This is a genomic window from Aquabacter sp. (genome assembly GCF_965279295.1).
Lineage (GTDB): Bacteria > Pseudomonadota > Alphaproteobacteria > Rhizobiales > Xanthobacteraceae > Aquabacter.
The window spans coordinates 187,737-245,407 of the sequence record NZ_CBDIHQ010000016.1; the positions used below are offsets into that span (position 1 = coordinate 187,737).

Annotated in this window: 45 protein-coding genes and 1 pseudogene (2 of these 46 cut by a window edge); 32 read left to right on the forward strand and 14 right to left on the reverse strand. The window is 65.4% G+C overall.

Translation table 11 applies throughout. The features are described from left to right. Positions 1-77, forward strand: the final stretch of a protein-coding gene (locus ADADO0_RS13320) for a CoA transferase subunit B (RefSeq protein ID WP_511305635.1). 568 nt of this gene lie to the left of the window's left edge; only the last 77 of its 645 coding nucleotides appear in the window; its start codon lies off the left edge, out of view; it ends in the stop codon at positions 75-77. Positions 78-144: 67 nt separating this feature from the next. On the opposite strand, the pseudogene ADADO0_RS13325 reads toward ADADO0_RS13320, so the two are convergent. Further along, positions 145-673, reverse strand: a pseudogene (locus ADADO0_RS13325) (dihydrofolate reductase family protein). A gap of 112 nt (positions 674-785) precedes the next feature. Next, a complete protein-coding gene (locus ADADO0_RS13330) occupies positions 786-2,507 on the reverse strand; it encodes a CocE/NonD family hydrolase (protein ID WP_511305636.1) in 1,722 nt (573 codons plus the stop codon). A gap of 336 nt (positions 2,508-2,843) precedes the next feature. Between ADADO0_RS13330 and ADADO0_RS13335 the strand changes: the two genes are divergently transcribed. From ADADO0_RS13335 to ADADO0_RS13350, 4 genes are all read left to right on the forward strand, one after another. Next, entirely contained in the window at positions 2,844-4,052 is a 1,209-nt protein-coding gene (locus ADADO0_RS13335; RefSeq protein ID WP_511305637.1) for an ABC transporter substrate-binding protein, read from the forward strand. A gap of 71 nt (positions 4,053-4,123) precedes the next feature. Further along, on the forward strand, positions 4,124-5,023 hold the full coding sequence (locus ADADO0_RS13340) for a branched-chain amino acid ABC transporter permease (protein WP_511305638.1): 900 nt from the start codon (positions 4,124-4,126) through the stop codon (positions 5,021-5,023). A 4-nt stretch (positions 5,024-5,027) separates the two neighbouring features. Then, on the forward strand, positions 5,028-7,007 hold the full coding sequence (locus ADADO0_RS13345) for a branched-chain amino acid ABC transporter ATP-binding protein/permease (protein WP_511305639.1): 1,980 nt from the start codon (positions 5,028-5,030) through the stop codon (positions 7,005-7,007). 7 nt (positions 7,008-7,014) lie between these two features. Next, entirely contained in the window at positions 7,015-7,737 is a 723-nt protein-coding gene (locus tag ADADO0_RS13350) for an ABC transporter ATP-binding protein (protein ID WP_511305640.1), read from the forward strand. A gap of 192 nt (positions 7,738-7,929) precedes the next feature. On the opposite strand, the gene ADADO0_RS13355 is transcribed toward ADADO0_RS13350, so the two are convergent. Beyond that, the gene (locus tag ADADO0_RS13355; protein ID WP_511305641.1) at positions 7,930-8,208 is read right to left on the reverse strand and encodes a GNAT family N-acetyltransferase; all 279 of its coding nucleotides are present in this window, start codon (positions 8,206-8,208) and stop codon (positions 7,930-7,932) included. Between the two features lie 351 nt (positions 8,209-8,559). Here ADADO0_RS13355 and ADADO0_RS13360 point away from each other — a divergent pair, with 351 nt between their 5' ends. Further along, positions 8,560-9,561, forward strand: coding sequence for an ABC transporter substrate-binding protein (locus tag ADADO0_RS13360; protein ID WP_511305642.1), 1,002 nt, complete (start codon positions 8,560-8,562; stop codon positions 9,559-9,561). A 103-nt stretch (positions 9,562-9,664) separates the two neighbouring features. Here the strand turns inward: ADADO0_RS13360 and ADADO0_RS13365 are convergent, their stop codons facing one another. After that, positions 9,665-10,621, reverse strand: a complete 957-nt coding sequence (locus ADADO0_RS13365) for a DUF1775 domain-containing protein (RefSeq protein ID WP_511305643.1) — start codon at positions 10,619-10,621, stop codon at positions 9,665-9,667. Between the two features lie 35 nt (positions 10,622-10,656). Beyond that, a complete protein-coding gene (locus ADADO0_RS13370; RefSeq protein ID WP_511305644.1) occupies positions 10,657-11,013 on the reverse strand; it encodes a hypothetical protein in 357 nt (118 codons plus the stop codon). Between the two features lie 160 nt (positions 11,014-11,173). Here ADADO0_RS13370 and ADADO0_RS13375 point away from each other — a divergent pair, with 160 nt between their 5' ends. Both ADADO0_RS13375 and ADADO0_RS13380 read left to right on the forward strand, forming a co-directional pair. After that, positions 11,174-11,662: a DUF6790 family protein gene (locus ADADO0_RS13375; protein WP_511305645.1), complete on the forward strand. Its 489-nt coding sequence runs from the start codon at positions 11,174-11,176 to the stop codon at positions 11,660-11,662. Between the two features lie 26 nt (positions 11,663-11,688). Then, positions 11,689-13,047, forward strand: a complete 1,359-nt coding sequence (locus ADADO0_RS13380; protein ID WP_511305646.1) for an ABC1 kinase family protein — start codon at positions 11,689-11,691, stop codon at positions 13,045-13,047. 66 nt (positions 13,048-13,113) lie between these two features. On the opposite strand, the gene ADADO0_RS13385 is transcribed toward ADADO0_RS13380, so the two are convergent. Then, on the reverse strand, positions 13,114-14,505 hold the full coding sequence (locus tag ADADO0_RS13385; RefSeq protein WP_511305647.1) for a nucleobase:cation symporter-2 family protein: 1,392 nt from the start codon (positions 14,503-14,505) through the stop codon (positions 13,114-13,116). 209 nt (positions 14,506-14,714) lie between these two features. On the opposite strand from ADADO0_RS13385, the gene uraH reads away from it, so the two are divergent. The 3 genes from uraH (at position 14,715) to ADADO0_RS13400 (ending at position 17,835) form a co-directional block, all read left to right on the forward strand. Then, positions 14,715-15,068, forward strand: a complete 354-nt coding sequence (gene uraH, locus ADADO0_RS13390; RefSeq protein WP_511305649.1) for a hydroxyisourate hydrolase — start codon at positions 14,715-14,717, stop codon at positions 15,066-15,068. Position 15,069: 1 nt separating this feature from the next. Next, positions 15,070-16,491 (forward strand): allantoinase PuuE, encoded by a 1,422-nt coding sequence (gene puuE, locus ADADO0_RS13395; protein WP_511305650.1) that lies wholly within the window; start codon positions 15,070-15,072, stop codon positions 16,489-16,491. Positions 16,492-16,554: 63 nt separating this feature from the next. Then, entirely contained in the window at positions 16,555-17,835 is a 1,281-nt protein-coding gene (locus ADADO0_RS13400; RefSeq protein ID WP_511305651.1) for an allantoate amidohydrolase, read from the forward strand. Here the strand turns inward: ADADO0_RS13400 and ADADO0_RS13405 are convergent. Beyond that, entirely contained in the window at positions 17,832-18,716 is an 885-nt protein-coding gene (locus ADADO0_RS13405) for a diacylglycerol/lipid kinase family protein (RefSeq protein WP_511305652.1), read from the reverse strand. The two genes, ADADO0_RS13400 and ADADO0_RS13405, sit on opposite strands and share 4 nt — an antisense overlap. 169 nt (positions 18,717-18,885) lie before the next feature. Here ADADO0_RS13405 and ADADO0_RS13410 point away from each other — a divergent pair, with 169 nt between their 5' ends. From ADADO0_RS13410 to trxA, 15 genes are all read left to right on the forward strand, one after another. Next, entirely contained in the window at positions 18,886-22,392 is a 3,507-nt protein-coding gene (locus ADADO0_RS13410) for a PAS domain-containing hybrid sensor histidine kinase/response regulator (protein ID WP_511305907.1), read from the forward strand. A 200-nt stretch (positions 22,393-22,592) separates the two neighbouring features. Continuing rightward, complete coding sequence (locus ADADO0_RS13415; RefSeq protein WP_511305653.1) at positions 22,593-22,799, forward strand: hypothetical protein; 207 nt, start codon at positions 22,593-22,595, stop codon at positions 22,797-22,799. Positions 22,800-22,958: 159 nt separating this feature from the next. Next, a complete protein-coding gene (ubiE, locus tag ADADO0_RS13420; RefSeq protein WP_511305654.1) occupies positions 22,959-23,729 on the forward strand; it encodes a bifunctional demethylmenaquinone methyltransferase/2-methoxy-6-polyprenyl-1,4-benzoquinol methylase UbiE in 771 nt (256 codons plus the stop codon). 70 nt (positions 23,730-23,799) lie between these two features. Continuing rightward, the gene (ubiB, locus tag ADADO0_RS13425) at positions 23,800-25,344 is read left to right on the forward strand and encodes a 2-polyprenylphenol 6-hydroxylase (protein WP_511305908.1); all 1,545 of its coding nucleotides are present in this window, start codon (positions 23,800-23,802) and stop codon (positions 25,342-25,344) included. A 133-nt stretch (positions 25,345-25,477) separates the two neighbouring features. Next, entirely contained in the window at positions 25,478-26,692 is a 1,215-nt protein-coding gene (gene coaBC, locus ADADO0_RS13430; RefSeq protein WP_511305655.1) for a bifunctional phosphopantothenoylcysteine decarboxylase/phosphopantothenate--cysteine ligase CoaBC, read from the forward strand. Next, the gene (gene dut, locus ADADO0_RS13435; RefSeq protein ID WP_511305656.1) at positions 26,689-27,162 is read left to right on the forward strand and encodes a dUTP diphosphatase; all 474 of its coding nucleotides are present in this window, start codon (positions 26,689-26,691) and stop codon (positions 27,160-27,162) included. Before coaBC ends, dut begins: the two co-directional genes overlap by 4 nt. Before the next feature lie 10 nt (positions 27,163-27,172). After that, on the forward strand, positions 27,173-27,610 hold the full coding sequence (locus tag ADADO0_RS13440; protein WP_511305657.1) for an RrF2 family transcriptional regulator: 438 nt from the start codon (positions 27,173-27,175) through the stop codon (positions 27,608-27,610). Between the two features lie 46 nt (positions 27,611-27,656). Beyond that, positions 27,657-28,619 (forward strand): cysteine synthase A, encoded by a 963-nt coding sequence (gene cysK / locus ADADO0_RS13445; protein ID WP_511305658.1) that lies wholly within the window; start codon positions 27,657-27,659, stop codon positions 28,617-28,619. 175 nt (positions 28,620-28,794) lie between these two features. Further along, complete coding sequence (locus ADADO0_RS13450) at positions 28,795-31,215, forward strand: sensor histidine kinase (protein WP_511305659.1); 2,421 nt, start codon at positions 28,795-28,797, stop codon at positions 31,213-31,215. Beyond that, the gene (gene tsaE / locus ADADO0_RS13455) at positions 31,212-32,765 is read left to right on the forward strand and encodes a tRNA (adenosine(37)-N6)-threonylcarbamoyltransferase complex ATPase subunit type 1 TsaE (protein ID WP_511305660.1); all 1,554 of its coding nucleotides are present in this window, start codon (positions 31,212-31,214) and stop codon (positions 32,763-32,765) included. The genes ADADO0_RS13450 and tsaE overlap by 4 nt, the downstream gene beginning before the upstream one ends. Positions 32,766-32,779: 14 nt before the next feature. Further along, positions 32,780-33,478, forward strand: coding sequence for a nucleotidyltransferase family protein (locus tag ADADO0_RS13460; RefSeq protein ID WP_511305909.1), 699 nt, complete (start codon positions 32,780-32,782; stop codon positions 33,476-33,478). A gap of 164 nt (positions 33,479-33,642) precedes the next feature. Next, positions 33,643-36,678, forward strand: a complete 3,036-nt coding sequence (addB, locus tag ADADO0_RS13465) for a double-strand break repair protein AddB (RefSeq protein ID WP_511305661.1) — start codon at positions 33,643-33,645, stop codon at positions 36,676-36,678. Further along, positions 36,675-39,746: a double-strand break repair helicase AddA gene (gene addA, locus ADADO0_RS13470; protein WP_511305662.1), complete on the forward strand. Its 3,072-nt coding sequence runs from the start codon at positions 36,675-36,677 to the stop codon at positions 39,744-39,746. Before addB ends, addA begins: the two co-directional genes overlap by 4 nt. A 70-nt stretch (positions 39,747-39,816) precedes the next feature. Next, on the forward strand, positions 39,817-40,137 hold the full coding sequence (locus ADADO0_RS13475; protein WP_511305663.1) for a PD-(D/E)XK nuclease family protein: 321 nt from the start codon (positions 39,817-39,819) through the stop codon (positions 40,135-40,137). 106 nt (positions 40,138-40,243) lie between these two features. Beyond that, on the forward strand, positions 40,244-40,564 hold the full coding sequence (gene trxA, locus ADADO0_RS13480) for a thioredoxin (protein WP_511305664.1): 321 nt from the start codon (positions 40,244-40,246) through the stop codon (positions 40,562-40,564). Positions 40,565-40,637: 73 nt separating this feature from the next. On the opposite strand, the gene ADADO0_RS13485 is transcribed toward trxA, so the two are convergent. Next, positions 40,638-41,036, reverse strand: coding sequence for a hypothetical protein (locus tag ADADO0_RS13485; RefSeq protein WP_511305665.1), 399 nt, complete (start codon positions 41,034-41,036; stop codon positions 40,638-40,640). Between the two features lie 170 nt (positions 41,037-41,206). On the opposite strand from ADADO0_RS13485, the gene mutL reads away from it, so the two are divergent. The 6 genes from mutL to ADADO0_RS13515 all read left to right on the forward strand — a co-directional run bounded on the left by mutL (position 41,207) and on the right by ADADO0_RS13515 (position 52,253). Then, complete coding sequence (gene mutL, locus ADADO0_RS13490) at positions 41,207-43,039, forward strand: DNA mismatch repair endonuclease MutL (protein ID WP_511305666.1); 1,833 nt, start codon at positions 41,207-41,209, stop codon at positions 43,037-43,039. 392 nt (positions 43,040-43,431) lie between these two features. Then, a complete protein-coding gene (locus tag ADADO0_RS13495) occupies positions 43,432-47,130 on the forward strand; it encodes a vitamin B12-dependent ribonucleotide reductase (RefSeq protein ID WP_511305667.1) in 3,699 nt (1,232 codons plus the stop codon). A gap of 186 nt (positions 47,131-47,316) precedes the next feature. Then, positions 47,317-48,939, forward strand: a complete 1,623-nt coding sequence (locus tag ADADO0_RS13500) for an ABC-F family ATP-binding cassette domain-containing protein (protein ID WP_511305668.1) — start codon at positions 47,317-47,319, stop codon at positions 48,937-48,939. 172 nt (positions 48,940-49,111) lie between these two features. Beyond that, the gene (locus ADADO0_RS13505; protein WP_511305669.1) at positions 49,112-50,083 is read left to right on the forward strand and encodes a Bug family tripartite tricarboxylate transporter substrate binding protein; all 972 of its coding nucleotides are present in this window, start codon (positions 49,112-49,114) and stop codon (positions 50,081-50,083) included. Between the two features lie 85 nt (positions 50,084-50,168). After that, positions 50,169-50,888: an MgtC/SapB family protein gene (locus tag ADADO0_RS13510; RefSeq protein WP_511305670.1), complete on the forward strand. Its 720-nt coding sequence runs from the start codon at positions 50,169-50,171 to the stop codon at positions 50,886-50,888. 87 nt (positions 50,889-50,975) lie between these two features. Continuing rightward, on the forward strand, positions 50,976-52,253 hold the full coding sequence (locus ADADO0_RS13515) for an HdeD family acid-resistance protein (RefSeq protein WP_511305671.1): 1,278 nt from the start codon (positions 50,976-50,978) through the stop codon (positions 52,251-52,253). A gap of 24 nt (positions 52,254-52,277) precedes the next feature. Here ADADO0_RS13515 and gpmI read toward each other — a convergent pair whose 3' ends face one another. The 6 genes from gpmI to ADADO0_RS13545 form a co-directional block, all read right to left on the reverse strand. Then, the gene (gpmI, locus tag ADADO0_RS13520; RefSeq protein ID WP_511305672.1) at positions 52,278-53,801 is read right to left on the reverse strand and encodes a 2,3-bisphosphoglycerate-independent phosphoglycerate mutase; all 1,524 of its coding nucleotides are present in this window, start codon (positions 53,799-53,801) and stop codon (positions 52,278-52,280) included. A gap of 243 nt (positions 53,802-54,044) precedes the next feature. After that, on the reverse strand, positions 54,045-55,037 hold the full coding sequence (locus ADADO0_RS13525; RefSeq protein ID WP_511305673.1) for an MBL fold metallo-hydrolase: 993 nt from the start codon (positions 55,035-55,037) through the stop codon (positions 54,045-54,047). 173 nt (positions 55,038-55,210) lie between these two features. Beyond that, on the reverse strand, positions 55,211-56,224 hold the full coding sequence (locus ADADO0_RS13530; RefSeq protein WP_511305674.1) for an amino acid ABC transporter substrate-binding protein: 1,014 nt from the start codon (positions 56,222-56,224) through the stop codon (positions 55,211-55,213). Positions 56,225-56,317: 93 nt separating this feature from the next. Continuing rightward, positions 56,318-56,878, reverse strand: a complete 561-nt coding sequence (locus ADADO0_RS13535; protein WP_511305910.1) for a L,D-transpeptidase — start codon at positions 56,876-56,878, stop codon at positions 56,318-56,320. Positions 56,879-57,131: 253 nt separating this feature from the next. Further along, positions 57,132-57,560, reverse strand: a complete 429-nt coding sequence (locus ADADO0_RS13540; protein WP_511305676.1) for an acyl-CoA thioesterase — start codon at positions 57,558-57,560, stop codon at positions 57,132-57,134. An 85-nt stretch (positions 57,561-57,645) separates the two neighbouring features. Continuing rightward, on the reverse strand, positions 57,646-57,671 hold the 3' portion of the coding sequence (locus tag ADADO0_RS13545) for an SDR family oxidoreductase (protein WP_511305677.1). 721 nt of this gene lie beyond the right edge of the window; the window shows 26 of its 747 coding nt (coding positions 722-747); its start codon lies off the right edge, out of view; it ends in the stop codon at positions 57,646-57,648.

Consider the following 57,671-nt stretch of genomic DNA (forward strand, 5'->3'; position numbering starts at 1 on the left):
AGGAACTGGCGCCGGGCGTGACCCTCGAAGAGATCCGCGCCAAGACCGCGGCGAAGTTCGAAGTCGCCAACACCTGACGACATGCCGCCATCGCGGCGGTTCGAGCCCCTCTCCGAGCGATCGGGGAGGGGCTTTTTTATGGAGCTAGGCGGGGGCGTAGGTCAGCCGGATCACGTCGCCGATCCGATCGCTGGAAACGAAGCGCAGGGCCGGCCGGGAACCGGCAAAGAAGGGTGCCCCGCCGCCGACCACGACCGGGTGGATGTAGAGGCGATACGCATCGATCAGGCCGAGCGCGGTCAGGCTTCGCGCCAGAACGGGTCCGCCGACCTGGATCTCCCCGTTGATCCTTTCTTTCAAGCCGCGAACCGTGCCCTCCAAGTCATCGCCAATGAGCGTGGCGTTGGGGGCCGACCGAGGTCAGCGTGCGCGAGACCACCCACTTGTGCTGCTTCCGCCAGGCTTCCGCGAACGCGCGCCTCGGGGCATCCCATTCGGGATGATCCTCGTCCCAATAGCGCATGATCTCGTAGAGGCGGCGGCCGTAGATGCTGCCCACCTGTTCGCGGGCCTGCTCGATGAAATGGCCGAACAGCTCGGCATCCGGGCCGAACGCCATATGGTCGACATAGCCGTCCAGGGACTGGTTCATTCCAAAGACAAGCTTCGCCATGCCGCGCATCTCCGCCCCGATTTTTTATCGAGGTTGCGCGGAAACGCGATGGGGCGCAATCCGCGCGCCGGCGGTGCGCCCCCATCGTTTCAGTAGGCGGGCGCCGTGCCGCTCACCGCTTCGGAATCAGCGGCAGCAGCAGATAGGATTCGTGCGCGCCGCCCGTTGAGAGCGTATTTTTGCCGTCGAACACCTCTGGCGGACGATCCTGCGGATCATTGTGCAGGAACGGTCCCGAGCCCCGGAAGCGGCCGACCATGACCTCGCGCTCGAAGTCTTTTCCTTCGATCAGCAGATCCAGCCGGTAGCCCTTGGGCACCACCAGGCTGGTGGGCAGGATTTCCACATCGACGGGGTAGCGTTCATCCGGCGCCATCGGCTGGGCTTCGTCGTGGGAATGATAGGGCCGGTAGGGCTTGGACTTCACCGGGTCCAGCTTGCGGTGGGAGACGCGCAGCCAGCCCTGGCTGATGGGCGTCGCGAGATCGTTGGCGCCGGAATAGACCACCTCCGTACCATCGGGCGCGAACGCCTGGAGGGTGACGAAAATGTCCATGTCTCGCGTGCTCGAGGAAACCCACAGTCGCAGAGCGACCGGCCCGGTGAATTCGCTCTCTTCCGCCATAGGCCCGGTGGTGAAACGCAGGCCCTCGCCCAGTCCCTGGTAGCTGGCGGAAGCCGATGCCTCAGGTGCCGAGGTCGACAGGGTATGCGCTCCGGCATCCAGATAAAACTTGGTCCACACCGTGCGCGCCAGCGGCCATTCCTGCTCCATGCGCTTGGTGAAGCCGCCGGGATGGCGGATCGCCAACTGCACCGGGGGCTCGGCGTCCCAGCCGTTGTCGATGCCTTTCAGGAAATGATCGAAGAAGCGCATCTGCAGCGCCACGCCCTCGGGCATGTAGAAGGCCTCGAAGTGGGTGCCGCAATGCATCTCCAGCCATTTCTGCTTGGAGGAGGCGTTGAGATAGCCCTCGATATTGCCGCGCATATGCAGCCCTAGCCCACCCCAGTTGCCAGCGGAGAGGAGTGGGACCTCGATCCGGCTGAGATCGGGCGAATATTGCTTGAACCAGGCGTCGTCCAGCGTGTGCCGGCGATAGCCTTCCAGCGTGTCGATGCGGTTGCCCTCGAGAATGCCGGGCGGCAGCGGCGGGCCGTTATAGGCGCCACCGGTGTCGGCATCGCGGAAGGTGGTCGCGCCATTGCCGTTCTGGTGCGGAATGACCGCGCGGGTGAACCAGTAGGCGGGAAAATTATTGCTGAGAATGCCGCCCTGCCGGCGCTGGTCGCGATAGGCGTCGGAGGCGCCTTCCCAGGGGATCATCGCCTTGAGGGAGGGCGGCCGCATGGAGCCGAGCATCCACTGGTTGATTGCGAAATAGGAAATGCCTAGCGTGCCGACCGCGCCTGACGACCAGGGCTGCACAGCCGCCCATTCGATCGCCTCGTAGAAATCCATCGCCTCGCGCGGCGAGCGCAGGTCCATCAGGCCGGGGGAGGCGCCGGCGCCGCGACAGTCGATCTGGATCGCGATGTAGCCGTGCGGCACCCAGCGTTCCGGGTCCACCGTCTCCCAGCGCAGATACTTGCCGCTGGAGCCGTTGCTGGCGAACTCGGGATAGAGATGCAGTATCTCCTCCCATTGCAGCGGGTAATTGTCCTTGAAATGGATGTCCTTGGGATAGGGGCTCATGGCGACGATGACCGGGAAGGTGCCTTCCGCATCGGGCCGGAACACATTGCAGCGCAGGATCGCGCCGTCGTTCATCGGGATCTCGACGTTCTTCTCGTAGATCAGGCCGTAACCGGCCTTTGAAGCGTCCGTCTCCATGTCGCTCGTTTCCTCTTCCGCCCAGCCGGTGCCGGCGCGATGCTAAGATGAAATCGCAAGCTGATCATATGCAAGACTTATCGATAAAATCCCGCGCTTAGCCTGTGAGAAAGCTGACGCGACCGGCCATGGATGGTCGCGGGAGCGGAAGAAAGGGTTGCCGCAAGTCACCCTCCTGGCGGTGGGGAAAGGGCCTTCGTGCGTATCGCCACATCAACCTATCGTAGAACTGGCGCGTTGCTCTCACTTGTTCTAAACGATTGAAGTCCGGTCGGCTGTATTTGCCGTTCACGGTAGAATATGTGCCGAAAAAAATGGCATTTTGGGGAGTGAAACATGCGATTGAACAGGTTCTTGACGGCAGTCGCCGTCAGCGCCCTCATGATCGGTGCGGCTGTGGCCGCCGATCCCATCAAGATCGGGCTGAGCGGGCCCTTCACTGGCGGGTCCTCCTCGATGGGGGTCAGCATGCGCGACGGCGTGAAGCTCGCCGTCACCGAAATCAACAAGGCCGGCGGCGTTCTCGGGCGGCAGCTTGTCGTGGTCGAGCGCGATGACGAGGCCAAGAATGAAGTCAGCGTCCAGATCGCGCAGGAGCTGGTGAACAAGGAAGAAGTCGCGGCCACCGTCGGCTTCATCAACACCGGCGTCGCCCTGGCGTCCCAGCGCTTCTATCAGGAAGCCGAAATCCCCGTGATCAACAATGTCGCCACCGGCACGCTGATCACCCAGCAGTTCATCCCGCCGAAGGAGAAGGCCAACTACGTCTTCCGCAACGCCGCCAACGACATCATTCAGAGCGCGATGATTGCCGATGAAGCAGTGAAGCGCCAGGGCTTCAAGAAGCCGGCCATCCTCGCCGACAGCACCAATTACGGCCAGCTCGGCCGGCAAGACCTGACCAAGGCTCTCGCGGTGCTCGGCGTGAAGCCGGTGGCCGAAGAGAAGTTCAACATCGGCGACACCGATATGACCGCGCAGCTGCTGCGCGCCAAGGAAGCGGGCGCCGACGTGATCCTCACCTATGCCATCGGCCCCGAGCTGGCGCAGATCGCCAACGGCATGGCCAAGCTCGGCTGGAAGGTGCCGATGATCGGCTCCTGGACCTTGTCCATGGCCAGCTTCATCGACACGGCGGGCGCGAACGGCGAGGGCGCGATGATGCCCCAGACCTTCATCCAGACCCCCGACACGCCGAAGCGCAAAGCGTTCATCGACGCCTATCAGGCGGCCTACAAGGTGGACCGCATTCCCTCGCCGGTCTCCGCCGCGCAGGGCTATGACTCGGTGTACCTGCTGGCCGCCGCCATTACCCAGGCGGGTTCGACGGACGGCAAGAAGATCCGCGAGGCTCTGGAAAACCTGAAGACCAAGGTTGAAGGCGTCGTGACGATCTATGACAAGCCGTTCAGTGCCACCGACCACGAGGCCATCACCAACAACATCCCGGTGTTCGGCGTCGTCAAGAACGGCCGCGTGGTCGTCGCTCATCCCGAAGACATCGCCGGAGACAAGGCGGTTCGGGTGAAGCCGGCCACCAACTGACACGCAGGTTCCGATAACGGCCCCCTCGCGCCCGGCGCGAGGGGTTCCGCCTCAACGCTTCGGAAACACTCATGAACATCCTGTTGCAGCTTGTGGTCAGCGGCATATCCGTCGGCATGATCTATGGCGTGATCGCCTTCAGCTACCAGCTCACGTTCGCCACCTCGAAGACACTGAACTTCGGGCAGGGCGAGGCGCTGATGCTCGGCGCGCTGGTCGGTCTCACCACCATCAATTTTCTCATCGGCCAGTCGCTCGGCAATGGCTTCGCCTACCTGCTGATGCTGCCCATCGTCTTCGCCTTCGGCCTGTGCCAGGGCGTGGTGGTGGAATGGCTGGGTGTGCGCCGCGCGGTGCAGGCCAAGTCAGAGGCCGGGTGGATCATGGCCACCATTGCGCTGGGCATCATCTTCCGCAATCTGGCGGAGAATGTCTGGGGCCGCGATGCGCTGCGCTTTCCCTCACCCCTGCCGGAAGCGGCGCTGACCATCGGCCCGGTGCGCATCCAGCCCATGGAGATCGCCATCGTGCTCGGCGCGCTGGCGGTGATGCTGGCGGTGGAAATCTTCAACCGCCGCTCGATCTTCGGCAAGGCGGTGGTGGCGACCGCCAATGACAAGGACGCCGCCGACCTGATGGGCATCAACACCAGCCGGGTCATCACCTTTTCCTACGCTTTGTCGTCCATGACGGCAGCGCTTGCAGGCGTGCTGATCGCGCCCGTCACCCTCACCGGCGCCACCATGGGCGCGGTGCTCGGGCTGAAAGCGTTCGCGGTCGCCATCATCGGCGGGCTCTCCAGCGGCATGGGTGTGATCGCGGGCGGGCTTATCCTCGGCATCACCGAGACCCTCACCGGCTATTACATCTCCACCGGCTACAAGGATGTGCCGGGCCTTGTTCTTCTTCTCCTGGTGCTGACGCTCAAGCCTTCGGGCCTGTTCGGCCGCGCGACGATCAAGAAGGTCTGAGCCGATGCCGATCAAACTTATCGGTGCCCTGCTGGGCCTTGCCGCGCTCGTCGTTCTGCCGTTCTGGGTGACGAGCCCCTATTATCTGCACCTCACCATCACCATCGCCATCTACGCCATCCTGCTGCTCGGGCTCGACGTGGTGTTCGGCTATACCGGCGAGGTGTCCATCGGCCATGCCGCTTTGTTCGGCATCGGCGCCTACACCGCCGGCGTCGTGGCGATGCATTTCGGCATCGGCTTCTGGCCGGCGATCCCGCTCGGCGTCATCGTCGCGGCGCTGTTCGGCGTGGTCCTGGCGTTCCCGGCGCTGCGGGTGAACGGCCCCTATCTCGCCATGGTGACGCTGGCGTTCGGCACCATCGTGCAGATCCTCATCAATGAGATGACCGACCTGACGAACGGTCCGCTCGGCATCAAGCTGAACACACCGCTGTTCCTTGATCTCAGGTGGCTGGGCGATGCCATCCCGCTGTTCGACATGTCGCTCAAGCGCATGAAGGAGGTGGAGTATTATTACATCTGCGCCTTCTGGCTCGTGGTGGCGCTGGTGGTCATCAACCGCATCCTCGCCTCCCACCTCGGCCGCGCCTTCGAGGCGCTGCGCGACAGCCCGATCGCATCGGACTGCATGGGGGTCAGCGTCTACAAGCACAAGGTGATGGCGTTCGTGGTCAGCGCCGGCTTCGCCGGGCTGGCAGGCGTGCTGTTCGCCTATTCCGAGCAATATATCGCGCCGAACAATTTCGGCTTCGAGCTTTCGGTGCAGTTCCTGCTGGCGGTCACCGTGGGCGGGCGCAAATCCCGGCTCGGGCCGATCCTCGGTGCGGTCATCATCGTGTTCCTGCCGAACCTGCTCTCCGACATCGTGCTGTTCCGCTACATCGCCGGCATCATCGCGGTGATTGCGGTCATCGCCGGGGCGCGCGCCTTCGTCACCGAGCCGGAGCGGCGGCTCAAGAACGCCATTCCCGTGGTGCTGTGCCTGTTGTTCTTCGTGTTCTCGCTGCTGCTTCAAAAGATTACGGACTACAAGCTCACCGTGTTCGGCGTGATGATCCTGTTCGTGGTCTACTACCTGCCGGAGGGCATCGTCGGCTTCCTCAAGCGGGCGGCGATCCGCATGTGGCCGCGCCTGTTCCACGCCCATGCCGTCATCGACGCGCAGGCGGCGCGCAAGCCGATCACGGCGGCCGCGGGTGCCGCTGAGGGCGTGCTGCTGGAAGTGGACGGGGTGGTGATGCAGTTTGGTGGCCTGAAGGCGCTGGACCGTGTTTCCATCGCTGTGAAGCCTGGCACGATCCATGGTCTCATCGGCCCCAACGGGTCCGGCAAGAGCACCATGATGAACGTGCTCACCGGCATCTATGTGCCCACCGCAGGCTCCATCCGGTTCCGCGATCACGACCTTGCCGGGCAGACCTCCTCCGCCATCGCCAAGAGCGGCATCGCGCGGACCTTCCAGAACGTCCAATTGTTCAGCGAACTGACGCTGATCGAGAACGTGCTGGTCGGCCTGCACCACACCTATCGCGCTACGTTCTTCGACGTGGCGCTGGGGCTTCCCCGCATCCGGCGCGAGGAGCGCACCGCGCGCGAGCGGGCCATGAGCCTGCTGGCCTTCGTCGGGCTGCATGATCTTGCCAACGAGGAATCCCGCAACCTGCCCTATGGCAAGCAGCGCCTGCTTGAGATCGCCCGCGCCCTGGCGCTGGACCCGCAGCTTCTGTTGCTGGACGAGCCGGCGGCGGGGCTAACGGCGCCCGACATCAAGAGCCTGATGGAAATCATCCGCAAGGTTCGCGATGCCGGTGTCACCATCGTGCTCATCGAGCACCACATGGATGTTGTGATGAGCGTCTGCGACACGGTCAGCGTGCTCGACTTCGGCCAGAAGATCGCTGAGGGCAAGCCGGCCCAGGTGCAGGCGGACGAGCGTGTCATTGAAGCCTATCTCGGCGGCGCCGCCGTCGCAGCGCAGTGAGGATGCCATGCTTGAGGTAACCGATCTCGTTGCCGGCTACGGCAAGGTCCAGGTGCTCCACGGGCTCAGCCTGCAGGTGGAGCCGGGCCAACTCGTCACCCTCATCGGCTCTAACGGGGCCGGCAAGACCACCACGCTGCGGGCGCTATCGGGGATGATAGCGCCGCAGTCCGGCTCCATCCGCCTCGGCGGCGAGGAAATCGGCGGACTGCCCTCGTTCGGCATCACCCGCAAGGGCATGGCCCATTCCCCGGAAGGCCGGCGCGTGTTCTCCACCCTGAGCGTGCGCGACAACCTGCTGCTCGGCGCCTTCCCGCGCCTCACAGGGTCGCGGCCCAAGGGCGATGTTAACGGGGACCTGGAGCGCATGTTCACGCTGTTCCCGCGCCTCAAGGAGCGGCGCGAGCAATTGGCGGGCACGCTTTCCGGCGGTGAGCAGCAGATGCTCGCCATGGCCCGCGCACTGATGCTCAACCCCCAGGTGCTGCTGCTGGACGAGCCCTCCATGGGCCTCGCGCCCCGCCTTGTGGCGGAGGTGTTCGCCACCATCGCCCGGCTGAAGGCGGAGAAGATCACCATGCTCCTGGTGGAGCAGTTCGCCGCCGCCGCTCTGGAGGTGGCCGACTTCGGCTACGTCATGGAAAACGGCAACATCACCGCCTCCGGCCCCGCCGCGGCCTTGCGCGACGACCCCGCCGTGCGCGCCGCCTATCTCGGCCACGCTCATTGAAGTGAAGAGCGGAGCCTTTTGCTCCGGGCCGAACCCCTCGGATTTCACCCTCCCCCCTTGAGGGGGAGGGCAGGGTGGGGGGTATCTCTCCATTTGGTCTGGTGTGGGTGGTCTTGGTGGCGCCATACCCCCCACCCCAACCCTCCCCCTCAAGGGGGGAGGGGGCCTTGCATGGGTGAGCGAAGGCCTCCCTCACCCGTCGACGATATCCGCGAATTCCGAGTGGCGGGCCACCCAGGCGGCCATGAAGGAGCACAGGGGCACGGCATGCCGTCCGCTGTCGCGGATCGCCTCGAAGACCCCCTTGGCCAGCTTGGAGCCGATGCCCTGGCCACCCAGCGCCTCAGGCACCTCGGTGTGGGTCAGGAGGACCTTGTTGCCCTCGATGCGGTACTCCGCAATCGCCAGTTCCTTGCCCACCGCCATTTCAAAACGGCTTTCGGAGGGGTTGTCGATGACAGTGTAATCCATGCGTGTAGATCCTGTGGTTCACGGGCCCGTCGTGCGTCCAGATCTAGCCATTAAATGGATAAATCAAAGGTCTCCGAACCGCTTTTTCCCTGATGGGGCGCGATGGCATGCGACCGGCGATTTTCCTCTTGGCGGCGACGTAACTATACAGTTAGATAAATGCCAATCTGCGTGTCGGCGCCTTCCTCTTTCATGGCTCACGTCCGCCGCCGGACGGGTTAACATGAGGGGCGGTGCAACCGCCGCGCAAGACGATCGACGGACGACGGCCCCCGGCGCCAACCGGGACCGGCGAACCGAAAACAAAAGAACGCGCCTCAGGCGTGACTGAAATTCTCTTGGGAGGACAACATGATAGGTAAATCCAAGCTCGGAGTGTGGCTCGTCACTGCCGCCACCCTTCTCGCCGGAACCGCTGGTGCCAACGCCGCCAACGCCGCCGACAAGGTGTCGCTGCTGCTCAACTGGTACAATTACGGCGAGCATGCCCCGTTCTATCTGGGCATCGACAAGGGCTATTTCGCCAAGGAAGGCATCGAACTGGAAATCCAGGAAGGGCGCGGCTCCGGCGTGACCGTCCAGGCCACTGCCGCCGGTTCCACCACCTTCGGCTACGCCGACTTCGGCACCATGGTGAAAGCCGCCGTAAAAGGCGCTCCCATCAAGGCGGTAGGTATCATGCTCCAGACCAGCCCGATGGCGGTCGAGGGCTTCGCGGACAAAAATATCCGTGTTCCCAAGGACATGATCGGAAAGACCGTGGTGTTTACTGCGGGCGACAGCTTCTCCCAGCTGTGGCCGGCGCTGCTGAAGGTGAACGGCATCCAGGAGAATCAGGTCAAGGTGCTGCTGGGCGATGCCGCCACCAAGCGCAACGCGGTGATTTCCGGCCAAGCCGATTTTCTGCTGGGAAATGTCAACGATCAGAAGCCCTTGATCGAGGAAGCGACCGGTAAGCCGGTCTACGCCATGCTGTTTGCCGATTTCGGCATCAACACCGTCAACGGCGCCTTCATCACCAAGCCGGACCTGCTGACCAGCAATCCCGACCTCGTGAAGCGCTTCCTGCGGGCCGTGACGGCCTCGGTTGAAGAGGCGAAGAAGAACCCCGAGGGCGCGGTGGACGCGATGCTGAAGGTGAATCCCAAGGCCGGTAAGCGCGAAACCCTGCTCGCAAGCTGGACCGTGACGCTTCCGCTGCTTCACACACCCCTCACCAAGGACAAGGCGCCACTCTGGACCGCCCCGGCGGACGTCGCCTCGACCCTCGACATCCTTTCCAAGTATAGCGGCGTGGAAGTCGATCCGGCCCAGGGCGCGAAATACTACACCAATGACTTCCTGCCGAAGTAGGGCGCCCAGAAGCATCCCGTGGCGCCGACGCCACGGGATGTTTTTCAATGATCAGAACGCTGTGCCGGGCTTGCCCCGGGCATTTTCTTTGGCAGCCGGCGCCTCAATGCTTGTGTTCGCCACCGCCCGCCGGCATCGCTGAGGCGGCGCCGGCGGCAATGCTGCGCACCTCGAACACCACGTTCACGCTTCCGGCCTTCTCGAAGGTCAGCGTGCCCTTGACCTTGTCGCCTTCCTTCAGTGGCTGTTTCAGGTCCATGAGCATGAGGTGGTAGCCGCCCGGCGCGAGCGTCACAGTCTGGCCGAGAGGAATGTCGAGGCCGGCCGGCAACGGGCGCATGATCATCACGTTGTCCTTCATGGACATCTCATGAATCTCGAACCGGCCTGCCTGCTCGAACGTGCCGCTCAACAGCTTGTCCGGCGTCGTCCCGGTGTTGGTGATAACGACATAGCCGCCCGCCACCTTGGCGCCGCCCGGTGTTGCGCGGCTCCACGGCGCGGTGACGAGGAGATCCCCCACCTTGAACGTCTGAGCGGCAGTCGCCGCCGCCGCCAGCTTGAGACCTGGCGCGGGTTTGGCGGGCTTAGGCGCCTGCGCGGAGGGAATTTCGGTCCAATCGGCAGTCGCACTTCCGCAGGTCTGGACGGTCGGGAAATACACCGTGGTCGGGTCCGCCTGGGGCGCGAGATAGGCGACGAAGACGAAATCGTCGTAATGGGCATTCGGCAGGTTGCCGCCGGTCCAGGAGATCGTCTTCACCCCCTCCTTCGCAGGGGGACCGTGCATCACCTCATAGGCCCTGGTGTACGGGCCGGTCTCGGTGGCGAGGGTCCAGCCGGGCTTGGGCTGAGGCTTCACCGAGATAACACCTTCGGGAATAGACACCTTGATGCCTGTGGTGGCGGCATCGCCGCAGCCATGCGGCACCTTCAGCACCGCCTTGTAGGAGGTGCCGGATGTCGCCTGCCCCTGTTCCAGGGTGATATGGGCGAAAGCGGGCGTGGTGGACATAAGGGCAGCCGCGCAAAGCGCGCCGCGCAGAGTGAAACTCGACATGGATTGTCTCCGAGAAATGAGGAACGGCAAACGGATCAGGCCCGCGCCGGTGGTCCTCGCGCCTCGAAAGCAGGGAGTGCCGCAGCCAGGTCTGCGGCGGTATATTTCGCTGGTGCCAGCGCTGTCCCGGCCTGCGGCGGTGCCACCAGACTGACCGCCTCCGCCGCGCCCAGGATCGGTGCTACCTGGGACGCCGCGCAGCCCAGAGTGCAGCACAGGAGGTCATGGGGGGGATTGCCGTCGGGGGCTTCGCCGGAGCCGGAGGGGGTGCAGAGCGCGCCGGATACGGCCTCCTGCATCGCCAGTGCGTGCACCGTGCCAGCGGTCGCGCCCATCACGACTTGCAGCAGCAAGGCGTAAGCGAAGGTGAGGCGGATGGCCCACCTCGTCACACGTTCCGCTCCAGGCTTCAGATGGCGCATGGCAATGGATTAGGCGGCTGCTCGGTTTCAGGCAAGGGCCGCGAGGTCGCGGCGGCCGCCGCCGCTTGGCAGGTCAAAGAAAATGATGCCAGTCTAAGCCCTTCCGGCGGTGCAGCCTCGGGAGGTAGCGATGGTCTTCTGGTTCCCAATCGTTATGTGGGCGCTCGCCATATTTCTTGCCGGGGTCTCCATTGGCCGGGCTCCAAAGCCGAGACCTGCGGGTTTCGTGGCGGACCGGCTGATGAAATACATTCTGCTGCTTCCCGTCGGCATCCAGGGCCTGTGGGGGGCGTTGGGACATCTCGGCTTTCCTGCTCAGACCGCCGCCTCGATCGGCTGGGCGCCGAGCCCGTTCCAGTTCGAGGTGGGTGTATGCAATCTCGGGCTCGGCGTCGTCGGTCTCATCGCCGCGTTTTACGCCAGCTGGAATTTCCGCCTCTCTCTCGCCCTCTATGTCACGGCGTTCCTTGGCGGCGCGGCGGTTGGGCATGTGATCCAGATGTCTGCCGCCGGCAATTTCGCGCCGGGCAATGCCGGGCCTATTTTCTATACGGACATACTCACGCCGCTCGCCTTGCTCATCTTGCTGGTCCTGACACGCAAGACCGCCCGGCCCTGAAGCGGGCGGCTTCCAGAAAGCCCGACATGCCCGATGACGCTGAACGCGACCGCTTTTCCGCCCGCGCCGTGCGCTATGCCAGGGTGGGCGCCAATGTTGGCGGCGTCGCCGCCCGCATCGCCGGCTCCCGTCTTCTCGGCTTCGACAAGTCCGGTGAGGGGAACGCAGCCGCGCTGGCCGCTGCCCTGGGTGGCCTGAAAGGGCCGCTGATGAAGGTTGCGCAACTCATGGCAACCGTGCCGGATGTTTTGCCGCCCGAATACGCCGCCGAACTTCAGAAGCTCCAGAACGACGCGCCGCCCATGGGCCGTGCCTTTGTTAAGCGGCGCATGATGGCCGAACTGGGCCGCGACTGGGAAGGGCGCTTCGCCAGCTTCGACTACACGCCTGCCGCCGCCGCTTCACTGGGACAGGTGCACAAGGCGGTGACGCTGGACGGGCAGACCGTCGCCTGCAAGCTGCAATATCCCGACATGCAGGCGGCCGTGGAGGCAGACCTCAACCAGCTTGAACTGCTGTTTTCCCTCCACCGCCGTATGGACCCAGCCATCGACACCCGAGAGATCGCGGGCGAAATCGGCGCGCGGGTTCGCGAGGAACTGGACTATCGCCGGGAGGCCCGCCACGCCGCCCTTTATGCCTTGATGCTGGCGGATGAACCGCTGGTGCGGGTGCCCAGCATACGGGAGGATTTTTCAACCGGCCGCCTGCTCACCATGGGTTGGCTTGAGGGCACCAAGATCCTCAATTTCGTCGATCATCCCCTGGAGGAGCGCAATCTGCTGGCGCGGGCAATGTTCGCCGCCTGGTGGCTGCCGTTTAGCCGTCACGGGGTGATCCATGGCGATCCGCACCTTGGCAATTACACGGTGTTCCAGGATGGAGAGGGCCGGCCGGCGGGCATCAATCTTCTGGACTACGGCTGCATTCGCATCTTCCCGCCGGCCTTCGTCGCTGGGGTGGTGGACCTCTATCGCGGCCTGAGCGAAGGCGACGACGCACGAGTGGTGCATGCTTATGAGACCTGGGGCTTCAAGGGCTTGAAGCGCGAACTCATCGACGTTCTGAACATCTGGGCGCGCTTCATCTACGGCCCACTGATGGATGACCGGGTGCGCTCAATCGCCGATGGGGTGTCGCCGGGCCAGTATGGTCGGCGCGAGGCGTTCCAGGTGCATACCGCGCTGAAGCGGCTTGGCCCCGTGACGGTGCCGCGCGAGTTCGTGTTCATGGACCGTGCCGCGATCGGCCTCGGCGCGGTGTTCCTGCACCTGAAGGCGGAATTGAACTTCCACGCCCTGTTTGAGGCGGCGATCGCCGATTTCAGCATGGCGACCGTCGCGCAGCGGCAGTCTGAGGCTTTGGCAGTGGTGGGGTTGGCGTAACCGGCCCCCCGGGCGCCTGCCCAGAAAAGAGAGGCATGCGGCGAGCACGCCTCTCTGTTGCTGACTTCAGTGTGCGTCCGACTGCTTCGCGGCGGCGACGATGTCCTCCATGGAGGTTCCCTTCATGCCGTTGAAGAAGACGTTAAGCAGCACCGCCACGATGGCGCACAGCAGGATACCGGACTCCAGCAGCGGGTGGAGTTCGTGCGGCAGGTTCTTGAAGAAGTTGGGCGCGACCAGCGGGATCATGCCGAAGCCGACTGATATGGCGACGATGAACAGGTTGAACTTGTTGGTCTTGAAGTCCACCGCCGTAAGAATGCGTGCCCCTGTTGCGGCGACCATGCCGAACATGACTAGGCCCGCGCCGCCGAGCACCACCACCGGAACCGACTCCACCAGCGCCGCCATCTTCGGTAGCAGGCCGAGCACCACCATGATGACGCCGCCAGCTACAGTCACCCAGCGCGAGCGCACGCCGGTAATGCCGACCAGGCCCACGTTTTGTGAGAAGGAGGTGTAGGGGAAGGTGTTGAAAATGCCGCCGAGCAGGGTGCCGACGCCATCCGCCCGAAGTCCGCGCGCCAGATCCTTCTGGTCCACCGGCTTGCCGGTCATCTCCGAGAGCGCCAGGAACATGCCGAGGCTCTCGATCATGACCACGATCATCACGATGCTCATGGTGACGATGGGGATGAGATGGAACTGCGGCATGCCGAAGTGAAACGGCATGATGACGTCGACCCAAGACGCCTTGGCCACCTTGTCGAAGGACATAACGCCGAGCACCGTGGCGAGCACGGCCCCGGCGACGATTCCTAGCAGCACCGCCACGTTGGACACGAAGCCTGTGCCCCATTTGATGAGACCGAGGATCACCAACATGACGAACAGCGAAATCCCGAGCCCTTGAAGCTGTCCGTACGCCGGGTTAGCCACGGAAACGGTCTCCCCGTTCACAACCTTGGTGAACATGGGAATGCCGCCGCCCGCCCAGTTGATGCCGACCCGCATCAGCGAGATGCCGATGACCAGGATGATGGTGCCGGTGACAACGGGGGGAAACAGCGGAAGCAGCCGGCTGATGAACGGGGCCACCACGATGCCGAAGACGCCTGCGGCAATGACCGAACCATAGATGCCGAGCAGCCCGATTTCCGGTGCCGCCGCCATGGAGAGCATGGGGCCGACCGAGGCGAAGGTCACCCCCATCATGACGGGCAGGCGGATGCCGACGCCCTTGAAGCCGAGGCACTGCACCAGGGTGGCCAGCCCGCAGGCGAACAGGTCGGCGCTGATGAGGAAGGCGATATCCTCGGGCGGCAGTTTCAGCGCGCGCCCGATGATCAGCGGAACGGCGACCGCGCCGGCATACATGACAAGAACATGCTGCAACCCGAGGGCGAGCAGTTTCGGCGTCGGCAGAACTTCATCGACCGGATGAACGGCTTGCGACATGAGGACCCCCTCGTAAAAGGCCGGTTATCTTGGGAAGGATGATTTTACGCGCGGTCTAGGCGCCGCTGCTGCACCGCATCAAAGAGCATTTTCGCGGCTCATGAAATAGCTTGGAAGATCGAAGTTATTCCAATTTTTCATATAATCGCGGACGCTGGCGCAGGTTATGCTCCGTAGGCGAGGAATCTTTGCCCGGGAAGGGTAAGCGAATGGGACGCCTATCGACGCATGTGCTGGATCTTGTCGATGGCGTGCCGGCGCTGGGGGTGGAGATCGAACTTTTTCGCATTGCAGCGGAAGGCGGGCGCACCCTGATCTCCCGGCACATCACAAATGCCGACGGGCGCACCGATACGCCGCTGCTCTCGGGCGAGTCGTTCGTGGGCGGCACCTACGAACTGGTGTTCCACATGGGGCCGTATTTCATGGCCCAGGGCACCCCGCTTTCCGAGCCGCCGTTCCTTGACCAAATTCCCCTGCGCTTTTCCATGGGCGAGGATGGGCATTACCATGTGCCCCTCCTCTGCTCGCCCTGGGCCTATTCCACCTATCGCGGCTCCTGACATGACATCTAAGCCCTATCCCCGCGACCTCGTCGGCTATGGACGCAACCCGCCCCATCCCCGATGGCCGAGCGATGCACGGATCGCCGTGCAGTTCGTGATGAATTACGAGGAGGGGGGCGAGAACTCGATCCTCCATGGCGACAATGCCTCGGAAGCGTTCCTGTCCGAGATCATCGGTGCCGTGCCGTGGCCGCGCCAGCGGCACATGAACATGGAGAGCATTTACGAGTTCGGCTCCCGCGTCGGCTTCTGGCGGCTGCATCGCATGTTCACCGAACGCGGCATGCCGCTCACGGTGTTCGGGGTGGCCACCGCGATGGCGCGCCATCCGGATGCGGTCGCCGCAATGAACGAAGCGGGTTGGGAGATCGCCAGCCATGGCTATAAGTGGATCGAATACAAGGATTTCGCGAAGGAGGACGAGCGCGAGCACATCCTTGAGGCCGTGCGCCTCCACACCGAGGTCGCCGGCGCCCGGCCGCTGGGGTTCTACCAGGGCCGTTCCGCGGAAAACACCACGCCGCTGGTGATGGAGGAGGGGGGCTTCCTTTATTCAGCCGACACCTACGCAGACGAATTGCCCTATTGGATCGAGGGGCCGAAAGGCCCTTTCCTGATGGTGCCCTACACGCTCGACGCTAACGACATGCGTTTCTCTGTGGCGGCGGGCTTCGGCTCGGGGGACGAGTTCTTCGGCTATCTCCGTGATAGCTTCGATGTGCTCTATGCCGAGGGAGCAAGCGCGCCGCGCATGCTCTCCATCGGTCTGCATAACCGCCTCGTGGGGCGGCCGGGCCGGGCGGCGGCTCTGGGTCGTTTCCTCGATTATATCCAGAGCCATGAGAAGGTATGGGTGGCGCGGCGGGTGGATATCGCCCGACATTGGATTGCCCACCATCCCCCGCCCGGCGGCTATGTGCCGAGCCGGATGTCGCGCGCGCTGTTCGTGGAACGGTTCGGCGGCGTGTTCGAGCATTCGCCCTGGATCGCGCAAGCCGTGTATGACGCGGGTCTGACGTCCACTCAAGGCACTGCGCAAGGACTGCACGCCGTCATGGCGCAGGTGCTGCGCGCCGCCTCTCTGTCCCGGCAGATGGACGTCATCAACGCTCACCCGGACCTCGCGGGAAAGCTTGCGGCCGCGAAGATGCTCACCGCCGACAGCACCGACGAGCAGGCATCCGCCGGGCTCGACCAGTTGACCGAGGCGGAAAAGGCCAGGTTCACCGCGCTGAACGCGGCCTATGTGGAGAGGTTCGGCTTCGTCTTCATCATGGCGATCCGCGGCCGGACCAAAGACGAGATCGTCGCCGGCTTCGAGCGCAGGCTCCAGAATTCGCTGGACGCCGAACGGGCGGAAGCTCTTACCCAGATCGAGCGCATCGCGCTGCTCCGCCTTGAGCAGATGATGCCGGGATAGGGCCGCCCCCAGTGGGGCCATCACCGTGCAGTTGAAACCGAAGTTCGGAAAAAAGAGCGTCCGATGACACGCAGCGTCACGACCAGCGCGGACTTTGCGCCGCTCGATCCCGATCCCCTGGAGGGGGCGACCATCGCCGCGCGGCTGAAGGAGCTTGCCGCCTTCACTGACGTGCCCGGTGAGATGACCCGGTTGTCGCTGTCTCCCGCGCACAAGAGGTCTGCGGCGCAGGTAGCCTACTGGCTCCGCGCGGCGGGCATGCGGCAGGTCCATGTGGATGGCACCGGTGCCGTGGTCGGCCGCTATGCCGCCGACCGGGCGGACGCAAAGACGCTGATCATCGGCTCGCATATCGACACGGTGCGCAACGCGGGCATCTATGACGGCAATCTCGGTGTGATGGTGGGTATTGCCGCGGTTCATCAATTGTACCGCGAGGGGCGGCGCCTGCCGTTCGCCATTGAGGTGGTGGCGTTCGCGGATGAGGAGGGCGTGCGCTTCCTCTCGACCCTGTCCTCTTCCAAGGCGCTCGCTGGCATCTTCGATCCTGCCTGCCTCGATGATGTGGACGCCGCCGGCATCTCGCGCCACGAGGCGCTGCGGGCGTTTGGAGCGCCTGTGGAGACCATTCCCTCCTGCGCGCGCGACCCGGCCGAAACGCTTGGCTATGTCGAGGTGCATATCGAGCAGGGGCCGGTTCTGGAGGCGCTGGAGCTGCCGCTCGGCATCGTCACCGGCATAGCCGGCGCGTCGCGCGCGACCGTGCGGCTGAAAGGGCAGGCGGCCCATTCCGGCACCATGCCCATGCCCATGCGCCAGGACGCGTTGGCGGCGGCCGCGGAGATCATCCTAGCGATCGAGCAGCGCGGTTCCGTAAACGTCGAGCCCGCTTCCCTGGTGGCAACGGTGGGCACGCTCATCATCGCCGGCAGTGCCGTAAACGTGGTGCCGGGGGAAGTGCAATTCTCAATCGACGTGCGCTCCTCCGACGATGCAGTGCGCAAGGCGGCTGTGGCTGATATCTCGCAGGCGATCGCGGAGATTTCCGACCGCCGGTCGGTAAAGCCGTTTCTCTCATGGGGCCATGACGCCCCCGCTGCGCCTTGCGACGAGGGACTTCAGGCCCGGCTCGCCGAGGCGGTGGAAAACGTCGGCCTCACCGCGCATCGTCTGCCTTCCGGGGCCGGCCACGACGCTATGGTGTTCCGCAACGTGCTCCCCATGGCGATGATGTTCGTGCGCTCGCAGAACGGTAGCCATAACCCCAGAGAATACGCCGCGCCGGAAGACATAGGCCTCGCAGCGAAGGCCTTGCATGCCTTTCTCCTGGGGCTGGCGCGTTAGGCGTCCGGTCCCGCCAGTTGCGGCAGGAGCATGCGGGCATGGGTGCGGCCCATCTCCAGCGTCAAAGGCAGGGCGCTGATGGAAACGTCGAGGTCGTCGTCCACCCGCAGCCGCTTATGGGCGCGTAGGATTGTCACCTGCTCTCCGCGCAGGCATTCCACGGGTGGGCGGATGCCCCAGTCCGCGTGGGTCAGCCATTCCACCATGGCTTCCCGCTGTTCTTCCAGTGCATAGACCACCTCGATCTTGCCATCGCCCGGCTCGGCCCAGGGCACCAGATTGATCTTGGGGCCGATCCTGCTGATGTTGGTGATCTCGGCGAACAAAACGTCCAGAACGGCGCTTTTGCCGTCCACCTCGATCTCGATGCTTCGGGGCTTCTTGCGCTTCATGGCCTTGGTGATGGTTTTCAGTGCCGTCTCAAGCTGAGTCTCGGTTGGGCCGCTGATATCGTCGAGTGTGCGCATCGCGGCGGCGAACGCACCGATGCCGATGCCTTCCACCACGCTGCGGGTGCCGTCGGAACTCTCCACCGAGCCGATGTCGAAGCGCCCGACCCTCCCCTCCGTCCAGCCGGGGACCAGATCCTCGCACGCGCCCCGGATGCCCAGCGACATGGCGATATTGTTGGCGGTGCCCAGCGGCAGGATGGCAACCGGCGGGGCATCCTCGGGCAATTGCTTGAGCACCTTGCTGACTGTGCCGTCGCCCCCGGCGGCGGCGATCAAGTCTGCCGGCCACGTCAGTGCTTGTGCGAGGGTCGGGTCCTTGCTGGAGCGATAGTGCACGGAATGGCCGTGCTCGCGCAGCAGTTCGACCAACGTTTCCGCACCCTGGTCGGCATTACCGGCGGTCGCATTGTGAATGAGAGTAACGCGCATCGACGATCTCCAGCCCTTTTGCCGTTCAACAGCGTGACGGCAGAGCTTGTTCCCTAAACGGAGACTTGCGGGTCGGGATGCGTGGAGCGGCCGAGGTGCACATCTGGACAGGCCCGAACTTTGTGTGAACACTCGCACCCGCGCGCACCGGGCACTGGATCAGAAGGACATGCTGCAAGCCTGGGTCGTCGTCTTCGTCGCGCTCGCCTATATCGGCATGCTGTTCGGCGTGGCGAGCTTCGGCGACCGGCTGCGCCGGGCCAAGCCGAGCGGCGCCCCGCGTCCGCTGATCTATTCGCTTTCCCTCGCGGTCTATTGCACCTCGTGGACCTTCTTCGGCTCGGTGGGCCTCGCCACCACCCAGGGCTTTGACTTCCTCACCATCTATCTCGGTCCGGTGATCGTGATTGGCGCGGCGGCGCCGGTTCTTATGCGTATCGTGCGCTTAGCGAAGACGCACAACATCACCTCGATCGCCGATTTCATGGCGGCGCGCTACGGCAAGCACCAGGGCATCGCCGCGCTGGTCACGGTGGTCGCCATTGTCGGATCCATTCCCTACATCTCGCTGCAGCTCAAGGCGGTGTCGTCCTCGCTGCTGGCTGTCATGGGGCATCTCAGCTCGGGTCCGCTCGCCGGCTCCATCGGCGGCGACCTCGCCTTGTTCGTCGCACTCGCCATGGCAGCCTTCGCTGTCCTGTTCGGCACCCGCCACACCGACGCCACCGAGCATCAAGAGGGGCTGATGCTGGCGGTGGCGACGGAATCCATCGTCAAGCTGGTGGCGTTCCTGGCGGTCGGATTCTTCGTCACCTTCATGCTGTTCGACGGCCCCGGCCCACTGTTGCAGGCGGCCCGGCAGACCGGCGTCATCGCGCCGTTCGACCGGGGTATCTCGCTGGAGAACTGGGTCACCATGACCCTGCTTTCCGCGGGTGCCTTTGTTCTTCTGCCGCGCCAGTTCCATGTTGCGGTGGTGGAGAACCGTGGCGTCGAGGAGATCAAGCGCGCCCGCTGGCTGTTCCCGCTCTACCTCGTGCTCATCAACCTGTTCGTGGTGCCGGTGGCGCTGGCGGGCATGGTGCTGTTCCCGCTCCAGACCGTGGACCGGGACGTGTTCGTGCTCGCCGTGCCTTTGGCTGCGGGGGCGGAGTATCTGGCTCTGCTGGCGTTCGTCGGTGGCCTCTCGGCTGCCACAGCCATGGTGATCGTGGAGACCGTGGCTCTCGCCATCATGATCTCCAACGACCTTGTCATGCCGCTTCTGCTGCGGCGGCGGACGGCGCGCGGCGAGAGCCAGCAGACGCCACACGACATGGTGGGGGTGCTGCTCTCGGTGCGGCGTGCGGCGATCTTCCTGATCCTGCTGCTGACCTATCTGTATTACCGCACCACGGGCGATGTGCAGCTTGCGCAGATCGGCCTGCTCTCGTTCGCCGCTATCGCCCAGGTGGGCCCAGCGTTTGCTGCTGGCCTGATCTGGCGCCGGGCCACCGCCAAGGGCGCGATAGCCGGTATTCTGGTGGGCATCCTGGTGTGGGCCTATACCCTCCTGCTGCCGATGCTCGCCGATGCCGGCCTCATTCCTCGTCCGTTCGTGGATAACGGGCCATTCGGCATCGGCCTGCTGCGGCCCGGCCAGCTTCTGGGACTATCCGCAACCCCGCTTGCGCACGGCGTCGCCTGGAGCCTGGGACTGAACACCCTGCTGCTGGCGCTGGTGTCGCTGCTGACCAAACCTTCCTCCATCGAGCAGGTGCAGGCGGGCCTGTTCATCGCTTCAGAGCAGGCGACGCCGCGCCCCAATTTCCGCCGCTGGCGTTCCTCTGTCATGGTGGAGGAACTGATCACCACGGTTGCCCGCTATCTCGGTGAGGAGCGCGCCCGCTCCGCCTTCGCCGCCTTCGCCCGCGACCGGGGTATCCGGATCGATCCGCGCCACGAGGCGGACGCGCAATTGGTGCGCTATGCAGAGCATCTGCTGGCCTCGGCCATCGGTGCCGCCTCCTCGCGTCTCGTGTTGTCCCTGCTGCTGCGCAAGCGCGCGGTCTCAACCAAGGCGGCGCTGAAGCTGCTGGACGATGCCTCCGCCGCGATCCAGTACAATCGCGAACTGTTGCAGACCGCCATTGATCATGTGGGGCAGGGGATCGCAGTGTTCGACCGCGACCTGCATCTCGTGTGCTGGAATCGGCAATTCGGCGAGATGCTGGACCTGCCGCCGGAATGCTACGCCATCGGCGTGCAACTCCAGGAAATCCTGCGCCATGCCCAGGCGGAGCCGGAGGATGCCTCCGCCGACTTCGACGCGCGGCTCGCCCGCTATGCCGTGGGCGGGCCAGGACTCCAGGAGCGCCTGAAGCACCTCAACGCCTCCATCGAGGCTCGCTCCGATCCTCTGCCGGACGGCGGCATCGTCGTGACCTTCACCGACATCACCGCTTCGGTGGACGCGGAGATGGCGCTGGAGCGGGCCAACGAGACCCTGGAACGCCGGGTGCGCGAGCGCACAGAGGAGTTGGAACATCTCAACCAGGCTCTCGAGCGGGCGCGCGCCGTCGCCGACGAAGCGAACGTCTCCAAGACGCGCTTCCTCGCCGCCGCCAGCCACGACATTCTCCAGCCGCTCAATGCCGCTCGACTCTATGTCACCAGTCTTGTGGAGCGCGCCCAGGCACCCGATCAGGCGCGACTCGCCGGCAACATCGATTCATCACTGGAAGCGGTAGAGGAAATCCTTTCGGCCCTGCTCGACATCTCCCGCCTCGACAGCGGCGCCATGCGCCCGGAGATCGCGCCGTTCCGCATGAACGACATGCTGAAGCAACTGGCGCTGGAATTCGAGCCAATGGCCGCTGAGAAGAATCTGAAGCTCACCTTCGTGGCGTCGTCCCTCACCGTGCGCTCCGACCGTCGCCTGCTGCGCCGGCTGCTGCAGAACTTGATTTCCAACGCCATCAAATACACCCCCAAGGGACGGGTTCTGGTTGGCTGCCGGCGGCGGCGCGGTAAGGTGCGGGTGGAGGTGATCGACACGGGTATGGGGATCCCCCGATCCAAGCACAAGCTGGTGTTCCAGGAGTTCCAGCGGCTCGACCAGGGTGCGCGTGAGGCGCGCGGCCTCGGCCTCGGTCTGTCCATCGTCGAGCGAATTGCCCGCGTGCTGGAGCATCCTGTAAGTATCCGCTCCGCGCTCGGGCGCGGTTCCAGCTTCGCGGTGGAATTGCCGATCGCGCTGCCCTTGCCGGAGGCTGCGGCCGAGCCGCGCAGCGCTGGCAGTCGCGCTGCGCCGCTTGAAGGATTGGTGATCCTGGCCATCGACAACGAGCCGGCTATTCTGGACGGCATGGACCTGCTGCTCTCTGGATGGGGCTGCACCGTCATCAAGGCGGGCGATGCCGCGAGCGCCCTACGCGAAGTGCGGGCCGCCAAGGTCCGGCCGGACTTCATCCTGGTAGATTATCATCTCGACGGCGGGCACGGCATCGACGCCGCCACCAGCCTGCGCTCGAAGCTCGGGCAAATCCCCGCCGTCCTCATCACCGCCGACCGTACCCGCAAGGTGCGCGATGCCGCCGCTGCTGCCGACATGACGATGCTCAACAAGCCTTTGAAACCCGCTGCTTTGCGCGCGCTTCTGGCCCAACGCCGCCTGGTGCGCCCGGCCGCAGAATAGAGGGTTTCCACAGACTGCATCTTGGCCTTGGGATGATCCTTTTTCCTCCCCCTCACCGCCAAATATTCGCCCCGATCTGCACCGACCTTGGTTGCCGACGCGAAGTGGCCTTGGCGTTTTGTTAGGCGCCAAGAAAGTATAACCCACTTCGCATTCGGTCGTTCCGCGTATACGGAGCGTTAACCCTGTCGGAGATTTCCATGACATTTACCATCAATGTTCCGGTGTTTCCGATGAGGCAGGAAGTCGAAGCGCGCCGGGTGCGGAAATCTTCGAATATTCTGAACGGCCTTCTGCCACGTCGACGCTCGCGCGATGCCGAGGGGTTTCTTGAGCTTGAGTTGCTGCCGCTCGACCAAATTGATGATGTGGAAAGCGCCCGGTCACGTCGCGACCGGCGGTCCTGAGGCGCAATTCCCACAATCCCTCGACCTTCGGCGCAAGCGGGAGAGGGCGGGGCATGCAAAGGCGGAGGGGGAGCAGGTGCGCCGCCCCCGCCGCATGGCGCCGGGCGGAGCGATCCGGTAAGGTTCCGGCGAATACCGCACGGAGCCGCTAGAGCCGCGATGCCACAGGAACCCCACGACGCCGCCGAAACCCATTTTGGTTATCGCACCGTTCCGCTGGCGGAAAAGCAGGTGCTCGTGAACGACGTGTTCCACAAGGTCGCGCGCCGCTACGACTTGATGAATGACTTCATGTCGGTCGGCCTGCACCGGGTGTGGAAGGACGCGCTCGTGTCCAAGGTGCGTCCGCCCCAGGGAAACCGGCCGTTTCTGCTGCTCGATCTTGCCGGGGGCACCGGCGATGTGTCGTTCCGCGTGGTTCGGGCGGGCGGCGAGGGCACCCGCGCCATCGTCGCCGACATCAACACCGGCATGCTTGAAGTGGGCCGCGAGCGCGCGCAGAAGGCCGGGCTCGATGCGCGCGTGGAGTTCGCCGAGGCGAATGCCGAGGCGCTGCCCTTTCCCGATTCTCATTTCGATGCGGTGACCATCGCATTCGGCATTCGCAACGTGCCGCGCATTCCCACGGCGCTGTCCGAGATGCGGCGCGTGCTGAAGCCGGGCGGGCGGGCGCTGGTGCTGGAATTCTCCCAGGTGGACGTGCCCATGCTGGATAAGCTCTATGAGCTTTATTCCTTCCGCGTCATCCCGGAACTGGGCAAGCGGGTGGCGGGAGATGCGGAGCCTTATCGTTATCTCGTGGAATCGATCCGACGCTTTCCCGCGCCGGAGGCGTTTGCGGGTCTGATGCGGGAGGCCGGCTTCGGGCGCGTCTCCTACACGTCGATGACCGGAAATGTGGTCGCGCTCCATTCCGGCTACCGTATCTGATGTCCCGCGTTCGCAGGCCGCCATTTGGCGCAGTCCGGAGAGTTGACGCGTGATCCTTCTGATTGCCGACATGACCCGTCTCATGCGCGCCGGCTATGTCATGGCGCGCGAAGGCGTGCTGAGCCTCGTCGTGCCTTCAGCCGCGCCGCCGCCGGTACGGCTGCTGCTGCGGATCGCCCGTATGATCGCGCGGCCGGACGCCGGCAGCCGCGCATCCCGCTTTTCCGCCGCTCTGAGCCGGCTTGGCCCGTCCTATGTGAAGCTCGGCCAGTTCCTGGCAACCCGCCCGGACGTGGTGGGCACGGGCGTCGCCCGCGATCTCGAAGTGCTTCAGGACCGCATGCCGCCATTCGGGCAGGCAGTTGCCGAAGCCATCGTCGTGGACACATTGGAACGCCCGCTTGCGTCAGCGTTCGCGGTGTTCGGCCCGGCGGTGGCCGCCGCATCCATCGCAGAGGTGCACAAGGCCGAGGTGATTGACGCCAACGGCACCCGCGCCGTTGCGGTCAAGGTTCTGCGGCCTGATATCACCCATCGCTTCAGCAGCGATATGGCGAGCTTTCGCCGCGTCGCCGCCTTTGCCGAACGCAATTTCGCCGAGGCGCGCCGGCTGCGATTAGAGGCGGTGGTGGACACGCTGGCGCGCTCGGTCTCCATGGAGACGGACCTGCGCCTGGAGGCGGCCGCTTACGCGGAGCTGAAGGAGAACACCCAGGACGACGCCGAGGTCTATGTCCCCGCCGTGGACTGGGACCGCTCCGGCCGCGAGGTTCTCACCACGGAGTGGATCGACGGCATCAAGCTTTCCGACCGCGCCGCGCTGGAGGCCGCCGGATATGACTTGAAGGCGCTGGCGCGCATCGTCATGCAATCCTTCCTGCGGCAGGCCATGCGCGACGGCTTTTTCCATGCCGACATGCATCCTGGCAACCTGTTCGTGGACCAGCAGGGCCGGCTAGCGGTAGTGGATTGCGGTATAATGGGCCGGCTCGGTGTGCCCGAGCGGCGGTTCCTGGCAGAAATTCTCTACGGCTTTATCACACGGAACTGGCGCCGCACCGCCCAGGTACATTTCGATGCCGGCTATGTGCCTATGCATCACTCGGTGGAGGATTTCTCCCTCGCCATCCGCGCCATAGGCGAGCCCATCCATTCCCGCAGTGCCGAGCAGATTTCCATGGCGAAGCTGCTCTCGCTGCTACTGGAAGTGACCGCCTTGTTCGACATGAAGACGCGGCCGGAACTGCTGCTGCTTCAGAAGACCATGGTGGTGGTGGAGGGCGTCGCCCGCTCGCTCGACCCGCAACTCAACATGTGGACCACGGCGGCGCCAGTGGTGGAAGACTGGATCGCCCGCAACCTGGGCCCTGTCGGCCGCATCGAGGAAGCCGGCAGCGGCCTCGGGGAAGTCGGCAGCTTTCTCCTTGATGCCCCTCGGCTGTTGACGCGGGCAGGGCGGGTCGTCACCCAACTCGACGAAGCCACCCGCAACGGCCTCTCGCTGTCGCCGGAAACTCTGGAGGGCATCGGCCGCGCCGAGGCCCGCCGCGCCTTCTGGGGTAACGCTGCGCTGTGGGTGATCGCGGCGGCGCTTTTGCTTCTGGCGCTGAAGTAGGCGCGCGGCGGGGGGCTGTCGGCGCGTCTGCCTGCCCGAGAAGACGAAACCGGGGAGGGCAAATGCCCGCCCATTCCCCATGCCCGCCATTTCCTGCTATCCCAGCGTCCATCCGCGCGCGGAGACGGGTTCCATGCTTCACGAACGTCGCATCCTCCTCATCATTGGCGGAGGGATCGCCGCCTATAAGTGCCTGGAGTTGATCCGGCGCTTGAAGGAGCGCGGCGCGAGCGTGCGCGTCATCCTCACCGAGGCCGCCAAGCAGTTCGTTACGCCGCTTTCGGTGGGTGCGCTCTCCGGCGAACGGGTGTTCGGCGACTTGTTCGACCTCACAGCCGAGCATGACATCGGGCATATCAAGCTGTCCCGCGATGCCGATCTCATCGTCGTTGCGCCGGCTACGGCGGACCTCATGGCGAAGGCTGCCAACGGCTTCGCCGACGACCTCGCCTCCACCGCCCTGCTCGCCACCGACAAGCCGGTGCTGATGGCGCCGGCCATGAATCCCCGCATGTGGTCGCACCCTGCGACCCGGAGAAACCTCGCCCGGCTGAAGGAGGACGGCGTGTTCTTCATCGGCCCCAATTCCGGCGCCATGGCCGAGCGCGGCGAGTTCGGCGAGGGCCGGATGGCCGAACCGCTGGAATTGCTCGCCGCGATTGAGGCCCGGTTCGCGGAGCCGGCGGTGCTGCTGAAGGGCCGGCGCGTGCTCATCACCTCTGGTCCCACCCACGAGCCCATCGATCCGGTGCGCTACATCGCCAATCGCTCGTCCGGCAAGCAGGGCCATGCCATTGCCGCCGCCGCCGCAGCAGCGGGTGCCGAGGTGGTGCTGATCTCGGGTCCGGTGGAGGTTCCCAACCCGCGTGGCGTCACGTTGATCAAGGTCGAAAGCGCTCGCGAGATGCTCGCCGCTGTGGAGGAGCACCTCCCTGTGGACGCCGCCGTGTTCGCCGCCGCCGTGGCGGATTGGCGGGTGGTCAGCGCCGCCGACCAGAAAATCAAGAAGGCGGGGCAGGGTGCGCCGTCTCTCGCTCTGGTGGAGAACCCGGATATTCTGGCGTCGATCTCCACCCATTCCACCCTGCGCCCGCGTCTGGTGGTGGGATTTGCCGCCGAAACCGAGAATGTCGTGCCGAACGCCAAGTCGAAGCGCCTGCGCAAAGGGTGTGACTGGATCGTCGCGAACGACGTGTCGCCCGCCACCGGCATCATGGGCGGGGACGCCAATACGGTGCACCTTGTCACCGCTGAGGGGGTGGAGGATTGGCCTTCCGCCAGCAAGGGCGAGGTCGCTCGCAAGCTGGTGGCGCGGATCGCCGGCGCACTGGCGGGGAGCCCATCATGAGCTTGTCTCTTGAACTGGAACGTCTGCCCCATGGCGCAGACCTGCCGCTGCCCACCTATGCCACCGCCGCTGCCGCTGGTCTGGACCTGATGGCGGCGGTTCCGGGCGATGCGCCCTTCATTCTCGCCCCCGGCGCACGCGCGGCAATCCCCACCGGAATTGCCATCGCCTTGCCCGATGGCTTCGAGGGACAGGTGCGTCCGCGCTCCGGACTGGCGCTTAAGTCCGGTGTCACCGTGCTGAATGCACCGGGAACGGTGGATTCCGACTACCGGGGGGAAGTGAAAGTTATCCTTATAAACCATGGACATGAGCCGTTCGAGGTGGCCCGAGGAATGCGCATCGCCCAGCTTGTGGTCGCCCCCGTCACGCGAATAATGCTGGTAGAATCCGGAAAATTGAAAGAAACTGCACGCGGCGTCGGTGGTTTTGGTTCGACCGGGCTTCACGGCGCTCCAGTATCGAAATAGCCACAGTGATATGCCGCGTTTATCGGACAAAAGCCTTCTCGCAATAGCTGCCGTTGTCGACGTCGCCGTCCATGCCAGGGGAACCCCGGTGGCTGCGAAGGCGCTCGCCGCGCGTCACAATCTGCCACCCCGCCGGCTCGAACCCGTGCTCCAGGCTTTGGTGCATGCGGGCGTGCTGAAGGGCGTGCGCGGACCGCGCGGCGGCTACGAACTCGCCCGCGAGCGCCGGCGGGTCTCCGTCGCCGAAATCGTCCGGGTGGTGGAAGGCGACGAGGAGAAGGAGATCATCCTTCCTCCGCTTGTTATCGAAGTGGTCCAGCCGGCGGTCGCCGCCGCCGAGGACACATTTGATGCCGCCCTCGACACGGTGACGCTTGAGGATCTTTGCCGCGCCGCCGACAGCAAGGGGCACGGTTCGGAAAACGACCGCATCGACTTCACGATCTGATCGGGCCTCGTCGCCCGCTCGACAAACAATCTTGGGAGAGCCGTCCATGGCGGAAAGCGCGTTCAAGCCCGGCCGCGGGCGGATTTACGACTCCATCACCCAGACCATCGGCGATACGCCCCTGGTGCGCCTTAAGCGCCTGCCGGAACTGCGGGACGTGAAGGCCGAAATCCTCGCGAAGCTCGAGTTTTTCAACCCCATCGCCAGCGTCAAAGACCGCATCGGCGTCGCCATGGTAGACGCGATGGATGCGGCGGGCGTGCTGCATGAGGACACGATTCTGGTGGAGCCCACCTCTGGCAATACCGGAATCGCTCTGGCCTTCGTGGCGGCGGCGCGCGGCCTGCGATTGATCCTGGTGATGCCGGAATCCATGTCGGTGGAGCGCCGCAAGATGCTCGCGCTGCTGGGCGCGGAATTGGTGCTTACGCCTGCCAACCTCGGGATGAAGGGCGCTGTCGCCCGCGCCGAGGAATTGCTGCGCGACCTGCCTCGGGCCGTGATGCCGCAGCAGTTCAAGAATCAGGCAAACCCCGCCGTGCACCGGCGCACCACTGCCGAGGAAATTTGGAACGATACCCAGGGCAAGGTGGACGTGGTGGTTTCGGGTGTCGGCACCGGCGGCACGATCACCGGCATCGGCCAGGTCCTCAAGCCCCGCAAACCGGGCCTGAGGATGGTGGCGGTTGAGCCGGAGGATAGCCCGGTTCTGTCCGGCGGCCAGCCGGGTCCCCACAAGATCCAGGGTATCGGCGCCGGCTTCATACCCGACGTGCTGGACCGCTCGGTGATCGACGAGGTCGTGACGGTCGGCAACCAGACGGCGTTCGACACCGCTCGTGCGCTGGCCCGCTACGAAGGCATTCCCGGCGGCATCTCCTCGGGCGCGGCGGTTGCGGCCGCCCTGGAGATCGGCGCCCGCAAGGACATGGCGGGCAAGAGCATCGTCGTGATCGTCCCCTCCTTCGCCGAGCGTTATCTCTCGACAGCCCTTTTCGAGGGGCTCTGAGAGTTTTGGCCCGGCATTTATGCCGGGCCGTCCGGCCCCGCTGCCGACCGGGGATCTTGCAGGCGGAAGGGTTCGGCCGCCCCGGCTTCTCTCCCTTCCGCCCCTCCGATAGAGTGTGAATGATTCGCGGGGGCCCGGGGGCCGAAGTCCGCTTGATGGTATGGGGCCGGACTGCATGTTGGGGCGCATGGCGGACCGAGACCGGAGCACCGCCCGGCTTCGTGCCGTAGGCGCCGCTGCCGTATTGCTCGGCAGCACCTCTGGTGCATCGGCATTCGCATTCGATACTTTCACGGTACAGGACGGTCTGGTGGCTGCGCTGGCGCTTGGCGCTTGCGGCGCGGCGGCGGCGGTGGCGGCCTATTATGCCGTGCGCGGCCGTGGGCGGACCGCAGCCGAGCGAGCCAGCGCCGTGGCATTCGCCACCGCCCGCGCCAATCTGCATGACCTCAAGGTGCTGATCGCGGCGGATGCCGATGGCGGCGTCATCTGGAGCGCCGGAGAAAGGCCTCATCTGTTCGGTAATGCCCTGAAGCTCGACGCTGTGGCTGAGGGCGCGTTCGACCCCGCTCCCTGGCTTGGAACCAGCGCGGCGGAAGCTCTGGCAAAGCCGCTTGCGCGGCTTGAGGGCGCGAGCGAAGGCTTCAGCGAGATCGTAAATGGCCCGTCCGGTCGATTGCGGGTTGAGGGACGGGCTGTCGCTGGCTGTCGCATCCTGATCGCCCACGCGCTGCCGGTCACGCTTCCCGCTGAAAGTATCGGGGGAACTGAAGCCGCCGTCCTGTTTGCCGCCGTGCCGCAGCCGGCATGGGCGCGGGACGCCGATGGTGCGCTTTCAGTGGTCAATGCGGCTTTTGCCGCTGCGGTGGCCGCTGCCGCACCTGCGGATGCGGTGGCGCGCAAACTCGAATTGCTTGACCAGACAACCCGCGATGCCGCCGCCCTCGCGCGGCGCGATGCGGGTGGTTATCGCGGCCGGGCGCGGGTGGTCGCGGGCGGGGAGCGACGGGTACTCGAGGTGTTCGAGACTCTCAGCCCCTCGGGGGCAGTCGGGCTTGCGGTCGATGTCACCGAGGAAGAAGGGCTGAAGCGCGAGATCGAGCGCACCGTCTCAGCCCATCGTCGCACCCTCGACCAATTGGCAACCGCCGTCGTCATGTTCGGCGCGGACGAGCGGCTGATGTTCCATAATTCCGCCTACGAGACCCTGTTCAGCCTAGACGTCTCCTTCTTGGATGCGCGGCCCACCGAAAGCGAAATCCTGGAACATCTGCGCACCCAGCGCCGGGTGCCCGAACAGGCGGATTTCCGGGCCTGGCGCGAGCATCTGCGCGAGGCCTACCGTGCGGTGGAACCGGTGCATGACTGGTGGCACCTGCCGGGCGGCCAGATGCTGCGTATGGTGGCGACCCCCAATGCGGAGGGCGGCGTCACCTATCTGTTTGAGGACGTCTCCGAGCACATGGCGCTGGAGAGCCGCTACAACAGCCTGATCCGCATTCAGGGCGAGACCCTGGATGGCCTGGCGGAAGCGGTGGCGGTGTTCGGCTCGGATGGCCGTCTGCGCCTCTACAACGAAGCCTTCCTGGCCCTCTGGTCGCTCAGCGCGCAGGTATTGGGCGACAAACCGCATATCGATGCGGTGGCTGCAATGTGCCGCCCCCTGCATGGCGAGACGCGGACCTGGGCGCGTATCCGCTCGGTGGTCACAGCGATCGAGCACCGGCGCAGCGAGATCTTGCGCCTGGAGCGGGCCGACGGGCGGGTTCTCGACGGCGCTGCCCAGCCGCTGCCCGACGGCGGAACCATGGTCACATTCCGCGACGTGACGGACAGCGTGAAGGTGGAGCGGGCGCTGATCGAGCGCAACGAAGCGCTGGAAGCAGCCGACGCTCTGAAGAATGCCTTCGTCGGCCACGTCTCCTATCATTTGCGCACGCCGCTCAACACACTGATCGGCTATGCCCATATGCTGGGGGAGCCTGGCATCGGCAGTCTCAATATCCGCCAGCAGGAATTCCTGACCCATGTGCGCCAGTCGTCCGACACGCTGCGCGCGCTGATCGACGATATTCTCGACCTCGCCACCATCGATGCCGGCGCCATGGGCCTCGATCTCGCCGAACTGGACGTGCGCGACACGCTTGAGGCTGTGGCCGATGCGGTGCGTGATCTTCTTGCCGAGGCAGGCGTGGAACTTGCAATCCAGGCGGGAGACGACGTGGGCCACTTTACTGCCGATGGACGGCGGGTGCGGCAGATCCTGTTCAACCTGCTCTCGAACGCGGTTGCCGTCTCGCCAAAGGGCGGCACGGTGACCATCAGCGCCGAGCGCGAGGGGAATGCACTTTATATCAGGGTACGCGACCAGGGGCCGGGCATCGCGCCGGAAGTCGCCGAGACCTTGTTTGAGAGGTTTGAGGCGCGCCCCGGCGCCAGGGGGCGCGCGGGTGTGGGCCTCGGCCTATCGATCGTGCGCTCATTCATGGCTCTGCACGGCGGCTCGGTTTCCCTCACCAGCGTGCGCGATGGCGGCGCCCTTGCCGTGTGCATCTTTCCCCTTGATGCGCCTCCGCGCCGTGAGGTCGCCGCATGAGCCTCCGCCTCACCAAGATTTCAGGTGATCCCGAAGCCTTTCTCGTGGATTTGCCGAGCCTTGATGCCACCCGCAAGCTTGCAGCCCTGCTGGTGCCCTGGCTTTCCGCGGGCGACATTCTGGCGCTCTCGGGGAATCTCGGAGCCGGCAAGACCGAGTTTGCCCGCGCCCTGATCCGCGCGCTCGCCGATGACCCCGCCACAGAAGTGCCGAGCCCGACCTTCTCCCTGGTGATTTCCTACGACCTGCCGCGCGGCAAGGTCCTGCACGCCGACCTCTATCGCGTGGAGGATCCCGACGAGTTGGAGGAAATCGGCTGGGAGGAACTTGCGGAAGACGCGATTACCATCGTCGAGTGGCCCGACCGCGCGGGAGAGCGCCTGCCGGAGGATCGTCTCGACATTGCTTTTGATCTTGCCCCGGATCTCGGGCCGGAGGCACGTCGCGCCCTCCTGAGCGGTAGCGGCAGCTTCGCCGCGCGGCTGGAACGGCTGCATGTGGCCGAACAACTGATCGAAGACGCCGGCTTCAGCGAGGCCGAGCACCAGTACATGCAGGGCGATGCCTCCAGCCGCTCCTATTCCCGGCTCGTGCTGCCGGACCGCACGGCCGTTTTGATGAATGCGCCGCGCCGTCCGGACGGGCCTCCTGTGAAGCGCGGGCTGCCGTATAGCCGCCTTGTGCACCTTGCCGAGGACGTGAGCGCGTTCGTGGCGATGGCACGGGCGCTAAGGGCGGAAGGCTTCTCGGCGCCCGAAATCTACGCCGCTGACCTTGAGCACGGCCTTCTGATTCTTGAAGATTTCGGCAACGAGGGCGTCATCGAAGGGTCACCGCCCGAGCCTATCAAGGCGCGCTATGAGGCGGCCGTCGAACTCCTCGCGACATTGCACGGTCGCCGCCTGCCAAGCGTTCTTCCCATTGCCCCGCAATCCGAACATGTCCTGTCCGCGTACAGCGTCGAAGCCCTCCTCACCGAGGTGGAACTGATGCTGGACTGGTATTTGCCGTTCCGGGGCATCGCGATCGACCAGGTGGTGCGCGAGGAGTTCCTGCTGCTGTGGCGCAATGGGCTGGGGCCGGTGCTCTCCGAGCCGCAGACCTGGGTGCTGCGCGACTATCACTCGCCCAATCTGATCTGGCTGAAGGATCGCACCGGCATCGACCGGGTGGGCCTTATCGATTTCCAGGATGCGGTGATGGGGCCGGCTGCCTATGACGTGGCTTCGCTCGCCCAGGATGCCCGGCTCGACATTCCCGAGAACCTGGAACTGCATTTGATCGGGCAGTACGTGCGCCACCGTCGCGGCGCCGACCCGACCTTCGATGCGCGCACCTTCGCCCATCTCTACGCGCTGATGGGCGCGCAGCGCGCCACCAAGATTCTCGGCATCTTCGCCCGTCTCAACCAGCGGGACGGCAAGCCTCATTATCTGCGCCATCTTCCCCGTATCCGGCGCTATCTGACGCGCTGTCTCGGCCATCCGGAACTGGGGTCGCTGCGCACATGGTATGAGGCGGTGCTGCCAGCAAAGGATTTCCAGACGTGACCATCGACAAGGCCATGGTGCTCGCTGCTGGCATGGGAACCCGCATGCGCCCGCTCACGGATACGCGCCCCAAACCGCTCGTGGAAGTGGAGGGGCGCCCGCTTGTCGACCATGTTCTCGACCGCCTTGCCGATGCGGGGATCGCAGAGGCGGTGGTGAATGTGCACCACCACGCCGATCTGCTAGAAACCCATGTCGCGAAGCGTTCAGCACCGCGCATCCATGTCTCGGACGAGCGTGCGCGTCTGCTTGAGACTGGGGGCGGGGCGAAGAAGGCGTTGCCGTTCTTCGGGGCGTCTCCGTTCATCGCCATAAACGCCGACACCATCTGGATCGAGGGCGTACGGCCCAATATTTCACGCCTCGCCGCCAGTTTCGACCCCGCGCGCATGGACTGCCTGCTGCTGGTCGCGGCAACCGCCTTGTCCATCGGATATGAAGGAATGGGCGACTTCACCATGGACGGGGAGGGCCGCCTGTCGCGCCGCCCCGAGCGGGTCGTCGCCCCGTTCGTCTATGCAGGGGCAGGGGTGTTCGCGCCGAGTTTGTTTGCCGACACACCGGACGGCCCGTTTTCGCTGAACCTCATCTTCGACCGTGCAGCGGAGGCCGGTCGGTTGTTCGGCCTGCGGCTTGAAGGTGTCTGGATGCATGTGGGCACACCGGGGGCGATCGCCGAGGCGGAAACCGCCATCCGCCTGTCCAGCGACTGAGATTTGGCGTTTGGAAATGCCCTCTCCCGCTTGTGGGGGAGGAGCCGGGAGGGGGTAATGGCGGGACCGATGCGCCAGGAATACCCCACCTGCTCGGCGGGTTCGACCACCCGTGCTTTTCGGCGGTCCGGAGAGGGCCAGGATCGTGCCGGGCGAAGCGCCCTATGACCCGCGTTTTCACAATTCCACCCTCTGAGCCGTTCCTGCCGACCCTGGCGAATGCCTTGCTCGACGGTCTCCTCGTGCCCGGTTTCGCGCCGCGCAATGACCCGTTTGCGCTGGCCTCGGCGACTTTGTTCCTGCCCACCCGCCGCGCCGGGCGGCTGTTTGCCGAAACCCTGTTGGAGGCGACCGGGGCGCAGGCGGCGCTGCTGCCGCGCATCGTTCCACTTGGCGACGTGGACGAGGACGCGCTCGCCTTTTCGGACCTTGCTTCGGCGCTGACCGCACCGCTTTCCGCTTCCCCGGTGCACCGCCGCATTGCCCTGACCGCATTGGTGGCGCGCTGGCGCGATACGCTGGCGAAGGCGGCCGGCCAGGAAGCTGTCGCCGCCGGGCCTGCGTCCACAGTCGCATTGGCCGATGAATTGGCCTCGTTGTTCGACCAGATGGCGATTGCCGGCATCCCCTGGTCGCGGCTCGATGGCATGAGCCTCGAGGAGCACGACGGTTATTTCGAGATGAGCCTCGAATTCCTGCGCATCGCGCGGGGCGCCTGGGCGGACCATCTCTCCGCCCATGGTCTGGTCGAGGCCGCCGAGCGGCGCGATGCCCTGGTGGGAGCCGAGGCGGCACGCCTCGCGGCGCTGGGTGCTGGGGCAGGGCCGGTCATTGCGGCGGGCTCCACCGGCTCGTTGCCGGCCACGGCGCGCCTCCTCGCCGCCATCGCGAAGCTGCCGCTTGGTGCGGTGGTGCTGCCCGGCCTCGACCTTGAGATGGAGGACGCCGCCTTCGACTTGCTGACCGACCCGGAAAAGGCCGCGCCCGGCCATCCTCAATTCAATCTCGCCCGTTTGCTGAAAACCCTGGAGACGGAGCGCCGCGACGTGCGCCCGCTCGGCGCTCCGGCTTCCGCGCGTGTCCGCCTTATCAGCGAAGCCATGCGTCAGGTGGACACGTCGGACCTCTGGGCCTCACTGCCCGAGCGTCTGGGCACCGGGACGCTGGACGATGCGCTCTCGCGCGTCAGTGTGATCGAGGCGGCGGATTCGCGTGAGGAAGCCCTCTCCATCGCGCTGCTGCTGCGCGACAGCCTCGGCCGCGCCGGAGAGCGCGCCGCCCTTGTCACGCCCGACCGCGACCTGGCCCGCCGCGTCGCCGCCGAGCTTGCCCGGTTCGGCGTAACCGTGGACGATTCCGCCGGCGAACCTTTGGCAGAGACGGCGCCGGGGCGCCTCGCGCGCCTGTTGGTGAGGGTCGCGGCGCAAGGCTGCGCGCCGGTGCCCGTATTCGCGTTGCTCAGCCACCCGCTGGCCACTTTCGGGCTTTCGGACGAGGACAAGCGGGAGGCGGTGGCCGCCTTGGAACTCGTCGCGCTGCGTGGCCCGCGCCCGCGCACCGGCATCGACGGGCTCCGACAGGCGGTGGAGGTGTTCGATCGCGAGGCGCTGCATCGTCTCGATCCGCGCCGTCGGGTGGACGATGCGGCGCTTGAGTGTGCGCGGGATCTGGTCGTGCGCCTCGCTGCGGCGCTCGCCCATTTCACTGCACCTCCCGCGCCCTTGTCGGAACGGGTGGCGGCGCACCGCGCGGCGCTGCAGGCTGTGGCGGGGCCGCTGGACCCGGAGGATGAGGACGGTGCCCGCGCCGCGCTGGCCCGGGCCTTCGAGGAGATTTCCGGCGGTGCCGCCCACGGGCCGGTGCTGACGCTGGGCGATTACGCCGACATGGCCGGTGCACTGCTCTCCGGCGAGATGGTCCGTCCGGCAGCGCAGGATAGTCTGCCGGTCCGCATCCTCGGGCCGCTGGAGGCGCGCCTCGTGACGCTGGACCGCGTGGTTCTCGGAGGGCTGGTGGAGGGCTCATGGCCCCCCCAAACCCGCACCGACCCATGGCTCTCCCGCCCCATGCGCGGGGACTTGGGGCTCGATCTGCCGGAGCGGCGGATCGGCCTATCCTCTCACGATTTCGCCCAGGCCTGCGCCGTGGCCGAAGTGTTCCTGACGTTTCCGGGCAAGGTGGACGGCGCACAGAGCGTGCCGTCACGCTTCGTCCAACGCTTCGCCACGGTGGCAGGCAAGGCGCGGTGGGATGCCGCCCTCGCACGCGGCGCCGCCTGGCGCTTCGCCGCTGTCGCGCTCGATGAGGGCGCACCCGTGCCGCGTGTCACCCAGCCGGCTCCCGCCCCGCCATTGGCGCTGCGGCCGCGCCAGCTTTCGGTGACGGAGATCGAAACCTTCCTGCGCGATCCGTATTCGATCTTCGCCAAACATGTTCTTGGCCTGCAACCGCTTGAGCCACTCGATGCCGCGCCCGGTGGCGCGCAACGCGGCACGGCGTTGCATGACGCCCTCGGGGCGTTCTCGGCCAAATATCCCGAGGCGCTACCGGATGATGCGCTGGATCAGCTTTTGGGTTGCGGCCGAGCCGCATTCGAGCGGCTCAAGGTGTTCCCGGCCGAGCACGCCCTGTGGCGGGCACGGTTTCAGCGGGTGGCCGGCTGGCTGGTGGAGTTCGAGCGTGAGCGCCGCATCCATGTGCGCCGGGTCGCCGCCGAGATCGGCGGATCGCAGGAGATCCTGCTTCCCGGCGGGCCGTTCCGCCTCACTGGCAAGGCCGACCGCATCGACGTGATGGACGACGGGCGCCTCGCCATCGTCGATTACAAGACCGGCACGGCACCCTCGGCGGCGCAGGCGCGGGCGCTGTCGCCCCAATTGCCGCTGGAGGCCGCCATGGCGGCGCGCGGCGCCTTCAGGGGCGTGGCCGGCAACGAAGTGGCGGACTTTTTCCATGTGGAGTTGAAGGGTGGCGCCGAGCCGGGCCGCGAGAAGCCGGGGGTCGCCAAGGGTGCCACGGCCACCGAGATTGCGGAGGAGGTCTTCGCAAAGCTGATCGCCCTTCTCACGGCCTTCGACGATGAGGCGCAGGGCTACCGCTCGCTCGCCGCGCCGCAATGGCGCGGCCGCTTCGGCCCCTATGACCATCTCGCGCGGGTGCGGGAATGGGGCCTTGGCGCGGACGGGGAGGGCGGCGCGTGAGCGGGGACCTTCCGATCACGACCGGCCCGATCGCCGAGGCGACGCGACGCCAGGGAGATGCTTCCGCGCCCGGGCGTTCAGCCTGGGTTTCGGCCAATGCCGGCTCGGGGAAAACCCATGTCCTGGCGCAACGGGTGATCCGGCTGTTGCTGTCCGGCACGCCGCCGGGGCGCATTCTCTGCCTCACCTATACCAAAGCCGCCGCCGCCAACATGGCGAACCGGGTGCTCTCCATTCTCGGGCGCTGGGTGAGCCTGGACGATGCCGCGCTCGACGCCGAAATCTTGCGCACGGAGGGGCGCTCCGCCACGCTAGAGCTTCGCGCACTGGCACGGCGGCTGTTCGCGGCGGCGTTGGAAACGCCGGGCGGGCTGAAAATCCAGACCATCCATGCCTTCTGTGGCGGTCTGCTGCATCGGTTTCCATTCGAGGCCGGCGTCGCCGCCGGTTTTCGCGAACTGGACGATGCCGCACGCCTCGACCTCATGGCCCAGATCCGCACCGACCTTGTCGTGGAGGCGACACGCCAGCCGGAGGGGCCGCTGGGCATCGCCCTGGCGCGGTTGATGGAGGATATGAGCGACGCCAGCGTCGATTCCCTGCTGGAAGCGTCAGTCGCGGCGCGGGGGGACATCCTGCCGCTCGCCGACGATGAGCAGGGGCGCCGTGCCCGCATCGCCCGCGTGCTCGGGCTTCCTGAGGGGACCACCCGAGCCGGGATTGAGGCACAGATCCTAGAAAGCTGGGATCTGCCGCGCAGCGAATGGGCTTCCGTCGCCGCGCGGCTGATGGCGGGCGCGAGCAGCGATTCGGGGCTCGGCCGCGCGCTCGCCGATGCGGCGCAGGCGCGGCATGGGGCAGAGGCGGTGGCCGCCTATCTCTCCGTGTTCCTGACCGACAAAGGCGGGCCACGGAAGGTCTTCCTCACCAAAGGGATACGGCAGCAGGAGCCGGACCTTTGCGCCCATCTTGATGTGGAGAAGGAGCGGGTCGCGGCGCTCATGAACACGCTGCGCGCCGCCGTCATCCTGGAACGCACGGAAGCGGCTCTGACCCTCGGTGCCGCCGCCGCTACCCGTTATGAGGGGGCCAAGGCCGCGCGGGGGCTGCTGGACTTCGACGATTTGATCGAGCGCACCGCCGGACTGCTCAATCGCGTGCCGGCGTCTTTCGTTCATCTGAAGCTGGATCGCGGCATCGACCATGTGCTTGTGGATGAGGCGCAGGACACAAGCCCAAACCAGTGGAAGGTGGTGGAGGGCCTGGTCTCCGATTTCTTCGCCGGGCAAGGCGCGCGCGAAGGGGTGCTGCGCACGCTGTTCGTGGTGGGCGACGAGAAGCAGTCGATTTTTTCCTTCCAGGGCGCCGACCCGCGCGCCTTCGGCGACATGCACGGCCGAGTGGCCCGCGCCGCCGGAGCAGACGCGTTCAGGGACGTGAGCTTGCCGCACTCCTTCCGCTCCGCGCCGGGGGTACTGGACGCGGTGGACATGATTTTCAAGGCGCAGGCCGCGCACGCGGGCCTCGTCGCCGAGGGCGCGCCGCCACCGCATGCGGCGATCCGGGCCGATGCACCGGCGCTGGTGGAAATCTGGCCCACGGTGACGCCTGCGCCGAAAGTGAAGACAGACGACTGGCGTCGCCCGCTGGACGAGGTGCCAGCGGACGATCCGGTCAACCTGCTGGCCCGGCGCATCGCTGCCTTCGTGAAATGGGGCATCACTCAGCGCCTTGCCATTCCCTCGCGAAGCGGTCGCGCCATGCAGGCGCGCGACGTGATGATCCTGGTGCGGCGGCGCGGCAAGCTGTTCGAAGCCATCATCCGCGCACTCAAAAGCACCAGCGGTGTCGAGGTGGCGGGTGCGGACCGGCTGGTGGTCGCCGACCATATCGCCGCTCTCGACCTGATGGCGTTGGGCGACGCCCTGCTTTCTCCCGACGATGACCTCGCGCTCGCTGGCGTGCTCAAGAGCCCGCTTTTCGGTTTCTCGGACGACGACCTCATGACGGTGTGCCCCGCCCGCCCGGGCCGCTTGAGGGAAGCGATGGCGGGGGATGCGCGGTGGGCCGGCGCGTGCGCGCGGCTGGAGCAATGGGGTGCCGAGGCGCCGCTGCTGCGGCCCTTCGATTTTTATGCCCGGGTGCTTGGCCGCGATGGCGGGCGGCGCGCCATGCTCGCCCGGCTAGGCCCGGAGGCGGGCGACGTGCTGGACGAGTTCATGGCGCTCGCGCGCACCTATGAGGTGGGTGAGCCGGCGACGCTCGCGGGATTCCTCGCGTTTCTGCGGCGCGGCGGGGCAGAGACCAAGCGCGACATGGAAAGCGGGCGCGACGAGGTGCGGGTGATGACCGTGCACGGCGCAAAGGGGCTGGAGGCGCCGATCGTGATCCTGGCGGACACGGTGGATGTGCCACGCGCTCGGCTCGACGGGGGGCTTCTTACGGTCGCGGATGAGGATGGGGCGCTGGTTCCGATCCTCGCCGCGCGCAAGGACGATGATCCGCCGGCTCTCGCCGAAGCGCGGGCCGAGGCGGCTGCACGCGAGATCGAGGAATATCACCGTCTGCTTTATGTGGCGCTAACCCGCGCGGAGGACGCCATCATTCTCTGCGGCGCCGAGACCCGCGCTGCCGCTAAAGACAAGCCTCACGCCCGCGCCGAGGGCTGCTGGTACGATCTCGTCAATGACGCGCTGGCACCGGATGCCATCGAAGTCGCCGCTTCCTACGCGGACGGCGGTGTTCTGCGATGGCGGCGGGAGGAGGGGTTGCCGACCAGCCTGCGCCCGTCCGAGCCGGACGGCCCGGCCCGGCCGGCGCAGATCGTGCTGCCGAGCTTCGTACCGGCCGCCCCGCGCCTGCGGCTGCGGCCCTCGCGTGCACAACGCGCGCCTGAGGGTGAGGCCAAGGCGGCCCCCGTCCCAGCTACCTTGGACCCCAGCTTGCGTGGGGACTTGATGCACCGGCTGCTCGCCGGCCTGCCTGGCGTGCCGACGGAAGATTGGCGGGCCGCGGGGGCTGCGACTGCTGCGTCAGGCGGCAGTCGGGCTTCCCGACACCTTGCATGAAGACCTGCTGGGGGAGGCAATTGGCGTTTTGCGTCATGTGCCTATCGCGGAGCTGTTCGGCGCCGGGAGCGTGGCGGAGGTCCCAATTATCGGCCGCTGGGTGCAGCCGGACGGGCGGGAGGTGGAGGTGTCGGGCCGAATCGATCGGCTGGCGCGCATCGGCGGAGGGCTGGTGCTGGCCGACTTCAAGACCGACCGCGTGCCACCGGCGACCCCAGCGGATATCGGAGGCGCCTATGTTTCGCAGCTCGCACTCTATGCGGCGGCGCTTGGCCGCGCCATGCCGGGAAACCCCGTGGAAGCCTTGGTGGTTTATACCCGCGGCCCGCTCGTCCACAGGATTCCGCCCGAACGGCTTGCGACTGCGCTCTCCGCTCTTGAAGGCGGCTGAGGTTTGGTTCTTCTCACGAGGACGCGACCCTGCCTTGACGTGACGGGGAGGGGATACCTACGTTGCGGTCACGTTCCCGTATCGCGTTCACCCCAAGAGGTGTGCCATGGCAGTTGAAAAAGTATCCGATCAGAGCTTCGAGCAGGATGTCCTGAAGTCTGGCGGACCGGTTGTCGTCGATTTCTGGGCCGAATGGTGCGGTCCCTGCCGTATGGTTGGCCCGATCCTCGACGAGGTCTCTGGCGAACTCGGCGATAAGCTGAAGATCGTGAAGCTGAACGTGGATGAGAATCCCGAGACCGCGTCCAAGTATGGGATCATGTCGATCCCGACCCTGCTTCTGTTCAAGGATGGCAAGATCGCCTCCCGTCAGGTCGGCGCCGCGCCCAAGGCGAAGCTGGTGCAGTGGATCAATGGCGCGATCTGAGCGCGTCTATCCTTCATTTACGAAAAAGGCGGACCGAGAGGTCCGCCTTTTTCGTATCTGTCGATCTCCTCGTTCAGCCCATGCAATGCTTTCCGTGCACCTCGCGTCCGCTGTCGACCTGATGTGTGAAGCTTTTTAGTCCGGTAACCACCCGACGGGCTGCGATCGCAACCCAGGATTCGTTGGCATCCAATGCGAGCGCATTCAGGCGCTGCGCCTGGGCGCGGGCTTGTTCGGGGTCGGCATAGGGGCGGGCTTCATCAAGGAAGAAGGCGCCGCCCGGAATGAGCATTTTGGTGCCCGATCTGTCCCGCGTCACGGTCTCGGACCCGTCGAAGAAAATCCAGGCGGAAGGCGCAGCGCCACTGACCCAGCGTGCGACCACAAAGTCGCCGGGCTCGATCAGCCCCGCTGTACGGGAGGCTGGGCTCCTGTGGCGTCCGCCATCGAAGAAAGGCAATCCCAGGTTCATGGCTCGTCCCATCCGGCACCATCATGCGGTGCGATAAGAAGCAAATTCCCCAGCGGAAAAATGGTTCCGAGCGTGGCGGCCGCCGCCCGCTGTTTGGGGAAGGTGTGGCGAAAACGTCCCAGTGCCTCGCGGTGGGCTATCATGGCGCTCCCAATGTTTGAGTCGCACGCATGACCATCCGCCGCCTGCCTCCCGTGCTGATCGACCGCATCGCTGCCGGCGAAGTGGTGGAGCGCCCGGCTGCGGTGGTGAAGGAACTGGTGGAGAACGCCATCGATGCCGGCGCGCGCGCCATCGAGGTGGTCATCGACGGCGGCGGGCGGCGGCTGATCCGTGTGTCCGACGACGGCGGTGGCATGGGGCCGGACCAGTTGGAACTGGCCATCGAGCGCCATGCCACCTCGAAACTTCCCACCGAGGACCTGCTCTCCATTGCAACCCTCGGTTTCCGGGGCGAGGCATTGCCGTCCATCGGCTCCGTCGCGCGGCTCTCCATCGCCAGCCGTCCCGAGGGGGCCGCCAACGGCTTCGAGATCCGGGTCGAGGGCGGCGTGGTATCGGCGCCCCGCCCAGCGGCTCTCAACGGGGGTACCCGTGTCGATGTAAGGGACCTGTTTTTCGCCACCCCCGCGCGCCTGAAATTCCTGAAATCCGACCGCGCCGAGGCCGCTGCCGCCGTTGATGTGGTGCGCCGCCTCGCGCTGGCGCGCCCCGACATCGCCTTCACGCTCGTGGCGGAGGAGCGCGGCCCCGTGACCTATCCGGCCCGCACCGACGACGATGAGGGCCGCGCCAAGCGCATCGCGGATGTGCTGGGGGCGGATGCTGGGCGCAATGTGGTACCGGTCATGGGCGAGCGCGGCGGGGCGCGCCTGGAGGGGCTGGCCGGCCTTCCCACCTTCTCCAAGGCCAATTCGCTCTCCCAATATCTGTTCGTGAACGGGCGCCCGGTGCGCGACAAGGTTCTGCTCGGAGCCATTCGCGCTGCTTATTCGGATCTCCTGCCGTCCGATCGCCACCCGCTGCTGGCCTTGTTCATCAGCCTCGATCCGCGCGACGTGGACGTGAACGTCCACCCCGCCAAGACCGAGGTGCGGTTCCGCGATGGCGGCAATATCCGTGCGCTGATCGTCCGCACTCTGTCGGATGCTCTCGCCGAGCGCGCGCCCAGCACCGCCGCGACCATGGCGGACCGCCTCGTCTCGCTGGCTCAAACGCCGGAACTGCAAGCGGTGCCTGTGAGGGCACCGAGCGTCTACCGCCCTGCCGAGGCGATACCCTCTGGCTTCTTCGACTGGCGTGAGTCGCCTTCGCGTCCGGCCGCCGCCGGTCTGTATGAGGCTGGGCAAGGGGATTTCGATGTCGGCTTCCCGTCCGCCGATGCGCGCCCCTCTGAGACCGTACCCTCCGCTGTTGACCTTGAGCGGCCTCTGGGCGCCGCCCGCGCCCAGTTGCATGAGACCTATATCCTCGCTCAGACCCGCGACGGCTTGGTTCTCGTGGACCAGCACGCCGCCCATGAGCGGCTGGTCTACGAGAAGATGAAGGCCGCCCTGGAGCGCGACGGCATCGCGCGGCAAGGGCTGCTCGTGCCTGTCATCGTCGAGCTTGATCCGGGGGAGGCCGACCGGCTCGCCGAGCGCGCGGCCGACCTCGAAGGTCTCGGGCTTGTGCTTGAGGGATTCGGCCACGGTGCGGTGCTGGTGCGGGAGGTTCCGGCACTTCTGAAGGACGCGGATGTCACCAAACTGGTGCAGGACGTCGCGCAGCATGCGGCGGAGTGGGATGATTCGCTGCCTCTGGAGCGCCGGCTGCTGCATGTCGCCGCGACCATGGCGTGCCATGGATCGGTGCGCGCTGGGCGCCGGCTGAGAGTCGAGGAAATGAATGCCTTGCTGCGCGAGATGGAATCGACGCCCAATGCAGGTGAATGTAATCACGGACGGCCGACCTTCATCACCTTGTCCCTGAGCGATGTGGAAAAGCTGTTCGCCCGCAGGTAGGCGCAGCGGGACATCACCCGCCCTGCGGGGCTGTGGATGACGTGCATAAGTATGGTTAGTCGGGGTACCTTCCCTGGGGCGGCACTGGGATCGAAACTCGTTCCCGCATAAGGCTGTTAACCCATTGTTAAGATCTGTCGTGACACCATATTTAGTAGGTGAACGGCCTTTCGGACCCTAAATCTGTGTTTGACGCGAACGCCAGACTCGCACTAGCTTTCGTCTCCTAGGCGGCGGGAACGTCCTGACCACAGGTCGGGCGAGACTGTCTGCCTTTCCAAACACAGCAGCCCAGGTTCCGGGGCGGCGCGAGCCGTCGCACCGATTGTTGCGTCGTGGCTGTCGCCCTTTTGAGCCATACTTGCCCCTGGGGGGCTGAGGAGTTTTCGGTCATGCGCGTCGAACGTCGCTATACGACAGACGGTCAGTCGCCCTACGCCGCCATCGCTTTTCGCGAGACGGTGAGCGAAATCCGCAACCCTAACGGGTCGGTGGTCTTCCGCCAGGAGGGCATCGAGGTGCCCGGCCAGTTCTCGCAGGTTGCGAGCGATATCCTCGCCCAGAAATATTTCCGCCGCGCCGGCGTACCCGCGCGCTTGAAGAAGGTGGAAGAGAATTCCGTCCCCTCCTTCCTGTGGCGTTCAGTGGCGGATGAGGCCGCGCTCGCGGACCTCCCCAAAGAGGAGCGTTTCGTCGGCGAACTCAGCGCCAAGCAGGTGTTCGACCGTCTCGCCGGCACCTGGACCTATTGGGGCTGGAAGGGCGGCTATTTCGACAGCGAGGCCGATGCTCAGGCGTTCTTCGATGAGCACCGCTATATGCTCGCCATGCAGATGGTGGCGCCGAATTCCCCGCAATGGTTCAACACCGGCCTGCACTGGGCCTATGGCATCGACGGGCCGGGCCAGGGCCATTTCTACGTGGACCATGAGACCGGCGTTCTGACCTCGTCGACCTCGGCCTATGAGCATCCCCAGCCGCACGCCTGCTTCATCCAGTCGGTCGCCGACGACCTCGTGAGCGACGGCGGCATCATGGACCTGTGGGTGCGCGAGGCGCGCCTATTCAAGTATGGCTCAGGCACCGGCTCAAATTTCTCGTCCCTGCGCGGCGAGGGCGAAAAGCTCTCCGGCGGCGGGCGCTCCTCCGGCCTCATGAGCTTCCTGAAGATCGGCGACCGTGCGGCGGGCGCCATCAAGTCCGGCGGCACCACGCGCCGTGCCGCCAAGATGGTGGTGGTCGACGCGGACCATCCCGACATCGAAGCCTATGTCGACTGGAAGGTGATCGAGGAGCAGAAGGTCGCGGCTCTCGTCACCGGCTCGAAGATCAACGCCAAGCACCTCAAGCTGGTGCTGAAGGCCTGCGTCAACTGCGAGGGTGACGGCGACGCCTGCTACGATCCCGAGAAAAACCCGGCGCTGAAGCGCGAGATCAAGACAGCCCGCAAGGCTGGCGTCGCAGATGCCGCGATCCGGCGCGTGATCCAGTTCGGTCGCCAGGGCTACACCGAAATTGACCTCGCGATTTACGACACCGATTGGGACGGCGAGGCCTATCTCACGGTCGCAGGCCAGAATTCCAACAATTCCGTTCGCGTCACCGACGACTTCCTGCGGGCGGTCGAGGCGGATGCCGACTGGGATCTGATCCGTCGCATCGACGGCAAGGTCCATAAGACCATCAAGGCCCGCGAACTGTGGGAGAAGATCGGCTCGGCGGCCTGGCATTGCGCCGACCCCGGCATCCAGTTCCACACAACGGTGAACGACTGGCACACCTGCCCGGCGGGCGGCGAGATCCGAGCGTCCAATCCGTGCTCGGAATACATGTTCCTCGACGATACGGCCTGCAATCTCGCCTCGCTGAACCTGCTTCAGTTCCGCGATGCCGAGAAGCGGTTCGACGTGGAGAGCTTCGAGCATGCGGTCCGGCTGTGGACCGTGGTGCTGGAAATCTCTGTGCTGATGGCTCAGTTCCCCTCGCGCCAGATCGCCGAACTCTCCTACCAATACCGCACGCTCGGCCTGGGCTACGCCAATATCGGCGGCCTGCTGATGTCGTCCGGCATTCCTTACGATTCGGCGGAAGGCCGCGCCATCTGCGGCGCCATATCGGCCATCATGACCGGCATCTGCTACGCCACCTCCGCCGAAATGGCGCGGGAGCTGGGCGCCTTCCCGCAGTACGATGCCAATGCGGATTCCATGCTGAAGGTGGTCCGCAATCATCGCCGCGCGGCTTATGGCGAGGCGACGGGCTATGAAGACCTCGCCGTTGCCCCGGTGCCGCTGGACCATGCCTCGTGCAAGGACGGCCGCATCGTCGCCCACGCCAAGGCGGCCTGGGACAAGGCGCTCGCCATGGGCGAAGCGCATGGCTATCGCAATGCGCAGGTCTCGGTGATCGCCCCCACTGGCACCATCGGTCTCGTGATGGATTGCGACACCACCGGCATCGAGCCGGACTTCGCTCTGGTGAAGTTCAAGAAGCTGGCCGGCGGCGGCTATTTCAAGATCATCAACAACGCCGTGCCCGAGGCGCTGCGCGCGCTCGGTTACGGCGAGGCGCAGATCGCCGAGATCGAGGCTTATGCGGTGGGCCATGGCTCACTGGCCCAGGCCCCGGCCATCAACCACGGCTCGCTCAGGGCGAAGGGCTTCGACGACGCGGCCATCGCCAAGGCCGAGGCGGCGGTGAAGACCGCCTTCGACATCAAGTTCGCTTTCAACCGCTGGACCTTCGGCGAGGAGTTCCTGGTCAAGAAGCTCGGCGTCAGCGCGTCGCAGCTTGCCGATCCGAAGTTCGACCTCCTGGTCCACCTCGGCTTCTCCAAGCCGGATATCGAAGCTGCGAACGTGCATGTGTGCGGCGCCATGACCCTTGAAGGCGCGCCCTTCCTGAAGGCGTCGCACCTGCCGGTGTTCGATTGCGCTTCGCCCTGCGGGCGCATCGGCAAGCGGTCCCTCTCCGTGGAAAGCCATATCCGCATGATGGCGGCGGCGCAGCCGTTCATCTCGGGGGCTATTTCCAAGACCATCAACATGCCGAACGACGCCACGGTCGATGATTGCAAGGCGGCGTATCTGCTCTCCTGGCGTCTCGCGCTGAAGGCCAACGCGCTCTATCGCGATGGCTCTAAGCTGTCCCAGCCCCTCAACGCCCAGCTTGTTGCGGATGACGAGGACGAGGACGACGCCATCGAGGCGTTGGTCGCCCAGCCGAACGCCGCCCGCACGGCGACGGTCACTGAGAAGATCGTCGAGCGGGTGGTGGAACGCATCGTCGAGCACCGCGTGCGTGAGCGCGAGAAGATGCCCGACCGCCGCAAGGGCTACACCCAGAAGGCGGTGGTGGGCGGCCACAAGCTCTATCTGCGAACCGGCGAATATGACGATGGAAGCCTCGGCGAAATCTTCATCGACATGCACAAGGAGGGGGCGGCCCTCCGGTCGTTGCTGAACAATTTCGCCATCGCGATCTCGCTCGGTCTTCAGTACGGCGTGCCGCTTGAGGAATATGTCGACGCCTTCACCTTCACCCGCTTCGAGCCTGCGGGCCCGGTGCAGGGCAACGACACCATCAAGTTCGCCACCTCGATCCTCGACTATGTGTTCCGTGAACTGGCGGTGTCCTATCTCGAGCGCAGCGACCTCGGCCATGTGGACCCCTCCGAAACCGGCTTCGATGCCCTCGGCAAGGGTGTGGACGAAGGCAAGGCCCCAGGCACCCGCATGGTCTCAAAGGGTCTGGTGCGCGGCAAGCCGGTCAATCTCGTCGCCGCTCCCCATGACCTGCGCAGCAGCGCCGACAACGTGACCATGCTGCGGCGGGCCGACGGGGCGACCGCTCTAAAGGCTGAGCCTGAGGTTGGCCTCGCAGAAGAGGTAGAGATCGAGGCAGCTGCGGAAAGCATCCTCGAAAAGGCGCTTCCCTGGAGCGCCGGCGCCCGCAAAGCAGAGCGCCGCGCCGAGGCCCGCGCCCGTGGCTATGAGGGCGAAGCCTGCCCCGAGTGCGCCAACTTCACCATGGTGCGCAACGGCACCTGCATGAAGTGCGACACCTGCGGTTCGACCACTGGGTGCAGCTGACCCGGCTGACCGGGGTGGTTTCACCGCCCCGGCGCCGCATGAAATGACCAGAGGCGGGCATGCGGAACGGCATGTCCGCCTTCGCTTTTTCCGGGCGATGCCGCCGGTGCGCGGTTTGGCGACCTTTCCGGAGGCGTCCGCATGCCTTAAGTGCGCGCCAAAGTTCACCCAAGTTCCGGCGCAGGCATGATACGGCTCGACAATATCGGTAAGCAGAACGGCAAGCAGATCGTCTTCATCGAGGCGTCGATGGCTCTCCTCAAGGGGGAGAAGGTCGGCCTCGTGGGTCCCAATGGCGCGGGCAAGACAACGCTGTTCCGGATGGTCACCGGCCAGGAGCCCCCGGACGAAGGGCAGGTCTCGGTCGATCGCGGCATCACCATCGGTTATTTCAGCCAGGATGTCGGCGACATGGCCGGCCGCAGCGCGATGTCCGAGGTGATGGACGGCGCCGGCCCGGTGAGCAGCGTGGCCGCCGAACTCAAAGATCTCGAAACCGCCATGGGCGATCCCGACCGCATGGACGAGATGGACCAGATCATCGAGCGGTACGGCGAGGTGCAGGCGCGGTTCGAGGAACTGGACGGCTATGCCCTGGAGGGCCGGGCGAGCGAGGTGCTCGCGGGTCTCGGCTTCAGCCAGGAGATGATCGCAGGCGATGTGGGCGCGCTCTCCGGCGGCTGGAAGATGCGCGTGGCGCTGGCCCGCATCCTCCTCATGCGGCCGGACGTGATGCTGCTGGACGAGCCGAGCAACCATCTGGACCTGGAAAGCCTGATCTGGCTCGAGGCTTTCCTGAAGGGCTTCGATGGCGCGTTGATGATGACCTCGCATGATCGCGCGTTCATGAACCGTATCGTCACCAAGGTGGTGGAGATCGACGGCGGCGCATTGACCACCTTTTCCGGCGACTACGACTTCTACGCCCAGCAGCGCACGCAGAACGAGAAGCAACAGCAGGCGCAGTTCGAGCGCCAGCAGGCGATGCTGGCCAAGGAAATCCAGTTTATCGAGCGGTTCAAGGCCCGCGCCTCCCATGCCGCGCAGGTGCAGAGCCGGGTGAAGAAGCTGGAGAAGATCGACCGCGTGGAGCCGCCCCGTCGCCGCGAGAGCGTGTCGTTCGACTTTCAGCCCGCGCCGCGATCCGGCGAGGATGTTGTCAGCCTGAAGAACGTGAACAAGAGCTATGGCGCGCGCAGCATCTACGAGGGGCTGGATTTCCACATCCGCCGCCGGGAGCGCTGGTGCGTGATGGGCGTCAACGGTGCCGGCAAGTCGACACTGCTGAAGCTGGTGACAGGCACGACCGCGCCGGATGGAGGAACGGTTGCCCTCGGGGGCAGCGTGAAGCTGGGGTATTTCGCCCAGCACGCCATGGACATCCTTGAAGGTGAGCGCACCGTCTTCCAGTCGCTTGAGGACGCCTTCCCCCAGGCCGGGCAGGGCTCTCTGCGCGCGCTCGCAGGCTGCTTCGGTTTTTCCGGGGACGATGTGGAAAAGCGATGCCGGGTGCTCTCCGGCGGCGAGAAGGCGCGGCTGGTGATGGCGCTGATGCTGTTTGACCCGCCGAATTTCCTGGTGCTGGACGAACCCACCAACCATCTCGACATCGGCACGAAGGAAATGCTGATCAATGCGCTGGCGACCTATGAAGGGACCATGCTGTTCGTCTCGCATGATCGGCACTTCCTCGCCGCGCTCTCCAACCGCGTGCTCGAGCTGACGCCGGACGGCGTACACCAGTATGGCGGGGGCTATACGGAATATGTTGCGCGCACCGGCCAGGAGGCGCCGGGGTTGCGGGGCTGATCTGCCTCGCGGAATGGCTTTTGATGTGCCGTAACGTCAGCTTCCGATGGGCTGGTACCGCCTCTTGCCTCCGGCAAGACATTGGCGGATATCCCTCTCTGTATCCGCGGTTCCACCAAGAGGCGGCGGCAAGACCATTGCCCACCCGCCCGTGACGCCCCTGGGGGAAATGATGAAGCGCCTTGCCATCGCGTTGATCGCGCCTTTGTTCGCTGCCCTTCTCGCTTGGCCCGCCTGTGCCGAGGAATGGCCCACGCGGCAGCCGGTGAAAATCATCGCCCCGTTCGGGCCCGGCTCGACTCCTGATCTGGTCGCCCGGCTGATCGCCGATTATTTCCAGCAGAAGTTCGGCCAGACCTTCGTCGTCGAGAACAGGCCTGGTGCCAGCGGCAATCGCGGAACCGATGTGGTGGCGAAGGCGGAGCCGGACGGCTACACGATCGGCGTCTCCATCGGTGGCCCGCTCGGCGTAAACGCCATCCTATTCGGCAATCTGCCTTATGACCCGGCCAAGGATTTCGCCTTCATCAGCCTGCTGGTGACGCAGCCGAGCGCGCTGGCGGTCAACACCGAGCTTGGCGTCAATTCGGTGCCCGAGCTGATCGCGCTGCTGAAGAAAAATCCCGGCAAGTACAATTACGGCTCCATCGGCAACGGCTCTCTGTCGCAACTGGCCATGGAAGCGATCGCGCTGGCGAGCGGCACGAAGTTGGTGCATGTGCCCTATAATTCCTCCCCTGCAGCTGTGACCGCGCTGATCCAGAACGATGTTCAGATCGCCTGCTTGCCCGCCATCTCCGTAACCTCGCTGGCGGGCACGAAACCCATCAAGATCCTTGCCATATCCGCCGCGAAGCCCTGGCCGCTGATGCCTGGCGTTCCCACGCTGAAGCAGGAAGGAATCGACGTGGAGGCCGAAGCCTGGAACGGCCTGATCGCCCCGGCGAAGACCCCGCAGGCCATCATCGACAAGCTGCGCGCCGCGACCATCGAGGCGCTGTCCAGCCCCGCGATCAAGGAGAAGCTGGCAGCGCAGCTCATGGAACCCATCCCCGGAACGGCGGAAGCGTTCCGCGCGCGGATCGACGCCGACCTCGCGCGCTGGAGCCAAGTGATCCGGGATGCCCATATCCAGGTGAACTGATCGCGGCCTGATTTTCGCACGGGCGCTTGAACCGGGCGGGCAGGGGGGCTAACCCTGCCGTGAGCGCGGCAATGCGGGGCGAAACGTGCAGTTCATCGACACGTTTGATGCGTCATCCTTCCTCGACACCACCGCGAGCCTCACGGCCGCCTTTGTGCTGGGAACCCTGATCGGCGCCGAGCGGCAATATCGCCAGCGCAGCGCCGGTTTGCGCACCGTGGTGCTTGTGGCGGTCGGCGCCGCGTCCTTCGTCGACCTTGGCATGCGACTCACCGGTGCCGAGGGCGCGGTGCGCATCATCGCCTATGTGGTCTCCGGCATCGGCTTCCTTGGTGCCGGCGTGATCATGAAGGAAGGCATGAATGTGCGCGGCCTCAACACCGCCGCGACGCTCTGGTCCTCCGCTGCAGTGGGCGCGTGCGCGGGGGCCGACCGGATCGCCGAGGCCGGGCTGATCACCCTCTTCATACTCGCCGGCAACACGCTGTTGCGACCGCTGGTCAACGCCATCAATCGCATTCCCATCGACGAGGGGACGTCGGAGGCGTCCTACGAGGTGCGGGTGCTCAGCGGACGCGATCACGCTCCCAAGGTGCGCGAAAGCCTCCTCGCGCATCTCAAGAAGGCGAAATACCCGGTCGCGGACGTCGAGCATGTTCCAGGGGCGGATGCCACAACCACGGAGGTGGTGGCGACGCTTGTCAGCACCACCGCGAACGCTGCGGAACTGGACGCGGTGGTCGCGACCCTGCGGCGCCTTCCGGGCGTGGTTCACGCCAGTTGGGAAGCCAGCACGGCGGATTGACGCTTCCACGGCCTTGAACCGTACAAGAGCGAGGGCTAGGCAGGAGGTTGCATATTCTGCCTCGCTTATTGCCTTGAAGGTCGCACGATGGCCCAGTTGTTTCTTCTGCTTCTCGGCGCGCGGCTGATCCGCCGCAGATGGTGGGTCCTGGGCACGCTCGGGTTGATCTGGATGGCACTCGGCACCCTGTTCTTCGCCGACGCCTTCATCGAGGAAATCCGCATCACGGTGCCCTATTTCGCGGCGCCTCTCTTATTTGACGCGTGCTTTTCCTTCTGCGGGGCCTTGCTGTTCAGTCATATACGCACGCTGCGGATCGCAAAGGGGCTGGTGTTCTTGGCGGTTGCCGGCCTGCTGATCCTGGCGCCCCGCCACAGCGCGATGGCGATAGGCATTCTCGTCGGCACGTTTCTGAGCATCGACGGCTTCTGGCGCGCGGGCAGCGCCATCGTGGTGCGCATTCCCGGCTGGCCCCTGTCCATGGTGAAGGGCGTGGTGGAACTTCTGCTCGGCATCTGGTCGCTCTCGCCTTGGCCCACCAATTATCGCGCCGAGGTGGGTTCGGATGTGGGATTGCTGCTGATGGTATCTGCGGCGGGCCTGCTCAGTCTCGCGCTGCGGCTACGCCACATGCCGCCCGATACGCCGCTTTCCTCCATCATCTCCAACGGCTGGCCGCAAATGCCCACGCCGGCGGAAATCATTGCGGGGCCGGAGGATGAGCCGGTCCCGCCCGTCCCGCCGCGCCGCCCCCGCGAGACGGCGACGGTGCATGTGTGGACGCCGACGGGCGGGCTCCCGGCCCTGCACCACGGCCTTAAACGCTATATCGCCGCCGTGGACGCGCAGGGCAACGTCTCGACCGGCCATTCCGCGCTCCAACTGCCGCCGGACACCTACATCAGCCATTATCCGGCGGTGGAGATCGACCACGGGCCGTCCGATTTCGCGCGCATTTTACGGGCAACGGAGGAAAACGATGTCCCTGGCCTGTTCCAGCCCAATTATATCGAGGAAAGCGCGGGCTGGTGCCCCTCATCCTTCCAAGTGAAGATCAAGGATATCGATGGTGATGCCGTGCGCGCCTTCTGGGCGGTTTATCGGGAGGATAGCACCTACAACCTCACCTACCGCAACTGCTCCAGCGCGGTGGTGACGGCGTTGGATGCCGGGCTGGAGGGGGTCTTTGAAGAAGCCGCCCGCTCGCCGCGCTTCCTTGTGCGCCTGCTGGTCAGCACGGAGCTTCTGGTGGCGGGCATGTTGCGCCACCGCGCCACCACCATGGCCTGGACGCCGGGGCTCGTGCTCGACTATGTCCGCGCGCTGTCACAGATCCTCAATATGCCACGGCCCAAGCCACGCTGAGCCTCGGGTGGCCGGGGTAACGAATCACCCTTTTAAGACAAGGGAGGTCCCGGTCATTTGCTCAGGCTGGGGCAGACCCATGAGGGAGATCAGGGTCGGCGCCAGGTCCGCGAGCCGTCCGTCCTTCAGCGCAAAGCCGGGGCGGCCGGCGAGGAACACAGGCACCGGGTTTGTCGTGTGGGCGGTGTGCGGGTTTCCGGTGACGGGATCGCGCATCAGTTCGGCGTTGCCATGGTCGGCCGTCACCAGAAGCGAGCCGTCCATAGAGAGCACGGCTTCCGCGAGCCGCCCGAGCCCGGTGTCCACCGTCTCCACCGCCTTCATGGCGGCGGCGAGGTTGCCGGTGTGGCCCACCATGTCCGGGTTGGCATAATTCAGGATGATGAGGTCGTACTCGCCGCTCTCGATGGCATCCACCGCCTTGGTGGTCAGCTCGGGCGCGGACATCTCCGGCTGCAAATCATAGGTCGCCACCTTGGGAGAGGGGACCAGGATGCGATCCTCGCCCTCGTAAGGCTCCTCGCGCCCGCCGCTGAAGAAATAGGTGACGTGCGGATATTTCTCGGTCTCCGCCATGCGTAACTGGGTGCGGCCAGCCTTCGCCACGGTCTCGCCGAGCCCCATGTCGAGCGACTGGCGCGGAAACAGGGTCTTCATCACCGTGTCCAGTTCGGAACTATAGGACGCCATGCCGGCCGCGGCGCTGAACTGGATCTCGCGATCACGCTTGAAACCGCGAAAGCCCGGCAGGAGCAGTGCATCGAGAATTTCACGCGCCCGATCCGCACGGAAATTCGTGCACAGGATGGCATCGCCGTCCTTCATGCCGGAATAGTCGCCGATCACCGCCGGGTTCACGAACTCGTCGCTGAAATCCGCCGCATAACTGGCCTTCAGCGCCGCCTCCGCGCTCTCGAAGTGCGCACCCTTGGCGGCGGTCAGGAGATCATAGGCGCGTTGCACGCGCTCCCAGCGGTTGTCGCGGTCCATAGCGTAATAGCGCCCGCACACGGTGGCGATGGGCGCTCCCTCCGGCAGGGCGGCCGCAAGGCGCGCCATGTCTTCCGCTGCGGAGCGGGGCGGGGTGTCCCGTCCATCCGTGAAGGCGTGTACCTTCACGGGGATGCCTTCCGCGCGGAGAATCTGCGCGACGGCGACCGCGTGGGTCTGGTGTGCATGCACGCCGCCCGGCGACATCAGGCCCATGATGTGGCAGGTGCCACCCGTGCGCTTTAAGGCGGCGGGCAGGCCGCTCCCGTCGATGCGGGTCTTGAGGCTGCCATCCTCCACGGCGCTGTCGATGCGCGGCAGGTCCTGCATCACCACGCGTCCGGCGCCGATATTCAGATGCCCCACCTCCGAATTGCCCATCTGGCCATCCGGCAACCCGACGTCCCGTCCGGATGTGCTCAGGAAAGCATGGGGGGAGGTGCTGTAGAGCCGGTCGAAATTGGGGGTGCGCGCCAAGCGAACCGCATTGTCCGTGCTGTCGTTCCGCCATCCCCAACCGTCCAGGATGACCAGCATGGTGGGAATGCGCGCGGACATGGGGAACCTCGTGACTCAAGCATCAGTCGCGCCCTTCATCGGCGCGCATCGCGAAACGGATGGGTCATGATGCCGGACGCAGCGACGCGTCAAGCACCAGTGGCAACCGGCGAATGCTTATATGGGGTGCGCGCGCATTAAGGCGAGCCGGGTCGTCGGCTTTCGCGCGGTTCCGCACGCCGGTGGCTCGGGATGGCCCGCTGAAGGCCATCCCGACTTTTGAGCTTGACGTGAAGCGGGAGCTTACAGCACCGGATTCCAGTTGACTGGCACGTAGCGATATTGCGCCCCGTCCTTCGCCACATAGGCCGCGGAGGGAAATGGAAAATGATAACCCGCCACCAGCATGCGGTCGGCGGAGGCCATGTCGTAGACCTTCCGACGGGTTTCCTCGGCCTTCGCGGCATCCATGTCGAACACCGCATGCCAGCCTGGATTGCGCATGAACAGAACCGGGATGTTGGTGACATCAGACTGGATGAAAAGCTTGCCGTTGCCGGACGCCAGCACATAGGAGGTGTGGCCCGGCGTGTGGCCCACGGTCGCCACCGAGGTGAGGCCGGGGACCAACTCCTTGTCCCAGCCGTACTTCTCCAACTTGCCGTCGAACGGCTTGAACACCCGGCGCACGTTCTGGAACGCGCCCTTCATGGCGTCGGGCGCGCGGCTCATATTGCCCTCGTCCATCCAGAACGCCCATTCCGCTTCCGGCACCATCACCTGCGCATTGGGGAAGGCTGGCGCGCCCTGGGCATCGACCAGGCCGCCGATATGGTCGCCGTGGAAATGGGAGATCACCACCGCATCGATGGTCTTGGGATCGATGCCGAGCGCGGCGAACGTGCTCATCATCCGCCCCACGGGTGCGGGCTGATTGGCCTGTGGGCCGTTGCCGGTGTCGATCAGCACCAGTTTTCCGCCGGTATTCACCAGCAGAACGTTGAAGGGGATGGTGATCTGGTTTTCCGGCAGATAGGCCGCTTTGAGAGCGGCATTCACCGCATCCCGAGTTTCGTTGCGCACGAAAGTGTCGGCTAGCGGCATGGTGCGCGCGCCGTCGGCCACCACAGTGACCTCGGCATCGCCCACCTTGTAGCGATAGGCGCTCGGAACCTGGGTGGTGACTTGCGGCGCGGCGGCGAGCGCGGGACTGGCAAGCGGAGCGCCGAGCAGGCTGGAACCGGCGGCTCCGGCAGCGGCGGCGGCGAGGAAATGACGACGCGAAAGCTCGGACATGGCTGTTCCCTTGGCCTCTAGCGGGCGATGCGCGGGAGACTAAAGAGGTGCCTCAGTCTGGTCGATGACGTTACGTCGTGGCGTCGCTCACGTTTCAGCGAGGCCCAGGTTTGTAAGTACCAAAGAAAACGGGGGCCGCAGCCCCCGTTTCGCTTTCCGTGTGTGCCGAGAGATCAGCGAACCGGCGGGGCGTACTGGATGCCACCCAGGGTCCAGAGCTGATTGATGCCACGCGGGATGGCGAGCTTGGAGCCCGTGCCCACGTTGCGCTCGAACACCTCGCCGTAATTGCCGACGGCTTTCACGATCCGCACGGCGAAATCCTTGGTCAGGCCAAGCTGTTCGCCATAGGTGCCTTCATTACCCACCAGCCGCTTCACATCCGGCTTCTGGGACTTCAGAGCGTCGTCGACATTCGCCTTGTTGACGCCGAGTTCCTCGGCATTGAGCATCGCGAAGTGGGTCCACTTCACGACATTAAACCACTGGTCGTCACCCTGGCGCACCACCGGGCCGAGCGGCTCCTTGGAGATGACGTCGGGCAGGACGATATGGTCGCCGGGCTTCTTGGTGACGAGACGCAGCGAATAAAGCTGGGACACGTCCGTGGTGAGGGTGTTGCAGCGGCCGTCCTCGTAAGCCTTCACCAACTCGTCGGAGCTGGGGAGGGTCACGAGTTCGTATTTCATGTTGTTGGCTTTGAAGAAGTCCTCGGTGTAGCCCATCGCCGTCGTGCCGCTCTGCACGCAGATCTTCGAGCCGTCCAGCTCCAGCGCCGACAGCACCTTGCGGGACGAAGGCACCAGGAAGCCCTGGCCGTCATAATAGGTGATCGCGCCGAACAGCAGGTTCAGGCTCGCCTCGCGCTCGATCGTCCAGGTGGAGTTGCGCGAGAGCACGTCGATGGTGCCCTTCTGGAGCGCCGGGAAGCGTTCGTCGGCCGAGAGCGGGAAGAATTTCACCTTCGCGGGGTCGTTCAGAACGGCGGCCGCGACGGCGCGGCAGAAGTCCACGTCGAAGCCGGTCCATTCGCCCTTGGCGTCGGGTGAGGAAAAGCCGGCAAGACCACGGCTGACGCCGCAGTTCAGCTCTGCGCGGTCCTTGACCGCCTTCAGGGTCTGTGCGGACGCGCCATGCGCCGAAAGCGCCACGGCGGCGCCAGCGACAAGAGCCAGGAGGGTCTTCATGACAGAAGCCTCAATCATTGAGTTCCAGAGGATGTGCGCCGCCTCAGCGCGGCGCGCGAAAAAAGAAGGCCGCCCGAGGGCGGCCTTAAACGATCAGAGCGCCACGGCCTGTCGGATGATGACCTTGGTGCCCACCGGAACGCGGCTGTACAGGTCGATCACTTCGCTGTTCACGAGGCGGAAGCAGCCGGAGGAGATCGCATAGCCGATGGTCTCGGGCTGGTTGGTGCCGTGGATGCGATAGACCGTCTGGCCGAGATACATGGCGCGGGCGCCCATGGGGTTGCCCGGTCCGCCGGCCATGAAGCGCGGCAGGTAGGGCTGGCGCTGGATCATTTCCGCCGGCGGGGTCCAGTCCGGCCACTCGGCCTTGCGGGTGATGTTCACCATGCCCTGCCAGGTGAAGCCGTCCCGGCCGACGCCGATGCCGTAGCGCAGGGCGCGGTTGTTGCCTTCCACCAGGTAGAGAAAGCGGTCGTTGGTGGAGATGATGATCGTGCCCGCCGGCTCGGTGGTGCGGAAATAGACCGGCTGGCGCTTATACGCCGGGTCCATGTCCACCTCGTCCTCGGCGACGGGGACGGCGCCGGGCTGCTCGGAGATATTCATCGTCGCGCCGATACCGCGCGGCGGCACGGGCGTCGACTGCGCCATCGCCATCGTGCCAAAAGCAAGCGCACCGACCTGAAGCAGCGCGGCCAGCGTCAAGGTCCTCAAACTGAAAGCCATTTTTCCGGCCTCTTCTCAACGCCCCCAAGAATCACCCAAGGCGATCCCGGCGCGCCGTTCCCAACGACGCGCTTCCTGAAGGGAGTATCCGAGGTAGAAGCGAAGGAAAAGTGAAAAACCTTGTGCGTTGCAGCTGTACGATCACGCTTTTGATTGCCGGAACCCTTCGCGGCGACGCTCAGGCGCTCTCGGGCACCAGAAATGCTGAGAGCCGCTCGATCGAGGCAGCCGATAGGGCGCGTGATCTGCGAGTGGTCTGGTCCATCAGTACGATGACCGTCTCCGCGTTGGCGACACGCTTGCCGTTCTGGAATACCACCTGCTCAAGCCTGATCGAGCTTGTGCCCAATGCGGCGATGCGGGTGCCGATCCACACTTCGCCTGGCCAATTCACCTCGGCTCGGAATTCCAAAAGCAGCCGGGCGATGACGAACGCGCCGTCCGGCTCCGCGTGGGTGCCTTCGCGGGTGTAGAGCAATTCGGTGCGGCCGGTCTCCAGGAAGGTGGAGAACACGGCATTGTTGATATGTCCCTGCCGGTCGGTGTCGGCGTAGCGCAGCTTGTCGAAGGTGCGCAGGGGGAAATCCTCAAGCACGAGATCGCGCATCACTCATCTCCGAACCGCGTCAATCGCTCTGGGAAGCACGCGGAAGCGTGAAGAATCAAGAGACGCGATGTCGCCCGCGCCGCGATCAGCCGCGCCCGACCAATGGCATCT

Coding starts and splice junctions, on each gene's coding strand:
- ADADO0_RS13330 (WP_511305636.1), bottom strand. CDS start 2,507: ATGGAGACGGACGCTTCAAAGGCCGGTTACGGCCTGATCTACGAGAAG.
- ADADO0_RS13335 (WP_511305637.1), top strand. CDS start 2,844: ATGCGATTGAACAGGTTCTTGACGGCAGTCGCCGTCAGCGCCCTCATG.
- ADADO0_RS13340 (WP_511305638.1), top strand. CDS start 4,124: ATGAACATCCTGTTGCAGCTTGTGGTCAGCGGCATATCCGTCGGCATG.
- ADADO0_RS13345 (WP_511305639.1), top strand. CDS start 5,028: ATGCCGATCAAACTTATCGGTGCCCTGCTGGGCCTTGCCGCGCTCGTC.
- ADADO0_RS13350 (WP_511305640.1), top strand. CDS start 7,015: ATGCTTGAGGTAACCGATCTCGTTGCCGGCTACGGCAAGGTCCAGGTG.
- ADADO0_RS13355 (WP_511305641.1), bottom strand. CDS start 8,208: ATGGATTACACTGTCATCGACAACCCCTCCGAAAGCCGTTTTGAAATG.
- ADADO0_RS13360 (WP_511305642.1), top strand. CDS start 8,560: ATGATAGGTAAATCCAAGCTCGGAGTGTGGCTCGTCACTGCCGCCACC.
- ADADO0_RS13365 (WP_511305643.1), bottom strand. CDS start 10,621: ATGTCGAGTTTCACTCTGCGCGGCGCGCTTTGCGCGGCTGCCCTTATG.
- ADADO0_RS13375 (WP_511305645.1), top strand. CDS start 11,174: ATGGTCTTCTGGTTCCCAATCGTTATGTGGGCGCTCGCCATATTTCTT.
- ADADO0_RS13380 (WP_511305646.1), top strand. CDS start 11,689: ATGCCCGATGACGCTGAACGCGACCGCTTTTCCGCCCGCGCCGTGCGC.
- ADADO0_RS13385 (WP_511305647.1), bottom strand. CDS start 14,505: ATGTCGCAAGCCGTTCATCCGGTCGATGAAGTTCTGCCGACGCCGAAA.
- uraH (WP_511305649.1), top strand. CDS start 14,715: ATGGGACGCCTATCGACGCATGTGCTGGATCTTGTCGATGGCGTGCCG.
- puuE (WP_511305650.1), top strand. CDS start 15,070: ATGACATCTAAGCCCTATCCCCGCGACCTCGTCGGCTATGGACGCAAC.
- ADADO0_RS13400 (WP_511305651.1), top strand. CDS start 16,555: ATGACACGCAGCGTCACGACCAGCGCGGACTTTGCGCCGCTCGATCCC.
- ADADO0_RS13405 (WP_511305652.1), bottom strand. CDS start 18,716: ATGCGCGTTACTCTCATTCACAATGCGACCGCCGGTAATGCCGACCAG.
- ADADO0_RS13410 (WP_511305907.1), top strand. CDS start 18,886: ATGCTGCAAGCCTGGGTCGTCGTCTTCGTCGCGCTCGCCTATATCGGC.
- ADADO0_RS13415 (WP_511305653.1), top strand. CDS start 22,593: ATGACATTTACCATCAATGTTCCGGTGTTTCCGATGAGGCAGGAAGTC.
- ubiE (WP_511305654.1), top strand. CDS start 22,959: ATGCCACAGGAACCCCACGACGCCGCCGAAACCCATTTTGGTTATCGC.
- ubiB (WP_511305908.1), top strand. CDS start 23,800: ATGACCCGTCTCATGCGCGCCGGCTATGTCATGGCGCGCGAAGGCGTG.
- coaBC (WP_511305655.1), top strand. CDS start 25,478: ATGCTTCACGAACGTCGCATCCTCCTCATCATTGGCGGAGGGATCGCC.
- dut (WP_511305656.1), top strand. CDS start 26,689: ATGAGCTTGTCTCTTGAACTGGAACGTCTGCCCCATGGCGCAGACCTG.
- ADADO0_RS13440 (WP_511305657.1), top strand. CDS start 27,173: ATGCCGCGTTTATCGGACAAAAGCCTTCTCGCAATAGCTGCCGTTGTC.
- cysK (WP_511305658.1), top strand. CDS start 27,657: ATGGCGGAAAGCGCGTTCAAGCCCGGCCGCGGGCGGATTTACGACTCC.
- ADADO0_RS13450 (WP_511305659.1), top strand. CDS start 28,795: ATGTTGGGGCGCATGGCGGACCGAGACCGGAGCACCGCCCGGCTTCGT.
- tsaE (WP_511305660.1), top strand. CDS start 31,212: ATGAGCCTCCGCCTCACCAAGATTTCAGGTGATCCCGAAGCCTTTCTC.
- ADADO0_RS13460 (WP_511305909.1), top strand. CDS start 32,780: ATGGTGCTCGCTGCTGGCATGGGAACCCGCATGCGCCCGCTCACGGAT.
- addB (WP_511305661.1), top strand. CDS start 33,643: ATGACCCGCGTTTTCACAATTCCACCCTCTGAGCCGTTCCTGCCGACC.
- trxA (WP_511305664.1), top strand. CDS start 40,244: ATGGCAGTTGAAAAAGTATCCGATCAGAGCTTCGAGCAGGATGTCCTG.
- ADADO0_RS13485 (WP_511305665.1), bottom strand. CDS start 41,036: ATGAACCTGGGATTGCCTTTCTTCGATGGCGGACGCCACAGGAGCCCA.
- mutL (WP_511305666.1), top strand. CDS start 41,207: ATGACCATCCGCCGCCTGCCTCCCGTGCTGATCGACCGCATCGCTGCC.
- ADADO0_RS13495 (WP_511305667.1), top strand. CDS start 43,432: ATGCGCGTCGAACGTCGCTATACGACAGACGGTCAGTCGCCCTACGCC.
- ADADO0_RS13500 (WP_511305668.1), top strand. CDS start 47,317: ATGATACGGCTCGACAATATCGGTAAGCAGAACGGCAAGCAGATCGTC.
- ADADO0_RS13505 (WP_511305669.1), top strand. CDS start 49,112: ATGAAGCGCCTTGCCATCGCGTTGATCGCGCCTTTGTTCGCTGCCCTT.
- ADADO0_RS13515 (WP_511305671.1), top strand. CDS start 50,976: ATGGCCCAGTTGTTTCTTCTGCTTCTCGGCGCGCGGCTGATCCGCCGC.
- gpmI (WP_511305672.1), bottom strand. CDS start 53,801: ATGTCCGCGCGCATTCCCACCATGCTGGTCATCCTGGACGGTTGGGGA.
- ADADO0_RS13525 (WP_511305673.1), bottom strand. CDS start 55,037: ATGTCCGAGCTTTCGCGTCGTCATTTCCTCGCCGCCGCCGCTGCCGGA.
- ADADO0_RS13530 (WP_511305674.1), bottom strand. CDS start 56,224: ATGAAGACCCTCCTGGCTCTTGTCGCTGGCGCCGCCGTGGCGCTTTCG.
- ADADO0_RS13535 (WP_511305910.1), bottom strand. CDS start 56,878: ATGGCGCAGTCGACGCCCGTGCCGCCGCGCGGTATCGGCGCGACGATG.
- ADADO0_RS13540 (WP_511305676.1), bottom strand. CDS start 57,560: ATGCGCGATCTCGTGCTTGAGGATTTCCCCCTGCGCACCTTCGACAAG.